A 57671-nucleotide genomic window follows, 5' to 3' on the forward strand; every position below is an offset into this window, starting at 1 on the left:
CCGGTAACAGCATGCTGCCTTCAGTGAACCGACAACGGGCTTGATTGTCCATCTTTCTTTCGTCTTATGTAGTAGGCGTGCCGAACAAAGCAACAACATTGATAATCCTGATTAAACAAATGCAGGGCGTCTCTCCTGCTCAGTCATCAATAAATTTATATAATAAATAATGTTGTCCGTTTAATATTCAGACAAAAAGATATAACAAAAAATCGGCTATGTCTTGATTACCCGGAGAATTAATCACCAGCGAATGTCATAAAATGTGATTTAGATCACAAAATATGCCGATAATCTCACTGGAAACCGGTTTTATATTAGCTAAATCACTAAAGCTTTATTCAACCTAGTTACCTTGCCCGGTTGATAGGCCTGGTATTAATCACCAGAGAAGATTAACACTGTATTTTTTATGATATTGAACAAAATCAGCTCTTATTATGGTCTTCCCCTGTATTACAAGAAGATAGCGTTGCTAGTCGCAACGCTTTGTTATTCTTATCGGTGGATGACGGGGATATACCGTGTAGCAGGGGTCAAAATGGCACCTCGGTGGGCGCTCAGACCGGCTTAATGAGAAAAAATGAACACCGTATTTTTCATCATGAAAAAAACCATTATTTCGAATGAGGTTTGTCAGCGGTCTGAAAGGAACCCATCAGGGTTCCTTTCTTAATGAAACAAAATCATACCTTTACATTATCAATCCGGCTGTAACGTTTGCCATCCGGGCTGACAGAACGAATCAACACATTTCCTTTTACCTTCGGACATTTGTGATTGTCATAAATTTTCCAGCTATTACCACCATCAGTTGAGTACTGAATAACCAACCCTGGCAAAGCAATATTGGCCTTCAGAACACCGCGTTTTACCTTAGCTCCAGGTACCGGTAAACGGTAAGCAATTCCTGCCCTATCCAGTTTAACAAGCTCACGCTGCCCTATCAGGTTAGCAAACTGTATCCAGTCACGATTCAGTGCATCTATATCAACTTTATGCGTTTCTCCTCGCTTATATTCCTGGCCTGGAACATAATCTTGTTCCCAACCAGCCCGGTGCCATGCCCGTTCTGCCAGCGGTAATAAGCGAGGATAAATCATATATTCCATCTGCTCATCGGTACGAACAGTTTCACTCCATGCTTGCCCTGATAGCCCATAAGCGCCCGGCCACGGTTTGTCACTTTTCGCATAGAAGGCATTACCATCACGGTCAACGGATGTTTCAGCATTTTGCGGCATATTATTTGGCGCAAAACTAAAGATTTTGGCTTCATCATTAAAACGGGTTGCCCAATAGTAGCCACGTTCCTGCGGATGAACTTCATATGGCATATCCAGATAAACATAATCCGGGTTGGATATAACCACTTCATAGCCCTTGTTCGCCCAATCATTGACTGAATCAAAGCCACCCCAGTAGAGAGTATCCCAGAAATTTACACCCACGCGTTTGGTCGCAAAATCTTTAGCGCTGTCAGCATGTTTAAGACCATCCTGCCACGCCTGCATCTTCTCGATACCATTAGCATTCACAATTTTGCTCACTTCAATGGCGAAGTAGCTGGCAAGATGCTCAATATCTTTCACCACGCCCTGCTCCACCAACTTTTGGCAAACCTCAGACTTAGCCCACGGCTTATCTTCTATACTCTTATCAATGATGCCTTTACCCGGTACTATAGGGCCATTCTTATCTTGGAACCCTTCTCCCAGACGAATATTCTTCGCTTCATCACCACCGAAATGCCAGGTTTCCAATGGCAAGCCCGCCTCTCTATGCATAGCGGCAATTTCACCAATGACTTTCTCAACAAAGCGTTTTGAAGAATCCATACACGGATTCAAATAACTGCGGCGATCATAGAACTGGACAGAAGTTGCCCTGGTGGTATCCGTTGGGTCCAGCAAGCGGTATTCATTCGCCCCTTTCACATCATCCCGAGCGATTAACTTTTTATAGCGTGCCTCCATAGAAACCACCGCAGCCCGGGCATGAGCCGGCATATCAATTTCGGGAATAACGTCAATATAGCGGGCTTTGGCATATTTCAGAATGTCGATGTAGTCCTGACGGCTGAAAAATCCACTCCCCATATTGTTGTTATCAGGACCAGACCCCAGTTGTGGCAACAAGCATTTGGTTTCACTCAAATCATGACAACGCTGGCTACCAACTTCCGTTAGCTCCGGTAATCCGGGAATTTCTAAACGCCAGCCTTCATCATCGCTCAGGTGGAAATGGAATTTATTCAGTTTGTAACTTGCCATTTGGTCAAGCAAACGCAGAACCGCCTGTTTACTGTGGAAATTACGCCCCACATCCAAGATAGCGCCACGATACTCAAAACGTGGAGTATCTTTTACCGTCAGAGTAGCAATCTTTCCGCTGCCATCGACAGGAATCAATGACAACAGAGATTGAAGACCGTAAAACACACCCGCTTGGTCAAAAGCAACAATTTGAGCGCCATTCTGGGTAACATTCAGGCGGTAAGCCCCTTTAACCTGCCATTCACCGGTAAAATCTGAAGAGACAATCTGAGTCGCAACCAGATAGCCACTATTCTCTAATTTAATGCCTTGATCGGTAAAACGTTTTCTGACAAGAATAACCGCCTCGTCATTCAAACCACCAAATTCCAGCCTTACTCCCCCAGATAAATCAGCATCCTCTGAATAAATCTGAATTTCTTTTGGCGTCGGGATTATTTGCCCACGTAATTTTTCTGGCTCGACTTTTTTAACCTGCAAATTCTTCACATAACGATTTTCAGGCGTCATCAGAATGTTGTTATCCGCTGTTGTGCGTTTCCATTGATCACCGGTGAAAACAGATAAAAATTGGCTCAGATCTTCTGTATCCGTATTTACAAGGATTTTAGGTTTCGCATCGCCTGACGTTGCATACCAGCGTGGCAAGAAGTCAGTGCTGTAAATCTGCCAGTACTCGCCGGTAATAGGCAGTTTTACCTGCTGATTCGCTTTAATACCGGTGAATTGCTCAGTTGGTTCCAGTTTATGTAAATCACCCGTGATACGCGTAATTTTAAACTGCTCATTATCAACACTCAGGATCTGGCGGATACTGTGGAAATAAATCGCCCAGTCAGATGAGTCAATGGCCTGATTACCATTGGTTAAAGTAATATCGACCCGATTACAAGTGGCCCAGTCCGCCCCCAATACCGCACAATTAACACCATGATCTCCAGCCTGATTATCAACAACCTTATAATTAACTTTCAATTGACTCAGTGAATCAACCAATTGCTGCGCTGTATTATTAGCATAGACAGACCCTATCAGGCCAACAGTCGCCGTTAGCGCCGCCAGTGTGCACAATTTAAATTTCTTCATTGTCGCCTCTTTCAAACACAAATGTTATGTAAGGTAAGCCACTGCCCAGAAATATAAAAACAGCGGCAACAAGCCATTAGAAGACAATAAATGGCATGATGATGTTGAATTTAATCTCTTTCTCATCCCGGAAAAATTCCAGACAAATCCTTGAAAACACACACTCTGGTCATAGATTGGATTAGTGCTGATTTTTGTACTCTGTGTAACCATAAAATTAATTATTTTTTAATTAAAATAAATCACGACCAAAAATGTGAATCTATCCGTAAAATAAAAATTTCAATTGAAAAAGAAAATTAAAATCATCTGATCAGCATACATACAGACTATTTTTCACATCACGAATGTTCAATGGTAAAAAAGGGATTTTTTACAAAACATGACAAAGAACACATTACAAGAAAAATATAATAATAGTTATACATTGCATTGATATTAAAACAAAAAACAATACAACCATAAAAACTTAACAATATAAAGTACACATTAAAAAATAGATTGATTAATATAAATGTTTTTCAACTAAAATAGATGCAAAATTATTTATCAATGATAATATTTTAGAGACTATCCTGGTAATCATAATTATTGTCAGCCGTTCCGGTGAATACCAACAGCGCGCAAAACTTGGGCGTACACGTAGTGCGTGAGGATCTTGCATAGGAAAAATATTATAAAATATAACAAATTAAGCAAAAATCCTATCATAATAGTTCGTAAACAAATCACCGGGATATTGCCAATAGGCTTTTTACCCCGGTTGGATAATTATCCGTTTTTAAATACAATCGACAAAATTCACCTCACATGTATCTAAACATAATAGTGCCATTCCTCTTAAGAAATAGCCTTAATTAATATATATCCTGCTAAATTCAAAGTTCTTCACGAACTGCCAGCCCCAAGTTTTGCAACATCGGTGCATTCTCACATGCAATATAGAATGCTTCATCAGTAATGCTGCTATTTGTATGTTGATGCCATGCCCATACAGGCACATATATTGCGTCACCCGCTTTCCATGAAACATGTTGTTCACCAATGAGTGAATACCCCTCACCATTGACGATATATATTATGGTTTCATAACTATGCCGGTGTTTACGCGTGGATTGCCCAGGCTGTAATCCCCCCAGAGTCATACTGAGAACTTTACTGGGTAAATTAACCATAGCGACCTTATGGCACCTTTCATTTGAGAAACTAATATCTTGACTGACTTCAGAATTCAATACATCTTCATGAATTAATTGAGCAGGATTATCTGCAATTAACTCTCCTGGAACTCTACCGAAATCGCCAGATGAAAAGAAAGTCTTTTTCATTATAATCACCTATAATATCACGTCTTATTTTACAATTTGCATTATCTGGCTATTTTAAAATAACATTCAAGATATTTTATCTTAAAAGTATTTTAATCACCGCTTCTGCTAAAAGTTTTTCATGTTCTACACCATGCTTATCTTGTTCCGATAATATTTCTTTTATTCGCTGATTGGTTATATGTCCGCAAGGTGTATTAGCCAACCATCGATGTTTCGTGATGACCAGTGTATTCATTCCGTAGGTACTCAGAAACAGGGCCGCTGCTGAACCAGAAGGACCGCAACCTACGATAAGAACATCCGCCTCAATCATAATATTGTTTTCCATCTTTAATTAGCATTAGTACCCTATTTCCGGGAAATCTTCGCTTATTTACCAATAATTCTATCCAGTATCGAACCTGCGTTGTCAGGCACCTTATCCCCTTTCCAAGCAATATATTGATCAGGTCGTACCAAAAGGAGCCTTGCCTGATATAATTGCCAAGCGTCGTAACCAGGAAGATCAATAACCTTCATCGGAATTTTACGTTGATATGCCTGATCTAATAGTTCGGATACATCTGTAAGATACTCTCCTACCCGAAGCAAATTAAATCCAGTGCCTAAAATATCAAACAGGGATATTCTTGCCCCAGGAACAGGCGTTATCCATAAGTGCGGCAATCGTCCTCCCGGCACATTACTCGGCTGGTAATTCAAAAAGTCATCATCCGGTATTGAGGCGCTGTTAATGATATGAGGAGAATTGTCGTATCGGGCGCCCAGTTCAACACCAATAGAGCTAAATTGACTGCGAAATGTCTTAAGCTCGGCACCTAATTTTTGGCGAGCCAAGTCACCGGCAGAATCTGCATTTTCCAGATTTTCAGGTATAGATAACGCGGATACCCGCTGAGTCAAAAAACGGGCGGCAGATGTATTTCTTAGTGCAATTGGACGACGCTCGCTTTCATAAGAATCCATTAACCCATTACCTGCCCAACCATTTATAGATGCGGCAATTTTCCAAGCTAAATTACTCGTATCGTCGATTCCGGTATTCATTCCGAAACCACCGGTAGGCGCAAATAAATGCGCAGAGTCACCTGCCAAATATATCCGACCGTCAGAAAACCGTTCTGCGACAAGAGCAACTCCACCTTTCCATAGCGAATTACCAAGGACAGACACTTCCATATCTGTACCTATCCCTACCTGCGCTATACGAATTAACTCCGCATCATCAATAGTCTGTCCAAGTTTACTCTGAGTCACAAATAAAAAATCATCTTTACCATCCAGACTGATAAATAACATTCTCAGCATGGGTGAGATAATATTATACATCCAGGCCGCTTTATCTTGTAATAATCCCCGGTAAATTCCAGGAACACGGATATAACTGGAAATCATGCCGCCAGTCAGAAAACCTGTCTTAGCTTCAACCGTTCCTCCATATGCAATACCCAGTTTGGATCGAACAAAACTTTGTCCTCCATCACATCCGATCATATAGGTTGCATGCCAGACTTCATCAAAATATTTTCCCTCAATATGCTCCGCATAAAGTTTTATTTCATCTTTATATTGGACAAAATCTTTAACACGCCAGCCATATCTTATTGTGATATTTGGACGACTGCTTGCATGTTGTAGCAAAAACTTTTCAACATAGGTTTGATTTACACGTAGTATCGGCTCTGGAACGGAATCTGTCGCAGCAGCATTTTGGACCCTGGACATTTTTTCCATTTCCGATGGCATATCAATACGCGCCAGCTCCCATGCATTAAGCTTGGTAAAATAGGCGATATCCAGAGGAAACTCTTTCGGCAATCCTAAATCACGAATAGACTGAGATATACCCAAACGACGATAATGTTCCATAGTACGGGCACTATGGGTATTGCCTTTAGGGTGTAACCGAGTCAATTCATCCAAATTAAAAATAATCGAACGAATACCATATAAATCCAGAAATAAAGCTAACATTAGGCCAACTGGCCCACCACCCACAATGGCAACTTGCGATACAGAAATATTTTCTGAAATCAAAATATACTCTCCTTAATAATTACTTATAAAAATAAATATTTTAGATTAAAGATACCAGTTGAAAAATTTTGTATATCTGTGAATTTTCGCCTTTCCCTCTTTCTTCATATAAAACAAAATAGTTATAATCATGCGCCATCAGTAATTCACTAAACACCGCCTCATTTCCCTGGCTACTAAACCCAACGAGTATCTTTCCCTGTGGATTCATATATTTCATTACCTCCTGAAGGAAACATTTATGTGTTATATACCCTGGATCATAAAACGCGTGATAAATTTGTTCCTGAAAAGAGTAGTTTTCAGGCACAAATAGAAAGTTAGAATTCCAAAAAATGACACCAAAACTTTCACCCTGTTCTAATGTGTAAAATAAATTTCCATATCTTACAGAAACGAAATTATTTACATTATGACGCATTACATTAAACAAGGTATTCTCTACCGCTTCCCCACTAATGTCAGAAGCAACAACCGGATAACATCCCTCCAGTGCCGCTGTAACAGCAGTAACTCCAGCACCACATCCTAATTCCCAAAAAGAGGTATTTTGAATATAAGGAATATTCTTAGTGAATATACCCGTGGACTGAAAATAAGTGGATGGGAACACATTTTTATGAATATTAGATAACCGCCACATACATTCAAACGCAGAGATATCGGAAGATTCAGCAAGGATCAATTTTTGTTTTATCGCTTCGACAGCAGGACCTTCATGAGAAACTTTGCTCACAATACTTCACCTTCTTTATAATCAATTCTAATTAGCCGATATATAGTTAACGATTTTTAAAATGCCATTGGGGAGTTGTTTATTCCTTTCATATTCCTCAAGAATTTTAGGGCGAGTATCCTTTAATCTACGTTTCAAAACCTTACCTGTTGCGCCGGTGGGAATTTGATCGAAGCTATTAACAACGATAATCGTATATTCTCTAATATAGTACTCCCTCCCGATTTTTTCCAACATTAGCTGAATAACTTGCTCTACAACAATATTTACATCCGAAGTTAATTTCTCATTTAATAAAATTAATATGACTAATTTCGTTTCTCTATTCTTGGCATGAGATAAATCCAATCCAATAATTATTGCATCATAGATACTTTCAATCGTCTGTATCGCTTCTTCAAGTTGAAGTGTATACAAAGAACCATTGGGGGTATTACTTAGCGCTAAACAGCGGCCAAGAAAATTACCCCTGCCTAACATGTCATCATTACGCAAAATGTCTATATCACACTCAGATGATAGTATCGTCATATTCATGCGGATTTATCCTGGTATTACTTTGATATAGTTCATTTAGCATCGCCATGCGAAAACGCACCATCTCTTCACCAACAGCAATAACGTCGGCCCTTCGGTGAGGATTTTCTTCAATCATTCGATCAATAATTTTCCTCATCACTATTGCATGATCTTCGTCCTCCTCAACATGGATTCTGAAGAAATATAATGCGTCGTCAGAAGCTTTTATTGATCGCAATGCATTTAAAATGGGACCATAAACCAGAGGTACAATTGCCTCAGCACCTAAACACAAAGCCGCCAGACCTCTTAGGGAATCATCACTCCGGCAATGGCGGAACATAGCGTCAATCAGTTGTTGAGTACTTTTAAGTATTGCGTCACTTTTAGGAACAGCATTGATAGCCACCATCGCCTTTTTATATAACTCTGCATGAGAGATCTTTGCAACATCAGTTCCTGTTAGCTCTTCCAGCAAATTATGAGAAAGCGACACAAAATCTTTTTGATCTACTAAACCTCCCATTAATAAACACAAATATCGGGTAAAATATTGTGAATAGTAATGGTGCTGAATCATGAACTTTCTCAGTAAACTCTGGTTGGCCTGCCCAGAACGACAAGCCACCAGAAATATATTCGAATTAAGTTCTTCCAGTAATTCTTTAGAAAAAACGTCTTCCCACAACGGCGATAAGAAATAACCGGTTTCTTTTTTAGGTTCGTTTTGAGTGTTGATAGCGAGTTCCATGATAAACCCTTTTAGTAACATTCAACTGATGAGATCTATGATATACAGGCTTTTATCAAGCCAAAGATATTAGCTCTGCGTTTATGCACTCATATAAATTTTTCAGTAGAGATTGCGGATTTAGATTCTGAAAAACATTTCTGCCAACACATAATCTGCTAGCCCCAGCTGAAATAGCAACTTTTGTATTATCGATCAATATTTTGTCAGCGGTTTTTTCTCCTAATATTTTGGTGTCCGGCGACGCTGATATAATCGGCATACCATTAATATGGAGAATGACACCAATGGATGGGCGAAAAGCGCCACGTAAAATTAACTTCTCTAATACCCCTTTATGTGCCAAAATAACACTAACATAGTTATTATTAATCCACGGCTCAACTACATATATATTCTGTAAACTAGGGATCGGCTTCATCGTTAATCCATGATCAATCGGCACGATCAAACCTTTATTTGAATTGGGAAATAACAATCTACTTTCTCTTAATTTTCTTCCAATATATCCCATGATCGTCACCTATTTTTCGATGATTGACTCGTTTGTTCCCCGCAAACTCTGCTTCAATTAACCGAATTTGCATTCTTTTAGGTACTTCATCAATGAAAGCTGAGAAATCATTTGGATATAAAATTATATCACTATAAAAAGAATTTATTACTCTGATGAAAATGCTGCCATCTGGCCTTTGATCTGACAGCTTTTCTGTATCAAACCAAATCACTGGCCCATTTAAAGCTTCACGTTTAGAACTTTTATTTTTACTTGGATTGTTTAATCTGACAGATGTTCTCTTGGTAACTATTTCGGCTGTTTCAAAATTGTCGGATGGGATAGTGACTGCTTCCTTTTTCATGCTAATTATATTTTTGTTCATATTCATAACCCCCTAAAAAATAAATAATATTTTTTCACTTGGTAATTTCTCTTAATTAATATCAACTTATTATTTTCATATCCTATTTTTTTCGTATCTATGAAATATCCAGACTGCAATTTTTTATTTCATAACCTCAAGAATCAGTATAGTGATATTTCGCAAAATATATTGTTTATTATTTTTCTAAAATAGATAAATGTGTAAAAAAACCACACTCTGCTCATAAGTACAATAGATAATGGCAATGTTTATCCTAATAATGAAATAAAACTCGGCTAATTAACAGATAATCAATATTCAATAGTTATGTAATTAATGTCAGCTCTTTGAGTTTCATTGCCAATCCATTTTTCTGCTACCGAAGGACTGTTATCTATATTATTAATATAATTAGTGAATGGGAAAGTTATTACTTTGAATATATTATTTTTATTTACTTTCGCTGTGGGATTTTACTTTCCCCAACGAAATATGCGTTTGCAAATAAAAAAAGGTCCAACATGGGAATAGCAATATTTAGAAAAAAAACTGCACCTCAACTGTTGACCTCATGTCCAACTCGTTGGGTACAGTTCATTATCTCAATTAATCCTGAGAAATTTTTGCCCAGGTATCACGCAGACCAACAGTACGGTTAAATACCAGGCTTTCTGCACTGGAATAACCACTATCAGCACAGAAATAACCTTCACGCTCAAACTGATACGTTTTTTCTGACTTGGCATTCACTAAACTTGGCTCAACAAAGCCCTGACGGACCACCAGTGATTCGGGGTTAATTGTCGCCAAAAAATCATCCTCTGCACCGGGATTTGGTACGCTGAATAGACGATCATACAGACGGAATTCAGCAGGAACAGCCTGAGACGCACTGATCCAATGAATAACACCTTTCACTTTACGTCCATCTGCCGGATCTTTATTCAGCGTCTGTTCATCATAGCTGCAATAGATTACCGTGATATTGCCGTCAGCATCTTTTTCAACACGCTCTGCTTTGATGATATAAGCGTTACGCAGACGAACTTCTTTACCCAAAACTAAGCGTTTATATTGACGGTTAGCTTCTTCACGGAAGTCTGCCCGGTCAATATAGATCTCACGGCTGAATGGCACTTCACGGCTACCCATCTCCGGTTTATTCGGATGATTAGGCATATTCAGCATCTGCTCCCCTTCCGACCGGTTTTCGATCACCAGCTTGACCGGATCGAGTACAGCCATTGCACGAGGGGCATTTTCGTTCAGATCATCACGAATACAGGACTCCAATGCCGCTATCTCCACATTGTTGTCCTGCTTGGTGACACCAATACGACGGCAGAATTCACGAATAGAAGCAGCAGTATAACCACGACGACGCAAACCTGAGATAGTCGGCATCCGTGGATCATCCCAACCTTCAACAATCTTGTCGGTCACCAATAGGTTCAGCTTACGCTTGGACATAATCGTGTATTCAAGATTCAGACGCGAGAATTCATACTGACGCGGATGACAATCGATGGTGATGTTATCCAGCACCCAGTCGTACAAACGACGATTATCCTGGAATTCCAGTGTACACAACGAATGTGTAATCCCTTCCAGCGCATCAGAAATACAGTGAGTAAAATCGTACATCGGGTAGATGCACCATTTGTTACCAGACTGATGATGCTCGGCAAATTTAATACGGTACAAAACCGGATCGCGCATCACAATAAAAGGTGATGCCATATCAATTTTGGCGCGCAGGCAGGCTTTACCCTCGCTGAATTCACCAGCACGCATTTTTTCAAACAGTGCCAGGTTTTCATCAATACTACGGTTACGATACGGGCTGTCTTTACCTGGCTCTTTCAATGTGCCACGATATTCGCGGATCTCTTCCGGGCACAATTGATCAACATAAGCCAAGCCTTTATTGATCAATTCAATAGCATACTGATACAGCGTGTCAAAATAATTAGAAGAGTAGCGAATATCACCACTCCACTCGAAACCTAACCACTGAACGTCATTTTTAATAGAATCAACGTACTCAACATCTTCCTTAACCGGATTGGTATCGTCAAAACGCAGATTGCACTGGCCCTGATAGTCCTCTGCAATCCCAAAGTTCAGGCAGATAGATTTTGCATGACCAATATGCAGATAACCATTGGGTTCAGGCGGGAAGCGAGTATGTACGGATGTATGTTTACCAATTGCCAAATCTTCATCAATTATTTGACGAATAAAGTTTGTCGGGCGGGCATCTGCCTCACTCATTGTTTTATACCTCAATAATGCCAAAAGCGCGTCACATAACCGCCTATAATCCAACAAGCAGTGCTGAGAAACAACCGTTTGTTACTGCCAAATGGCGATTCAGAGCAAAGTTAAAGCGAAAAACGGGAAAAGTGGCGCTCTTCCCGTTTTTCATTTTATTGAAAATTTTTTATCAACTTTTACGAATTTGTCTATTGTTTATCTCAGCACATCAAATAATTTTGTCTGTCCTGCTTTTACTTGACCTTTTGCCAAAATATTAACACCAATATAGCCATCAATATTGCTGACGATCACCGGGCTAATCATAGATTTGGCATTAGCATTCAGATAATCAAGATCCAAGTTCAATACAGGTTCCCCCACTTTTACAATTGTGCCTTCATTCACCAACCGTTTAAAACCTTTACCGTTAAGGGAAATCGTATCTATACCTAAATGTACAATCAGTTCCACACCTTCATCAGTCTCAATACAGAAAGCGTGATTAGTGTCGAAAATTTTCACGATCGTACCAGACACTGGCGCAAGCACAGTATTTGATGTTGGTTTGATAGCAATACCATCACCAACAATTTTACTGGAGAAGGCTTCATCAGGTACGTCTGCCAAATCGACTAACTCACCACTGACCGGAGCAATCAGAGTGAGCAGGATTTTACGTTCACCTTCAAGCTTCGCTTTCTGTGCCGTCTGATGTTGATAGCTTGCTGTCGCAGCAGCAACCGGACCTTTTGCCAGCACATCACGCATAGCACTGGCAATCAGTTCTGCACGAGTACCAACAATAACCTGCACACTCTGTTTATTCAGGCGGATAATACCGGAAGCACCCAGACGTTTAACCAGATTGTCATTGACCTGATCGACATTTTTTACCGACAGACGCAGACGAGTAATACAAGCATCAATCGCAGTCAGGTTATCTGAACCCCCCACTGCGGCAAGATATTGATGAGCTTCATTGTGGATGTTATTCGCTGTTGCTTTACCATTTTTGTCCACATCAATATCATAGCCATCAATTTCACCATCAGCAGCCAATTCACGCCCTAGTGTCATCAGGTTGAATTTTTTGATAGTAAAGCTGAATACCACATAGTACAGGCAGAAAAATACCAGACCTTGCGGGATCAACATGTACCAATGTGTTGCCAATGGGTTACGGGAAGAGAGGACCATATCCACCAAACCGGCACTGAAACCAAAACCCGCAATCCACTGCATTGTTGCTGCAATAAACACTGAAATACCGGTCAAGATCGCGTGCAGCACATAAAGCACTGGCGCAACAAACATGAAGGCGAACTCCAGAGGTTCAGTAATACCCGTGAAAAACGCAGCGAATGAACCCGCAATCATAATACCGGCAATTTTGGCCTTATTTTCGGGACGCGCGCAGCGATACATCGCTAATGCCGCACCCGGTAGACCAAACATCATAATAGGGAAAAAACCCGCCTGATAACGGCCAGTAATACCCACTGTTGCGCTACCATCGACTATGGATTTCTGACCACCGAGGAAATTAGGGATATCGTTGATACCCGCAACATCAAACCAGAATACCGAGTTCAGTGCATGATGCAGGCCAACAGGAATCAGCAAGCGGTTAAAGAAGGCATAAATACCGGCACCTGTAGCGCCGAGATCTTTAATACTTTCACCGAAAGTGACCAGTGCATTATAAACCACCGGCCACACATACATCAGGATGAAAGCAACCAGAATCATCAGGAAAGAGATCAAGATGGGCACCAAACGACGACCGCTGAAGAATGACAATGCTTTCGGCAGTTCAACACGACTAAAGCGGTTATACAGTTCAGCAGACACAACACCAACTAAAATACCAACAAATTGGTTATCAATTTTACTAAAGGCTTTTGGTATGTCGTCAACCGGAATACCCTGGATCATCGATACCGCTGCCGGAGAACAAAGTGTCGTTACGACTAAAAAACCGACAAAACCTGTCAGTGCTGCCGCACCATCCTTATCTTTAGACATGCCATAAGCCACACCAATAGCAAATAACATTGGCATGTTCTTAATAATGGCTTCACCAGATTTAATCAGCAAAGCTGCCAGTGCATTATCTGCTCCCCAACCTACCGGATCGATCCAGTAACCTATCCCCATTAGTATTGCAGCAGCAGGCAGTGTGGCTACCGGTACCATTAATGCTCGCCCCACTCTTTGCAAATAACTCAGAATATTCACCTTGCTCCCCCTTATATCCTCAATTACCAGAGTCTCTTACTGCGTTATGACTACATTATTATCAAAGTAAGCAATAAGGACATTTATTCTACAATTTCAGTGTAGAAAATTTATTTTTCGTCGCAAATTAATTCCTCATTATATGTGATGAAAATCACCATAAACACCAAGAATTTGGTCAAAATGCTAGCTAACACACAAATCTTATTTTATCATTTAAAATATCATAACGTGCAGAGTGTCTCTGCCAATGAAAATGATTTAGTATTCAGGTTATAGAAGATTAATTAAGAGAATAATGTATAACTCTATTTTAACTATGATAATTTATTGTTTTAAGAGGTAATTATGAGACTAATCCCCCTAACGAATGCAAGTGATGTCGGTAAATGGTCTGCACACTATATCGTTAGCAAAATCAATGCATTTAACCCAACCGCAGAGTGCCCTTTCGTTTTGGGACTACCAACCGGCAGCACACCACTAGCGACTTACAAGGAATTGATTACTCTGCACAAAGCAGGAAAAGTCAGTTTTAAACATGTCGTTACATTCAATATGGATGAATATGTCGGCATCCCCGAAAATCATCCGCAAAGTTACCATAGTTTTATGCACCATAACTTCTTTGATCACATTGATATTGCAAAAGAAAATATCAATCTGCTCAATGGTAATGCCGCTGATATTGATGCAGAATGCCAACGTTATGAAGACAAAATTAAGTCTTATGGTCAGATTCATCTGTTTATGGGGGGTGTGGGTAATGACGGCCATATTGCATTTAATGAACCAGCATCATCCTTGACTTCCCGCACCCGTATCAAGACGTTGACTGTAGAAACCCGAACGGCCAACTCCCGCTTCTTTGATAATGATATTAATCAGGTGCCTAAATACGCCTTAACTGTAGGTGTAGGCACCTTGATGGATGCCGAAAACATTATGATCCTGGCTACCGGTTTGAATAAAGCCTTGGCAATCCAAGCAGCTATTGAAGGCAATATCAACCATATGTGGACCGTAAGCTGCCTGCAAATGCACCCTAAATCCATCATTGTCTGTGACGAACCTGCAACAATGGAATTGAAAGTAAAAACGGTTAAGTACTTCCATCAATTGGAAGCAGACATTATCGACATATTTGCCAGCAAAAAATAAGGATCCGCACAGCCTGAGACTGATCTCAGACGGATTATCATCATTATTTTCAATCATCATCTCCAGATCCCATAGGAGGCTAAGATGTATGCTTTAACCAACTGCATTATATATACCGGTCATGACAGGCTGGATAATCATGCTGTTATCATTGATGGCGACTTAATTAAACAAGTTTGCCCAATACAAGAGTTACCCGAACAGATTGAAAAACGTAATCTGAATGGAGCAATTCTTTCTCCCGGCTTTATTGACCTGCAAGTCAACGGTTGTGGTGGTGTTCAATTTAATGAGCGGCTAGAAGATATTGCAGAAAAAACGCTGGATATCATGCAAAAAGCCAATGAACGCTCTGGCTGTACTAGCTACTTGCCGACTCTGATTACCAGTACAGATGAATTGATGATAGCCTCCGTTGAGGCAATGCGTATTTATCTAAAGCATAATAAGTTTCAGGCTTTGGGCCTGCATCTGGAAGGGCCTTACCTCAATCCGGTAAAAAAAGGCACTCACAATCCAGAAATTATCCGTAAACCTACACCTGAAATGATAAATTTCCTGTGCGATAACGCGGATGTCATTACCAAGCTAACTCTCGCACCAGAAATGGTGGAACAGAAATACATTCACCAGCTGATCGAATCAGGGATTGTGGTTTCTGCCGGTCATTCCAATGCCAGTTATGAAGAAGCCCGACTGGGATTCCGGAATGGCATAACCCTCTCAACCCATCTCTATAATGCGATGCCATATATTTCTGGTCGCCAGCCTGGCCTGATGGGCGCTATCTTTGATACACCCGAAGTTTACGCAGGCATTATTCCCGATGGTTTGCATGTTTCATGGCCAAATATTCGCAATGCGAAGCGTCTGAAAAAAGATAAGTTGATTCTGGTAACGGATGCCATACTTCCCGCCGGGATGGATACTTCTACCAATAAAATGGAGCATTTCACCTTTGCCGGTAAAACCATATACTATCGGGACGGATTATGTGTCGATGAAAATGGCACGTTAAGTGGCTCTTCTATCACTATGATAGACGCCGTTAAAAATAGCGTTGAACATGTTGGTATTGCTCTGGATGAAACACTGAGGATGGCAACACTCTACCCAGCCCGTGCAATTGGTGTTGATCAATATCTTGGCACTATTGAAGCCGGTAAAATTGCTAACCTCACCGTTCTCAGTCACGACTTTGAAATCTGCAAGACCATTGTTAACGGAAAAGAAACTGATATCTAATGGACAAAATAACCGATGAGTTATAGCAGCACACAAAAGCAAATTGGTAATATTGACCTTGTGAAGCAACTTAACGGCGCTGTGGTATACCGGTTAATTGATCAACAAGGACCGATATCCCGGATTCAAATTGCAGAGCAAAGTCAACTTGCACCCGCCAGCGTAACTAAAATTACTCGTCAGCTACTTGAGCGCGGCCTGATTAAAGAAGTCGATCAACAAGCCTCTACCGGAGGCCGCCGCGCAATTTCAATCGTTACAGAAAATCGTCATTTCCATACTATCGGTGTCCGCCTTGGCCGCCATGATGCCACTCTCGCTCTTTATGACATGAGTGGCAAAGCATTGGTTGAAGAGCATTATCCATTGCCTGAAGCCACTCAGCAAAAAGTCGAAAACCAGCTTATCCGCGCAATAGAAAACTTTATTCAACAAAATCAGCGCAGGATCCGCGAATTAATCGCTATTTCAGTTATCTTGCCGGGATTGGTTGACCCAGATACCGGTATCGTCCGTTATATGCCTCATATTAAAGTGACTAACTGGACTCTAGTCGATAACCTGAAAAAATATTTCAACATGACCTGTTTCGTTGGTCATGATATCCGCAGTCTAGCCCTGGCTGAACGCTATTTTGGTGCCACCCGTGATTGTGAAGACTCAATATTGGTACGTATCCATCGGGGTGCAGGTGCCGGGGTAATTATAAACAGCCAGATATTCCTCAATAATAGAGGGAATTTAGGTGAAATTGGTCATATTCAAATTGATCCGCTCGGTGAGCGTTGTCATTGTGGCAATTTTGGTTGTCTGGAAACTATCGCCTCCAACTCAGCAATTGAAGCACGCGTTCAGCATCAATTAAAGCAAGGTTTTCCAAGCCAGCTAACATTGAATAACTGCAATATCAGAGCCATCTGCCAGGCCGCCAATCAGCATGATCCATTAGCATCTGAAGTGATAAAAAATGTCGGTCATTATCTTGGCAAAGCCATTTCTATCGCCATTAATTTATTTAACCCACAGAAAGTTGTGCTGGCGGGAGAAATTACTGAAGCGCAAAATGTGCTCTTACCCGCTATTCAAAGTTGTATCAATACTCAGGTTTTAAAAGAATTTCGCGAAGATCTGCCAATCGTTGTGTCTGAACTAGTTCACTGTTCCGCTATTGGTGCCTTCGCTCTGACCAAACGTGCTATGCTTAATGGTGTCCTGTTACAACGCTTACTCGAAGGGTAATATTCATTTTTTGTTGGTTTTACCATCAAAATGATTATAAGCCAAACAAACAAGCGACCTTAAGCAGATTTCAAGAAAAAAGCAGTTGACGCATTTAGCTGATATACGCATAATGCGCCCCGCAACGCCGATGAAGGTAATGCAAAAAGATGGCTACGTAGCTCAGCTGGTTAGAGCACAGCACTCATAATGCTGGGGTCACAGGTTCGATTCCCGTCGTAGCCACCATCTTTGCGGGAGTGGCGAAATTGGTAGACGCACCAGATTTAGGTTCTGGCGCCGCAAGGTGTGCGAGTTCAAGTCTCGCCTTCCGCACCATTCTTTCATCAGGTTGTCATTATTCAGATGGGGTATCGCCAAGCGGTAAGGCACCAGGTTTTGATCCTGGCATACCCAGGTTCGAATCCTGGTACCCCAGCCATCATTCTGATAAAACAACACGTTGTACAGTGATTACTTTCAGTTGGGGTATCGCCAAGCGGTAAGGCACCAGGTTTTGATCCTGGCATACCCAGGTTCGAATCCTGGTACCCCAGCCATTAGCTGAATGTCATTCACTGGTATTTTACGATAAAGTCTCTTTCGTCGTGAAATGGCTACGTAGCTCAGCTGGTTAGAGCACAGCACTCATAATGCTGGGGTCACAGGTTCGATTCCCGTCGTAGCCACCATTTAATTGGGGTATCGCCAAGCGGTAAGGCACTGGATTCTGATTCCAGCATTCCCAGGTTCAAATCCTGGTACCCCAGCCAGATTCAGAAAACCTGCTTTCGGGCAGGTTTTTGCTTTCCAAATCTTCTAATTTCCCCTTACTTACTACCTAGAAATGTATAAAAAAGAGTAAATTATCCACGCCATATATAGATTTACGACGTGTTTATGATCTACCAATGCCAATTCTATCGGTTACAATCCCAACGCATATTTAAGCGCCGCTTTTTTCATTACTCCAGCTCGTTGGGCTGCCATCAATGCCAGATTACGTGCAACTTTCAGCCCCGGTAACTCATTACTGAACACGGTGTAAAACAGATCCATTCCAGCCTGCATCATCAGGTTATCCGGCATTCTATAACGCTGATAGCGCATAAGTACTTCTAGTGAATCCCATTTTTCAGTTAATTCTCTGGCCTTCACCAAAACATTAAGCAACGTATCCACATCCCGATAACCAAGATTTACCCCCTGCCCTGCCAATGGATTAATGGTATGAGCCGCATCGCCCAACAATACTAATCCTTCACGCACATAACTGTTAGCGTGATGACGAGCCAAAGGAAATGAGCCGGCGGCCACAGGTGTCACTTTACCTAACCGCACAGGAAATGCCTGAAAAATCTCCTGCTCAAGTTGGGCCATTGGCATTGCCTGTAACTGCCGTATACGGGCCGGTTTGTCATACCACACCAGCGAAGCCCATTGGTCAAATAGCGGAAGAAATGCTCTTGGGCCAGAAGGGAAAAACTGCTGCCAGGTAATATCTTGCTGTGGCTGCTCGGTTTTTACTGTAATCAACATACAAGACTGTCTGTATTGCCAACCACGGCTACCAATCCCCGCCATTTGCCGAACCTGAGAACGAGCACCATCAGCCCCGGCAATCAAACAGGTATTCATTTCAGTTCCATTATCCAGAGTGACCAACCAGCCCGCTTTCTGCCGCTGCATTGATTGTAGTACCGCAGGGCATAGCAAAGTCAAATTAGGATATTTTTCAAACTGTTGCCACAGCGCCAGCTGCAAAATACGGTTTTCAACCATATAGCCTAATTCAGGCAGACCCAGACCTTGTGCATCAAATACCAAATTAGAATCGTTCTGCTCCCAAGTCTCCAATTTACGATACGGCGCACTGCGCATCTGCAATACCGCATCCCATGCACCGAGTTGTTTGAGCAAATCTACAGAAGCACAACTGATTGCCGATACGCGCACATCAGGATGACTCTGTGCATCATAAGATTGTGGTGGCTGATGATCCAACAAAGCAACTGTCCAACCTTCCTGCGCCAACCCCAATGCTGTCGCAGCACCGATCATGCCAGCACCAACCACCACTACATCAAAAGTCTGTTGTGAATTATTCATATCAGTCATGCTATTAACTCATTGATTGGCACAGTGTACCGGATTTTTAATCCTTCGGTAGAGAATATCCTGTTTAACAGTCTGGTCACTGCTCCCTCAAATGACTACAATATCCGACAACTTTAATGCCTAATACACAACTGCTTTTGCAGTGCAATAATCTCCTTAAGCACTGTAGAAAGCTCGGATGCACAAGAAAATGTCGACGATAAAAAAACTGTATATTAAAACTTGGGGCTGTCAGATGAATGAATATGATTCATCTAAAATGGCCGACCTGCTGGAAAGTACTCACGGTTATCAATTAACCGATGTCGCCGAAGAAGCAGACATTTTACTATTGAATACCTGTTCAATCCGTGAAAAAGCCCAAGAAAAAGTTTTCCATCAGTTAGGCCGCTGGAAAAATCTGAAAGATACCAATCCAGATATCATCATTGGTGTCGGTGGCTGCGTAGCTTCTCAGGAAGGTGATTTCATCCGTCAGCGCGCCCAGTGTGTAGATATTATTTTTGGGCCGCAGACACTGCACCGTTTACCTGAAATGATCAACCAGGTGAAAGGCACCCGCAGCCCGGTTGTTGATATCAGCTTCCCGGAAATTGAAAAATTTGACCGTCTGCCTGAACCGCGTGCTGAAGGTCCATCTGCATTCGTTTCTATTATGGAAGGTTGCAACAAATACTGTACTTTCTGTGTCGTACCTTATACCCGTGGTGAAGAAGTCAGCCGCCCGAGTGATGATGTTTTGTTTGAAATAGCCCAGCTTGCCGCACAGGGTGTACGTGAGGTTAATCTTCTCGGGCAGAACGTGAATGCTTATCGCGGTGCAACTTATGATGGTGATATCTGCTCTTTCGCTGAGTTAATCCGTTTGGTCGCGGCGATAGATGGTATTGACCGTATTCGTTTTACCACCAGCCACCCCATTGAATTTACAGACGATATTATTGCTGTTTATGAAGATATACCGGAATTGGTTAGTTTCCTGCATTTGCCGGTACAAAGTGGTTCTGATCGCATTCTGACACTGATGAAACGTGCGCACACAGCCCTTGAATATAAAAGTATTATCCGCAAACTGCGTAAAGCACGACCAGAGATCCTCATAAGCTCTGACTTTATCATCGGCTTCCCAGGTGAAACCCAGGACGACTTTGAGAAAACCATGAAATTGATCGCTGATGTCAATTTCGATATGAGCTACAGCTTCATCTATTCTGCCCGTCCAGGAACGCCAGCCGCAGATCTACCTGATGACGTCAGCGAAGAAGAGAAAAAACAGCGTCTTTATTTATTACAACAACGCATCAATCAACAAGCTATGAGCTACAGCCGTGCTATGTTAGGTAGTGTACAACGTATTCTAGTTGAAGGAACTTCCCGTAAAAATGTAATGGAACTTTCCGGCCGTACTGAAAATAATCGGGTCGTCAACTTTGAAGGCCAACCTGATATGATTGGCAAATTCGTTGATGTCGAAATTGTTGATGTCTACGCCAACTCACTACGCGGTAAAGTTATCCGTACCGAAGATCAGATGGATCTTCGTATACACGAATCACCTGAATCCGTCATAGCCCGTACCCGTAAAGAAAATGAAATCGGGGTCGGCACTTATCAGCCTTAAATATAGAGATACTCAGTGATTCAACAAACTCATTCACAAGTCGCAACCCAGGAAATTTTTCTCGAACCGGCCGACAATCAGCGCCTAATGGGCCTGTGTGGCCCGTTTGATGACAATTTGAAGCAGCTTGAACGCCGGCTGGGCATTGAAATCAGCCATCGTGACAACCGTTTTAAATTGATGGGCAAACCGTTAAGCGTTAGTGCCGCCACCAATATTCTACGCCATTTATATGTGCAAACGGCCCCTGTTCGTGGTGTTATCCCTGATATCAAACCAGAACAAATTCACCTGGCAATTACAGAGAGCCGGGTTCTGGAGGAAGCAGCCGAAAGCATACCTGAGTACGGCAAATCCGTTAATATTCGTACCAAACGTGGCATGGTAAAACCACGCACGCCCAATCAGGCACAGTATATTGCCAATATTCTCAACCATGATATTACGTTCGGAGTTGGCCCTGCCGGCACAGGCAAAACTTATTTGGCCGTTGCCGCTGCGGTTGATGCTCTGGAACATCAGGAAATCCGCCGTATCCTGCTAACCCGCCCGGCAGTAGAAGCGGGTGAAAAATTGGGTTTCCTGCCTGGCGACCTGAACCAGAAAGTCGATCCATACCTGCGCCCTCTCTACGACGCCTTGTTTGAAATGCTGGGTTTTGAAAAAGTTGAGAAGCTGATCGAACGTAACGTTATTGAAGTTGCCCCATTAGCTTATATGCGTGGACGGACGCTAAATGACGCGTTTATTATTCTGGATGAGAGCCAGAACACAACCATTGAGCAGATGAAGATGTTCCTAACCCGTATCGGCTTCAACTCCAAAGCGGTTGTCACTGGTGACGTTACGCAGATTGACCTGCCTCGTGGACAGAAGTCCGGCCTGCACCACGCGATTGAGGTTCTGTCTGAGGTCAGTGAATTGAGTTTTAACTTTTTTCACAGTGATGATGTTGTCCGTCACCCGGTTGTTGCCAAAGTAGTCATCGCTTATGAAGAGTGGGAAGCAACGGAGCAAAAACGTAAGCAGACACTCAGTGAACAACGCAAACAGGAAGCACAATGAGTTCAGTCATACTTGATTTACAAATTGCCTGTGAGAACTCACAACGTCTTCCTGAAGAAACCCTGTTCCAGCGCTGGCTGGATGGGGTGTTACCTCAATTTCAATCTGAAAGTGAGGTAACAATCCGCATTGTTGATGAAGTAGAAAGCCACGACTTAAATCTGACGTATCGCGGCAAAGATAAGCCAACAAATGTGCTATCTTTTCCATTTGAAGCCCCACCAGAGGTCGATTTACCCCTGCTTGGTGACCTGATTATCTGTCGTCAGGTCGTTGAAAAAGAAGCGGAGGAGCAACAAAAAACAGTAGAAGAACATTGGGCACATATGGTTGTGCACGGCTGCCTGCATCTGCTGGGCTATGACCATATCGAAGATGATGAAGCAGAAGAAATGGAATCTCTGGAAACAGAAATTATGCAAAAGCTAGGTTATGCTGATCCCTATCTTGCAGAAAAAGAGTAACCACTCTCACCATTTTTATGCTAAAAAATACCAACAATAACTTACTTTAATGGGAAATTTTCATTAAAACGCCATGAGCGACGACCATCCTTCAAGTAACGATAACCCTGGCCCTAAGAAAGGGTTTTTTACACTTCTTCTTAACCAGCTCTTTCACGGTGAGCCAAAAAGCCGTGATGAACTGGTGGAACTGATCCGTGACTCTGAACAAAACGATCTGATTGATCCTGATACCCGCGATATGCTCGAAGGGGTCATGGATATTTCTGATCAACGTGTCCGCGATATCATGATCCCCCGTTCCCAAATCGTTACCTTAAAACGTAATCAAACCCTGGACGAATGTCTGGATGTGATTATCGATTCGGCTCATTCACGTTTCCCGGTGATCAGCGAAGACAAAGATCACATTGAAGGGATTTTAATGGCAAAAGACTTATTGCCATTTATGCGCACCGATGCCCCACCATTTAGCATAGATAAAGTTCTGCGTCAGGCTGTCGTTGTACCTGAAAGTAAGCGGGTTGACCGTATGCTGAAAGAGTTCCGTTCTCTGCGTTATCATATGGCAATCGTCATTGATGAATTTGGTGGTGTATCGGGTCTGGTCACTATCGAAGATATTCTTGAACTGATCGTTGGTGAAATTGAAGACGAATACGATGAAGAAGAAGATGTCGATATTCGGGCTCTGAGCCGTCATACCTATACGGTGCGAGCACTAACTCAGATTGAAGACTTTAATGAAGCCTTTGGTACCCAATTCAGCGATGAGGAGGTGGATACTATTGGTGGTCTGGTTATGCAAGCATTCGGTCACTTACCCGCCAGAGGGGAATCTGTTGATATCAACGGTTATCTCTTTAAAGTTGCGATGTCCGATAGCCGGAGAATCATTCAGGTTCATGTTACGATACCAGACGATGCGCCAATGCCTAACCTCGAAGAAGAATAGGATCGGGATGAACAAAGTCTCATTATTAAATTGCCAGCGGCTTCGTGCTTTGCTGGCACTATCTTTCGGAGCCAGTGGAACACTGGCTTTTTCACCTTTTGGCTTCTGGCCTGCCGCTATTATCTCCTTATTTGGGCTGCAACTTCTGACGTTAAACAGAACAGTCCGGCAAGCAGCATTTATTGCTTTTTGCTGGGGGTTAGGTCTGTTTGGCACGGGGGTAAACTGGGTGTATGTCAGCATTGCCAATTTTGGTGGCATGCCAACCGCTGTTAATATTCTGCTGGTCATATTACTTGCAGCCTATCTCTCACTCTATCCTGCGTTATTTGCTGGCTTGCTCAACCGTTTTTTCGCAAAAACGAACGGGTTGAGACTCGCGGTAGCAGCGCCTGCATTATGGCAACTCACCGAATTCCTGCGTGGCTGGGTTCTGACCGGTTTTCCCTGGCTACAATTCGGCTACAGCCAATTAGATGGCCCAATGGAAGCCATCGCACCTATATTAGGTGTTGAAGCCATCACTTTCCTGTTAATGGCTGTCAGCGGGTTATTAGTTTTGGCTGTCACGCACCGAAAAATCGTCGCTGGTATTATCGCCATCGCCATTCTGCTATTACCATGGCCAATGCGCCATTATCAGTGGTACAACCTGTTGCCTGAAAAAGCCGTTGATGTGGCACTGGTTCAAGGAAATATCCCACAATCCCTAAAATGGGACCCAAAAATGCTCAGTGAAACCCTCGACATTTATATGGGTAACAGCCTGCCATACATCGGTAAAATACCGATAATCATCTGGCCGGAATCTGCCATTCCTTCACTGGAAAATTACCAACGTCATTTTCTGGCAAAATTGGATATGCTATTACGTAATCAGCACACCAGCCTTATTACCGGCATTGTTGATGAAAGAGCAGTCGGCAACAGCTATAAGACCTATAACAGTCTGATTGTCTTGGGTGATAAAATACCTTACCAATATCCCGCAACCATCCGCTACGATAAATATCATCTGGTGCCATTCGGTGAGTTTGTTCCTCTGGAATCTCTGCTTCGGCCTCTGGCTCCATTCTTCAATTTGCCAATGTCTTCATTCAGCCGTGGTAATTATACTCAACCCCAACTTTCTGTTGCCGGATATCATCTGACCGCCGCCATTTGTTATGAAATTATACTTGGTGAGCAAGTTCGTGCTAATTTCAAACCAGATACCGAATTCTTACTGACTGTTTCCAATGATGCCTGGTTTGGTCACTCAATCGGCCCCTGGCAGCATTTCCAGATGGCACGTATGCGTTCACTCGAATTAGGACGACCATTGTTGCGTGGTACAAATAATGGCATTACAGCCGTTATCGGCCCGGATGGGAAAGTGCAGGCAGCACTCCCACAATTTACCCGTAATGTCTTAGAAGCTAAGGTGACACCCGCAACCGGGATGACACCGTATGCACGTTGGGGTAACTGGCCTGTGTGGGGAGTCACAGCATTGTTTACCCTATTTGCACTGATCTATAACCGTCGGCAATCTTGATCCAAGTATCCATACAAACAATAAGGGAGCGAAATGACTCCCTTATGTCATGCAGCAACAAATATAGCGCGGTAGCCAAGGTCGATGAATTAACTTACAAATCAACCCTCGGTAAAGAGCTTATCGAACTCGTCAAGGTAAGAGCTTCCCAAATATACTTTGCCCAACCCCACCATTGATCCCCTCTGATACAATCTGGCATGGTTATTCTGTAATAACTCCAAACAACTGTCACTGATAGTTAACCATGCCAATCCTCAATGATTGATATTACACAAATAACCTGATTAAATGATTTATTGGCATTAATTTCAGCCCTCCTTATTACTTTGGCACGTTAATTGCCTTTATCTCTATGAATAAAAAGGAAAATACTTGTTTCACTAACAAAGAACGGGAAAATGCACCAAAAAGGTGATAATCACACACCCTGATTGTGCAAAATAAGTAGCATTGTTCATTTATAGTGCGAGACAGCTCCCGAAATAGAAACAATTCATTTTCATTAACTAACCCTTTTGTACTATTTTCTAACATTATATACACATATAACAGCAAATGATCCTTGGTTAAAAACAAATCACCAGAGAGACTTTTGCAAACACAATATCGCAAACGATAATCACACCAAAGGAGTTGTATATGCGAATACGTAACCTAGTATTAACCATGATGTTACTTGGCGCAGCAGGTGCTGCTCAAGCCGAAGAATTAACAGGGACACTGAAAAAGATAAAAGATGATGGCGTGATCATTGTGGGACACCGTGAATCCTCCGTACCTTTTTCTTACTACGATAACCAACAAAAAGTCGTTGGCTACTCACAGGATTATTCTAATCTGATTGTTGAAGCCGTGAAGAAGAAACTGGACATGCCAAATTTGCAAATAAAATTGATACCCGTGACCTCTCAAAATCGTATCCCATTGTTACAAAATGGGACTTATGATTTCGAATGTGGTTCCACTAGCAATAACCTTGAGCGTCAAAAACAAGCCACTTTCTCTAATTCCATCTTTATTGTTAGTACTCGTTTGCTGACTAAAAAAGATTCCGGCGTAAAAGATTTCCCGGATTTAGTTGGTAAAAACGTTGTTGTCACCTCCGGTACGACTTCTGAAATATTGCTGAATAAACTCAACGACGAGAAAAACATGAAAATGCGCATCATCAGTGCAAAAGATCATGGTGACTCATTCCGTACTCTGGAATCCGGTCGTGCAGTCGCCTTTATGATGGATGATGCTCTATTGGCTGGTGAACGCGCAAAAGCGAAAAAGCCCGCTCAGTGGGAGATCGTGGGTAAAGCTCAATCTAAAGAAGCTTATGGTTGCATATTACGCAAAGATGATCTTGAGTTTAAAAAGCTGATCGATGAAACCATTATTCAGGCACAAGCCTCTGGCATAGCAGAAAAATCATTTGAGCGCTGGTTCAAACATCCGATTCCTCCCAAGAATCTGAACTTGAACTTCTCTTTGTCTGATGAAATGAAAGCACTATTTGAATCGCCGAATGATAAGGCACTTAACTAAAACATATAATTAAAAAAATGACAATTTGATTGGCATCACAGGGTGCGAGGTGGCCGTTCCCTACCTCGCTTTTTTTTCCCCCAACCAATCAAACGTTTTCAAGGGATCAAGCCATACCCTTGCAGGGAGTATTATCATGTCAATTAATTGGAACTGGGACATCTTTTTGCAAGCTGCCCCTTTCGGCAATACCACTTATCTCGGCTGGTTGATCGCCGGATTTCAAGTGACCATTGCCTTGTCTATCTGCGCCTGGATTATCGCCTTCGTTGTCGGTTCGCTCTTCGGCATCCTACGCACTGTTCCCAATAAAATATTATCTGGGATAGGGACCTGTTATGTTGAGCTTTTTCGTAACGTACCACTAATTGTTCAGTTTTTCACCTGGTATCTGGTTATGCCTGAGCTGTTGCCAGAAAAAATCAGTATATGGTTTAAAATTGAACTGGATCCTAATATCCAGTTTTTTATTTCGTCCACTATCTGTTTAGGTCTTTTCACCGCTGCACGCGTGTGTGAACAGGTTCGGGCTGCCATACAATCATTACCACGCGGTCAGAAAGCAGCAGGGTTGGCAATGGGGTTAACCCTGCCACAAACCTACCGCTACGTCCTGCTGCCAAATGCTTACCGAGTCATCATTCCACCAATGACTTCAGAAATGATGAATCTGGTAAAAAATTCCGCTATCGCCTCCACTATTGGCCTCGTGGATATGGCGGCACAGGCAGGTAAATTACTCGACTACTCAGCACATGCTTATGAATCATTTACTGCGATTACACTGGCCTATGTCGGAATCAATCTGGTGATAATGCTTACCATGCACTTACTTGAGAAGAAAGTGCGTTTACCGGGTAATATTGGAGGACAATAAATGTACGAGTTTGACTGGAGTTCTATTGTTCCCAGTATCCCTTTTCTACTGCAAGGCTTAGTCATTACAGCAAAAATCACCATTATTGCTATCGTTATCGGTATCCTTTGGGGAACCGTACTAGCCGTTATGCGTCTCTCTTCTGTAAAAGCCCTGAGCTGGTTTGCAACTTTATATGTCAATCTGTTCCGTTCTGTACCATTAGTCATGGTGCTGTTATGGTTCTATCTGATTGTGCCCAGCCTATTGCAAGATGTTCTGGGAATTTCACCCAAAACAGATATTCGTTTAATTTCAGCCATGGTCGCGTTTGCATTTTTCGAAGCGGCTTACTATTCAGAAATTATCCGTGCGGGAATTCAGAGCATTTCCCGCGGACAATCTTCGGCGGCACTGGCATTAGGGATGACGTCAATGCAAAGTATGAGGATGGTTATTTTGCCTCAGGCATTCCGTGCGATGACCCCGCTATTACTGACACAGGGAATTGTGCTGTTTCAAGACACCTCACTGGTGTATGTACTCAGTCTGACGGACTTTTTCCGTACTGCGGCAAATATCGGTGAGCGTGATGGTACTCAAGTTGAAATGATTCTGTTTGCTGGTTTTGTTTATTTTATTATTAGTTTTGCCGCATCTATGCTGGTTAACTATTTGAAGAAAAGGACTGTTTGATGATCTCCCTGAAAAATGTATCCAAATGGTATGGCCAATTTCAGGTTCTTGCTGACTGCTCAACTGAAGTTAAAAAAGGTGAAGTCGTTGTGGTCTGTGGCCCATCCGGCTCCGGCAAATCCACCCTGATAAAGACGGTCAATGGTCTGGAATCCATCCAACAGGGTGAAATTCTGGTTAATGATATTAAAGTCAATGACAAAAACACCAATCTGGCTCAATTACGTTCAAAAGTCGGTATGGTGTTCCAGCACTTTGAGCTGTTCCCGCACCTCTCCATCATTGAGAATCTTACTTTGGCTCAGATTAAAGTGCTTAACCGTGATAAAAAAGCGGCAGAAGAAAAAGGGCTGAAACTGCTTGAACGTGTCGGGCTTGCCAGTCAAGCTAACAAATTCCCGTCACAACTTTCCGGTGGTCAGCAACAACGCGTGGCAATCGCCCGTGCACTTTGTATGGACCCTATTGCCATGCTGTTCGACGAACCCACTTCCGCACTCGACCCTGAAATGATCAATGAAGTACTTGATGTCATGGTTAAGCTGGCGGACGAAGGTATGACTATGATGGTTGTTACCCATGAAATGGGTTTTGCCCGTAAAGTAGCCAATCGGGTTATCTTTATGGATGAAGGCAAAATTGTTGAAGACAGCAAGAAAGAAGATTTCTTTGCCAATCCAAAATCGGATCGCGCCAAAGAGTTTCTGGCTAAAATTCTTCATTAGTATTATCTCATCTCCGGTGGTGATGCCCGTTGCCACCGGATTTTCCCTCAGAACCCCTGTTGCTTGCGTATCAAATCAGATATGCTATGCCGACCTCATATTTCACCAACTAAATGATTGCTACAAGCGTAGCTTTTTACTCACCATAGGATCATCGGTGTCATGCAAGAACAATACCGTCCAGAAGATATAGAGCCGCAAGTTCAGCTTCACTGGCAAGAGAAGCAAACTTTTAAAGTGACAGAAGACAACAGCAAAGAAAAATATTACTGCCTGTCCATGCTACCTTACCCTTCTGGCCGACTACACATGGGTCACGTACGTAACTACACTATTGGTGATGTTATCTCTCGTTACCAGCGTATGCTTGGCAAAAATGTCCTGCAACCTATTGGCTGGGATGCATTTGGCCTGCCCGCAGAAGGCGCGGCGGTAAAAAATAACACCGCACCGGCCCCATGGACCTATGCCAACATCGAATATATGAAAGGCCAGTTGAAAACACTGGGTTTTGGTTACGACTGGGATCGCGAAGTCACTACCTGTACCCCTGAATATTACCGTTGGGAACAGTGGTTTTTCACCAAACTGTATGAAAAGGGCTTGGTTTATAAAAAAACCTCTGCTGTTAACTGGTGCCCCCACGATCTGACCGTTCTGGCCAATGAACAAGTGGTTGACGGCTGCTGCTGGCGTTGCGACACCAAAGTTGAACGTAAAGAAATTCCACAGTGGTTTATCAAAATCACTGATTATGCCGAAGAATTGCTAAACGATTTGGATACGCTGGAAGAGTGGCCTGAGCAAGTCAAGACCATGCAACGCAACTGGATTGGTCGATCCGAAGGTGTAGAAATCACGTTTGATGTGGCTGATAGTCAGGAAAAACTGACCGTCTATACCACCCGTCCTGATACATTCCTGGGCGCTACTTATGTCGCGGTGGCCGCAGGTCATCCTCTGGCAAAACAAGCAACAGAAAATAACCCTGAGCTGACCGCTTTCATTGATGAATGCCGTAACACCAAAGTTGCTGAAGCAGATATGGCAACAATGGAGAAGAAAGGCATAGCAACTGGCATGTTTGCTATTCATCCATTAACCAAAGAGAAAGTGGCAATCTGGGTTGCAAACTTCGTTTTGATGGAATATGGCACCGGGGCGGTCATGGCAGTTCCTGGTCACGACCAACGCGATTGGGAATTTGCGACAAAATATAACCTGCCAATCAAAGCCGTTATTCTGGACAGTGAAGGCAACGAACCGAATGTTCATGAAGCACCGGTGACAGACAAGAATGTCCTGTTCAACTCCGGAGAATTCAGCGGCCTGAATCACGAAGCTGGTTTCAACGCCATTGCAGATAAACTGGTCGAAATGGGCGTAGGTAAACGTAAAGTCAACTATCGTCTGCGTGATTGGGGAGTTTCTCGTCAGCGTTATTGGGGTGCTCCTATTCCAATGGCAACGCTGGAAGATGGTACCGTTGTACCAGCACCAGAAGATCAACTGCCGGTTATTCTGCCGGAAGATGTCACCATGAATGGTATCACCAGCCCGATTAAAGCTGATCCTGAGTGGGCAAAAACCACTATCAACGGCCAGCCAGCGCTGCGTGAAACAGATACCTTCGACACCTTTATGGAATCTTCCTGGTACTACGCTCGTTACACCTGTCCAGAATATGACAAAGGTATGCTTGATCCGGCGGCGGCTAACTACTGGCTGCCAGTTGATCAATATATCGGTGGTATCGAACACGCTATCATGCACCTGATGTATTTCCGTTTCTTCCACAAACTGATGCGTGACGCAGGTATGGTCAATTCTAACGAACCAGCAAAACGCCTGTTGTGTCAGGGAATGGTTCTGGCCGATGCTTTCTACCATATCGGCAAAAATGGCGAAAAAGTTTGGATTCCCCCAGCTGATGCCCTTGTTGAACGTGATGATAAAGGTCGTATCATCAAGGCGACAGACAGAGAAGGCCATGAGCTGGTTTACACCGGCATGAGCAAAATGTCTAAATCCAAAAACAACGGTGTTGATCCACAATTGATGGTGGAAAAATACGGAGCCGATACCGTCCGCTTGTTTATGATGTTCGCTGCTCCACCAGAATTGACTCTGGAATGGCAAGAGTCCAGTGTTGAAGGAGCAAACCGCTTCCTGAAACGGGTATGGCGTCTAGTTTATGAACATACCAGTAAAGGAGCAACTCAGCCGCTGGAGATCACAAATCTAACCGTGGAACAAAAAGATCTGTTCCGTGATCTGCACAAAACCATTGCTAAAGTTACCGATGATGTCGGTCGCCGTCAGGCATTCAACACTGCCATCGCTGCCGTGATGGAATTGATGAATAAACTGACTCGCGCACCACAGGAGACGGAGCAGGATCGCGCACTGATGCAAGAAGCGCTGTTGGCAGTCGTCCGTATGTTGTCACCAATCACGCCTCACGTTTGTTTTACTATGTGGCAAGCTCTGGGCGGTGCAGGCGATATCGATACGGCTGACTGGCCGCAAGCTGATGAGCAGGCCATGGTTGATGACACCAAACTGGTCGTCATTCAAGTCAATGGTAAAGTACGTGGCCGTGTTACCGTACCAGCAGATTCCACTAAAGAATATGTTCATGACATGGCAGCAAAAGAGTATGGGGTGGCGAAATATCTTGAAGACGTCACTATTCGTAAGGTCATCTATGTACCAGGCAAACTGCTGAATCTGGTCGTCGGCTGATAAAGGAGGCAATGTGCGGCATCGTATTTTAACGTTGTTGCTGGGGTTAGCGGTGCTGGTCACCGCTGGCTGCGGTTTTCATCTGCGTGGTACCACTCAAGTACCACCGGAGCTCAAAAAGCTGCAATTAACGAGCGGTGATCCATATGGGCCTCTGACTCGTTCTGTGCGCCAACAACTTCGTCTGAATAACGTCACTATCCTTGAGAATGGTAGCGCCGAAATTCCTATTCTGAGGCTAATCACTTCTTCTGAAAATAAAGACACTGTTTCCGTTTTCCAGGACGGTAAGGCGGCTGAACGCCAATTGACACTGTATGTCGATGCACAGGTTATTATGCCAAACGGTAGCGTCTACCCGCTTCAATCCAGAGTTGACCGTTCTTTCTTCGATAACCCATTAGAAGCATTGGCAAAAGATGCGGAAAACGAAATGATCAATCAAGAAATGCGCGAACAGGCTGCACGTCAGTTAGTTCGCCAGTTACTGACTGTTCACAGCGCAGAAAAACAGAAAGCCAGAGAAAAACAAGCGGAACAGCAAGCTGCACAAGCACAATGATCAGACTCTATCCCGAACAACTGGTTTCGCAGCTCAACGAAGGGCTGCGAAACTGTTATCTGATATGGGGAAATGAACCCCTGCTATTACAGGAAAGCCAGGATCACATTCGCAAGGCGGCTGAACAGCACGCTTTCACTGAACACTTCACTTATGCTCTGGACAATCATACCGAATGGGATGAAGTATTCAGTATTTGCCAGTCATTAAGCCTGTTTGCCAGTCGTCAAACCCTCACTTTACTGCTACCAGAAAATGGCCCCAACACGGTAATGGCTGAAAAACTGGTAAAACTGGCGGAATTACTTCATCCAGATATCTTGCTGATATTGCGTGGTTTGAAATTGACCAAAGCTCAGGAAAACAGTAGCTGGTTTAAAACATTAGGGAAAAATGGTGTTTACATCAGTTGTCAAACGCCCGAATTGAACCGCCTGCCTCAATGGGTCGCGCAACGAGCCAAAGTCATGAAACTGACTCTGGAAGAGCAAGCCAATCAACTGTTGTGTTACTGCTATGAAGGAAACTTATTGGCGCTGACTCAGGCTCTTGAGCGGCTCTCCCTGCTATATCCAGATGGTAAACTGACCTTACACCGTATTGAAAATGCGGTGAATGACGCGGCTCACTTTACACCTTATCACTGGGTAGACTCTCTGTTATTGGGTAAAGCAAAACGAGCATGGCATATTCTAAAACAGTTACAACAGGAAGATTGCGAGGCCGTTATTCTGTTACGTACCCTACAGCGTGAATTGCTGCTGCTACTTACACTAAAGCGCCAGAGCACCACAACTGCTATAAAAACTCTGTTAGATCAACATCGAATATGGCAAAACCGCCGCCCGTTACTAACCAATGCACTGCAACGCTTAACTCAGCATGATTTACAGCTGGCAGTCCATTTACTTGTACAAATGGAACTCCGGGTGAAACAAGATTACGGTCAGTCCGTCTGGCCAGATTTAGAAACAATTTCCATGTTGTTATGTGGGAAAACATTACCTGAGAGCTTTTTTCATGTCTCACGCCATTGATTCTATTTGTCCGACTTGTCCGACACATCCCGTTATTCAGGCATTATTTGGTGGGACATTTGACCCAATTCATTATGGGCACCTGCATTCAGTTGAAGCTCTGGCACATCAAACTGGCCTAAAACAAGTGATTCTACTGCCAAATCACGTCCCTCCCCACCGCCCACAGCCAGAAGCTACCGCGCAACAACGGCTTGAAATGGTTCGTCTAGCAGTACAGGACAATCCACTATTCACCGTCGATACCCGTGAACTGGAGCGTACTACCCCATCGTACACAATTGATACGTTGGGATCATTCCGTCAGGAGTTTGGTGAAAATCAACCTCTGGCATTTATCATCGGCCAGGACGCGTTGTTATCACTGCATACCTGGCATCGCTGGCAGGAACTGCTGAATATCTGCCATTTACTGGTTTGTGCTCGTCCCAGTTATCAAACCCAACTTTCTACAACTGAAATGCAGCAATGGCTTACGCAACATCAAATCAGCGATCCCGCTCTACTTAGTCGCAAACCTAATGGTTATGTCTATCTGGCAGATACACCACTGTTACATATCTCAGCAACAGATATCCGCCAATGTCTCCAGCAAGGGCTAAGTTGTGATGATTTGTTATCCCCTTCAGTACAAAAGTATATAAATTCACAGGGGTTATATCGCCAATAGCGAAATCTGCCCCGATTAGTCACTCAGTTGGCTTACCCTTGGGTAACCTGGCATGCTATTATTCCGCACTATTTGCTCAATTTTGATAAAAAATAAGGATGAACCTTTTGCAAGGTAAAGAACTCCAACAGTTTGTTATTGATAAACTTGAAGACTCCAAAGCACAGGATATTATTTCTCTGGATGTTCAGGGGAAATCCAGCATTACCGATTGCATGATTATCTGCACCGGAACCTCCAACCGCCATCTGATGTCTGTCGCAGACAATTTGGTTGGTGACTGCCGTGCGAGTGGTTTAACTCCACTGGGTGTTGAGGGACAGGGCATATCTGACTGGATTGTCGTAGACCTCGGTGAAGTTATTGTCCATGTCATGCAGGAAGAGAGTCGCCGCATGTATGAACTTGAAAAGCTTTGGAGCTGAGTTTGAAGCTGCAATTAGTCGCTGTAGGTACAAAAATGCCGGACTGGATACAGGCCGGCTTTATGGATTATTTGCGCCGTTTTCCAAAAGACATGCCATTTGATCTGGTAGAAATTCCGGCTGGGAAACGAGGTAAAAACGCGGATATTAAACGCATTCTGGAAAAAGAAGGCGAACAAATGCTGGCCGCTGTCGGCAAAGGCAACCGTATTGTTACTCTGGATATTCCTGGTTCCCGTTGGGAAACACCTCAACTGGCGCAACAACTTGAACATTGGAAACAAGATGGCAGAGATGTCAGTCTGCTGATAGGCGGGCCCGAAGGTCTTGCGCCAGCATGTAAAGCTGCCGCAGAACAGAGCTGGTCACTGTCGCCACTGACCTTGCCCCATCCTTTGGTCCGGGTTTTAGTTGCAGAAAGCCTGTACCGGGCATGGAGTATTACCACCAATCATCCCTATCATCGGGAATAATTTGGTTACCAACGGATAAAGCGAATTCTGGCAATGGGATGAAAAATAAACGTACCCCTTTTCGTGATTACACGGCTGAATCAGCCCTGTTTGCCCGCCGCGCATTGGTGGCGTTTATTGTTATCCTGGTACTGACTGGTGTCTTGGTTGCCAATCTTTATCATTTACAAATCACCCGCCACGAAGACTACCAAACCCGCTCAAACGAAAACCGCATTAAACTGGTTCCAATCGCGCCAAGCCGGGGTATTATTTATGACCGTAAAGGCACACCATTGGCGCTTAACCGAACAATTTACCAGTTGGAAATTGTACCTGAAAAGGTAGAACATCTTGAGCAAACCCTAAATGATTTACGGGATGTTATCGATCTAACTGACGAAGACATTGCCAACTTTGAAAAAGAACGTAAGCGCTCACGCCGCTTTACCTCTATCCCATTGAAAACGTCGCTTGATCATATTCAAGTGGCGCGTTTTGCTGTTAACCAGTACCGTTTCCCCGGCCTTGAAATAAAAGGCTATCAACGCCGTTTCTACCCTTATGGTTCAGCATTGACTCATATCATTGGCTATGTCGCTAAAATTAATGATAAAGATGTGGAACGGTTGGATAAGGAAGGGATTTTACCCAATTATGCAGCCACCCATGATATCGGCAAGCTGGGTATTGAACGTTATTATGAGTCTGTTTTACACGGCAGAACCGGTTATGAAGAAGTCGAAGTCAATAATCGTGGCCGTGTAATACGTCAATTACATGAACAACCGCCACAGGCCGGACAGGATATTTACCTGACTATCGATCTTGAATTGCAGATCTATATTGAGAAACTTCTCACAACCAGCCGGGCCGCAGTCGTTGTCAGTGATCCACGGAATGGGGAAATTTTGGCCCTGGTATCTAACCCAAGTTATGACCCAAACCTGTTCGTAAACGGTATCTCCAATAAAAACTATCAGGAATTATTAAACAACCCTGACCGACCGCTTATTAATCGTGCGACTCAAGGGATTTATCCTCCTGCTTCAACGGTTAAGCCTTTCATTACCGTTGCAGCACTCAGTACAAACGTTATCAATAAAAATACAACCCTCTTTGATCCGGGATGGTGGCAACTGCCGGGTTCAGAAAAACGCTACCGTGACTGGAAACGCTGGGGGCATGGTAGTCTCAATGCATATAGAGCCATTGTGGAATCTGCGGATACTTTCTTCTATCAAGTTGCCTATGATATGGGTATTGATCGTTTGTCTGAATGGATGACCAAATTTGGTTATGGCGAATACACCGGAATCGACCTAGCTGAAGAACGTACAGGCATCATGCCAACCCGCGAATGGAAGCAAAAGAAATATAAAAAACCCTGGTATCAGGGAGATACTATTCCTGTGGGTATCGGCCAGGGATACTGGACAGCAACCCCCATTCAAATGGTCAAGGCGCTGACAACCTTAATTAATGACGGTAATGTAAAAACGCCGCATCTGTTACTGGGTAAGAAGTTGAAAGGTGAGATGCTCCCTTATCAACAACCAGAAAACGTTCAGATAGGTGATATCCATTCAGGGTACTGGGAACTGGCAAAAAGTGGTATGTATGGTGTTGCTAACCTGCCAAATGGTACCGGCCACAAGAGTTTTATCGGCACACCGTATAAAGCGGCTGTCAAATCAGGAACAGCACAGGTCTATAGTTATGAAACTTATAATGCCAGTAAAATTGCTGAGCATTTACGGGATCACAAACTAATGATTGCTTTCGCCCCTTATGAGAATCCGACAGTAGCCCTTTCTATTATTTTAGAGAATGGGGGTGCGGGTCCGTCTGTGGGAACCCTTGTTCGCCAAATCCTCGATCATGTACTGTTAGGGGATAACAATACTATATTACCGGATGCTGCCCCTGCACCACCCGGAACAGAAAGTGACTAATGACACTATGACAGAAAACCCAAAAAAGGTTCCTCTCTGGACCAGATTACATATCGACCCGCCATTACTGCTGTGCATTCTGGCACTACTGGTATACAGCGCTTTTGTTATGTGGAGTGCCAGCGGTCAAGATATGGGGATGATGGAGCGCAGAATCGGCCAAATTGGTGCCGGATTTGTTGTCATGATCATTATGGCGCAGATCCCACCAAGAGTTTATGAAAGCTGGGCACCTTATCTCTATATTGTTTGTATCATTTTACTGATTTTTGTCGATGCTTTCGGGCAAATCAGTAAAGGGGCACAACGCTGGCTCGATCTGGGGATCATCCGTTTCCAGCCTTCTGAGATTGCCAAAATCGCAGTACCACTGATGATTGCTCGTTTTATGAACCGCGATTTATGTCCACCATCGCTGAAAAATACCACTATCGCTTTAATGCTGATTTTTCTACCCACTTTACTGGTCGCCGCCCAACCAGATCTGGGTACTTCAATTCTGGTCGCTGCTTCTGGTCTGTTTGTCCTGTTCCTGGCAGGAATGAGCTGGCGACTGATTGGTATTGCGGCTCTGTTATTGGCCTGTTTTATCCCTATTTTGTGGTTCTTTCTGATGCATGGATACCAGCGTGATCGCGTAATGATGTTACTTGATCCAGAAACTGACCCATTGGGTAAGGGTTACCACATTATTCAATCGAAAATCGCTATTGGCTCCGGTGGCTTATCAGGTAAAGGCTGGTTGTTCGGGACACAATCTCAGCTAGAATTTCTTCCAGAACGCCATACTGACTTCATATTTGCCGTATTATCGGAAGAGCTTGGTTTAATTGGCGTGCTACTGTTATTAACACTATATTTGCTATTAATTATACGCGGGCTGGTTATCGCAACCAGAGCACAGAATACTTTTGGCCGGGTCATGGTTGGCGGCCTAATGTTAATCTTGTTTGTTTATATTTTCGTAAATATCGGCATGGTGAGCGGTATCCTGCCTGTGGTAGGGGTTCCTCTACCATTTGTTAGTTATGGCGGTTCAGCATTGATCGTCTTAATGGCTGGTTTCGGAATTATAATGTCGATTCACACACACCGAAAATTATTGTCTAAAAGTTTATAAAGAAGAGGTTTCAATGCGTCAACACTGGCTTATACTCGGCATGATTGTAGCTTCATTATCCGGCTGTACCACTCCTGACGAGCAAAAATCTTCCCCGTTACCCGCAGTACCAACGCAGGATGTTCTGGGCGCGGAGCCTCATTATGAGCCTTATCACCCCAGCGCCAATAATGATTATCAGATGAACGGACATATTTATCATATTGTTCAAGACCCATCTCAGTTCAGTGAAACGGGTTATGCCAGTTGGTATGCCGCAGAATCCAGTGGCAAAATGACAGCGATTGGTGAGCGTTTCAATCCTTATGCTCTGACGGCAGCCCACCCCACCCTACCAATTCCAAGCTATGTCCGCGTGACCAATTTGAGTAATGGCCGTATGATGGTTGTCAGAATCAATGACCGTGGTCCCTATAAACAGGGGCGGATTATCGATCTGTCAAAAGCTTCTGCTGAACGCCTGAACCTGACTCAAAGTACCAAAGTTAAGATTGATTTTATTCAGGTTGCCCAAGATGGTTCTTTATCGGGTCCCGGTACTGTCGGCAGCCAGATAGTTAAACAGAGTTATGCGCTACCCGGCAGGCCAGTTCTAACAACCGGGCCACTGGGAACACCAACAATGGAGAATGTCCCGGATCAAACGAACAGCCAGCCTTCGGCAAATCAACCGGTGGAACAAACACAACGGTTGACTGTACAGCCAGAAGTCACTGGGCAACTACCCGCAATGAAATTACAGCCGCCTAAACCTGTGACAAACAGTGCGTTAACAACAGCAGCACCAACCTCTTCAACAAATGGTTTTATGGTCCAGGTTGGTGCGGTTAGCAGTGAACAACGGGCAAAAGAGTGGCAACAAACCCTGGAACAACGCTTCAATGTTCAAGGCCGAATAACCCAATATAGCAACGTTTATCGTGTACAATTGGGGCCATTCAATAATCGTCAACAGGCTACGGATTTACAACAGAAACTGGCTGATCAAATACAACAATCCTCCTTTATCGTCAGTCCTTAATTGTTCGCTTACTGATATCTGGCTTTAGTTCAGATATCAGTAAGCGAGGTAAAAAAATGTAAACCTGCTGCTTGTTAAAATTTGCCAATGTCAGTATTTTTTTCATTTGCTATGATGTGGCCCGATATCAACCTTTTCTCACGGATGTTGTCCAACCGACCATGAAATATACAACCACTTCTCGTTTTATAAAAAGTGCCACCCTGGGTATTGCGCTGGCAATAAGTGCTTCTGCCTTTGCCGATGGAAACGATGTAAACCTGAAAACGATGATCCCAGGTGTACCTCAGATTGATGCTGAAGCTTATATTCTTATCGACTATAACTCAGGCAAGGTTCTGGCTGAGATGAACGCGGACGCACACCGTGATCCTGCCAGTTTGACAAAAATGATGACCAGTTACGTTATTGGTCAGACAATCAAATCAGGCAAAATCGGCCCAAATGATATGGTCACTGTTGGCACTGATGCATGGGCAACAGGTAATCCGGTATTTAAAGGCTCCTCCCTGATGTTCCTCAAACCAGGAGATCAGGTTTCGGTTTCTATGTTATCTCGCGGTATAAACCTGCAATCCGGTAATGATGCCTGTGTTGCAATGGCGGATTATGTTGCCGGCAGCCAAGAGTCTTTCGTTAATCTAATGAACAGCTATGTAACATCCCTTGGCTTACAGAATACACATTTCAAAACTGTTCATGGTCTGGATGCGGAAGGCCAATACAGCTCTGCCCGTGATATGGCGTTGATTGGTCAGGCCCTGATCCGCGATGTTCCTGAAGAGTATGCTATCTATAAAGAGAAAGAATTTACCTACAATAATATCCGTCAAACAAACCGAAACGGCTTATTGTGGGATAAAAGCCTGAATGTAGATGGTATAAAAACCGGCCACACGAATGCCGCAGGCTATAATCTAGTCGCTTCTGCAACGGAAGGCGATATGCGTCTGATTTCTGCGGTATTAGGCGGCCATACTTATAAGGGCCGTGAAACAGAAAGCAAGAAACTGCTGACCTGGGGATTCCGTTTCTTCGAAACCGTCGAGCCACTGAAAGCTGGCAAAGAATTCGCTTCTGAACCGGTTTGGTTCGGAGACAACGATAGGGTTCAGCTAGGTGTTGATAAAGATGTTTATCTGACTATTCCCCGCGGTCGTCTGAAAGATTTGAAAGCCAGCTATGTCATGAATAATACTGAACTACATGCACCGCTAGCGACAAATCAGGTTGTCGGCACCATCAATTTTCAACTTGATGGCAAGACTGTCGAACAGCGCTCATTAGTCGTTATGAACGAAGTGAAAGAAGGCAGCATCTTCAGTCGTTTTATCGATTACATCAAACTGCTATTTCATCATTGGTTTGGCTAGTTCCTGAGATAGTTAAACGACAAAAAAACATAACCCACAGAAGCGAGCCAGGCTACAGTCTGACCGCAATAAAAATCCCCGCGATTTAAGCAGGGAAGATATCGAATTTTACACAAAAGACTGACCGTACGTATTGCGGAAAGCAAAACAGGAGCGCCCATGAAAACGAAATTAAATGAACTGCTTGAGTTCCCTTGTTCATTCACTTACAAAGTGATGGGTCTGGCTGAACCTGAGTTAGTCAATCAGGTCGTTGAAGTGGTTCAGCGCCATGCGCCGGGCGATTACTCTCCACAAGTGAAGCCAAGCAGCAAAGGCAACTACCACTCAGTATCCATTACGATTAATGCAACTCACATTGAACAGGTAGAAACTCTGTACGAAGAGTTAGGTAACCTTGAACTGGTACGGGTAGTGTTGTAATACAAACCAGAAAAATCCCCTGTAATTTCACAGGGGATCTTTTATCTATCAGAAACACCACAGTTTCAAGTGGACTAAACTGGTGAGAACCTCTTCTGAGGGTTATACTGACCCAATCTTATCGCTATCAAATGATGTTTCAATTGCAACATAAAACGATCTTCTTACGCCAATTAGGAATACAACCCTACGAGCCGATTTCTGATGCAATGCACTTGTTTACTGAGCAGCGAGATACTGATACACCCGATGAAATTTGGCTGGTACAACATCCAAAAGTATTTACTCAGGGGCAGGCAGGTAAATCTGAGCATCTGCTATCTCTCGGTGATATCCCGGTTATTCAATCCGATCGCGGTGGGCAAGTCACTTATCATGGTCCCGGCCAGCAGGTTATGTATGTCATGATTGACATCAAACGCGCCAAAATTGGTGTACGGCAACTGGTTACAGCAATAGAGGATACCGTAGTTAAAACACTTGCCTACTTTGGTGTACAAGCTTATACCCGTCCGGATGCTCCAGGTGTTTATGTCGAGGAAGCCAAAATCTGCTCTCTAGGATTACGAATACGTAAAGGCTGCTCTTTCCACGGACTGGCACTTAATATCGCAATGGATTTAGAACCATTTCTGCGTATTAATCCCTGTGGCTACGCCGGTATGAAAATGATTCAACTTAGTGATTTAGTCCCTGGAATTACTGTTGAGCAAGTACACCCCATTTTGGTAGAAAAATTTTGCCAACAGTTAGGATTTAAACTGAATAGTTAAAGATGATATAATTTTTTAACATTTTTCAAAAATTTTTTAATGGATTTATTATACAGTTAGGCTGAATGATAAATCTCAACCTGATGAATTTAACACTGGAACCAGCACGATTATGAGTAAACCAATTCAGATGGAACGCGGAGTTAAGTACCGTGACGCAGACAAAATGGCGCTGATCCCTATCAAAACAGTGATTACCGAACGTACAGAAATCTTGCGTAAACCTGAGTGGATGAAAATCAAACTTCCTGCGGATTCCAGCCGCATTCAGGGTATCAAATCGGCCATGCGCAAAAATGGTTTGCATTCTGTCTGTGAAGAAGCTTCCTGCCCTAACCTGGCTGAATGTTTCAATCACGGTACAGCCACCTTTATGATCCTTGGCGCAATCTGTACCCGCCGTTGCCCTTTCTGTGATGTAGCCCACGGCCGCCCTACGGCACCTGATACCAACGAACCGGTAAAACTGGCACAAACCATCAAAGATATGGCACTGCGCTATGTCGTCATCACCTCCGTTGACCGTGATGACTTGCGCGATGGCGGTGCTCAACACTTTGCTGACTGCATCTCTGCTATTCGTGAAAAAAATCCATCCATTAAAATTGAAACCTTGGTTCCTGATTTCCGTGGGCGTATGGATCGCGCACTTGAAATATTGACAGCGACACCCCCTGACGTATTTAACCATAACCTGGAAAACGTACCACGGGTTTATCGTCAAGTACGCCCTGGCGCAAACTATGAGTGGTCACTGAAATTGCTCGAAAAGTTCAAAGAAGCCCATCCCGATATTCCAACTAAATCTGGCCTGATGGTGGGTCTTGGTGAGACCAACGAAGAAATTCTCAATGTTATGCGTGATTTGCGCCGCCATGGTGTCACCATGCTAACGCTGGGCCAATATCTACAACCCAGCCGCCATCATTTACCGGTACAGCGCTACGTTAGCCCACAGGAATTTGATGAAATGAAAGAAGAAGCTATGGCTATGGGATTTAGCCACGCTGCCTGCGGGCCATTTGTTCGCTCTTCTTATCACGCTGATTTGCAAGCCAGAGGCGAAGAAGTCAAATAATCATAAGATTTACTATGCTTAATATTATTTTGGCTGTATTTATTGGTGGTGGCTTAGGCAGTGTATTACGCTGGTTTATCAGCCTCCACCTTAATAGTATTTCTACTAGCATCGCGGTTGGCACCCTTACCGTTAACTGTATTGGTGCATTGATCATCGGGCTGGGGTTAGCCTATTTTAATCAATCCCCCTATCTTGATCCGACCTGGAAACTCATGCTAACCACCGGTTTTTGCGGCGGCTTAACAACCTTTTCCACGTTTTCTGTTGAAGTCGCTTATTTGTTGCTGGATGGAAAACTGGGATGGGCATTGGGAACAGTTCTGCTTAACCTTTTCGGCTCACTACTGATGACAATTTTAGCTTTCGCACTAATGAACAAGCTTTAAAATTACACACACATCACAAAAATAAAAAAAACCCGTTATATCAACGGGTTTTTCAAAATACGGAGTTAAAATCAGATAGCGACAACGTTTACAGCAGATGGACCTTTAGCGCCGTCAGTGATTTCAAACTCTACCTTTTGACCTTCTGCCAGAGTTTTAAATCCGTTACTCTGAATAGCAGAGAAATGCACAAATACGTCTTTGCTACCATCTTCTGGAGTGATAAACCCGAATCCTTTAGATTCATTAAACCACTTAACGTTACCTTTAATTTTTGACATCAAACTTACCTTTAACGTGAAAATAAGACACAAAACCTGTGTCGTATACAGTACAGCAAATAAATTGGTTGATTGTCTACAACCAAGATCACGAAAAGCATAATAAAATACAATAGATCTTATCTTTTATTTAGTTTTACTGCCAAATAATGTACATATGTAAATATTCTATGACCTTCCCTGGTCTTTTATCAGACAATTTATTAAACAAGCAAACTGTTATACTTTTTCATGTTCCAATAACCAGCTTTTAATATTCAAACCACCGGTATATCCCACCAACTTACCATCATGCCCAATAACACGGTGGCAAGGCACAATTAATGAGATCGGATTACGGGAATTAGCCATTCCTACAGCACGACAATAATTGACTGAACCTAATGCTAATGATAGCTGCTTATAACTCCACACTTCGCCAAACGGGATATTACATAACAGGGACCAGACACGCTGCTGGAATTCAGTTCCTACCGGATTGAGTGGAACAGAAAACTCAGTACGTTTACCCGTAAAATACCCCCGCAACTCCTTCACGCACTGTTTAGTGATATCATTTTTTACTTCAGGCGCTGTTTTTTCATCAACAAAATACAGACTAGTTACTCCCTTATCATCCGCAGTGATATGAACATACGGTTTTGGAAATCCTTTAGGTGTATCAAGATACTGATGATACATAGCCACCTCCTCCATTGAAAAAATATCAATTATTATAGGGATTAGAGTAAATCGTCTTTTCAATAAATTGCAATGATGAATTCAGTTGCTCCCTTACCACCGACTAGAAAACTTAAATTTTCCCAGCAAGATAGAGAATAAACAACACCATAATTCTGATGATAGTCACTCAATGTAAAATTAACACCATATATAGTATGGTTGAATTAAAATTCCACTACATATAGTATAAGTCCAGTTATAGCCTTTTGGAAAACTGTTACCAGTGAACCAAATTTCATCATTACACACCCACAAACTGAAAAAGGAGTCATTAATGAGCATTACTATTTATAGCAAACCTGACTGCGTACAATGCGACGCGACCTACCAGGCTCTAAACCAAAGGAATATTCCTTATCAGATTATTGACTTAACCGAAAACCAACAGGCTTTAGCGATTGTCCGCACTATGGGTTACCAGCAAGTTCCCGTCGTCGTCGCAGACACACAGCATTGGTCAGGGTTCCGCCCTGATAAAATCAACGCGTTATCTGAGAATTTGTAGGTTTACTATGAATATGAATCCGCTGGTCTACTTCTCCAGTTCATCCGGAAATAGCGACAGATTTGTCCAGAAACTCAAGATGCCAGCTCTCCGTATTCCGATAAACCAATCAGGTAATCTGCTCAATGTAACTTCACCTTACATTTTACTGATACCAAGTTATGGTGGTGGCAGTGCTAAAGGCGCGGTTCCACAACAAGTGATCCAGTTTCTAAATGTTGCCGAAAACCGAGCACTGATTCGGGGAGTCATAGCCGCCGGAAATACAAACTTTGGCGAAGCTTACGGTATCGCCGGACGGATAATTTCAGAAAAATGTCAGATACCACTTCTATACCGTTTTGAACTATTGGGTACTGAAGAAGATGTATATCAAGTACACCAGGGTATCCAAAGATTCTGGCAACATTACTCACCAGAGAATATGTAATCATGACTTTCCAAATTAACGAGCGGCAGGATTATCATGCTCTCAATGCTATGCTCAATCTGCACGATAATGAAGGAAACATTCAGTTTGATAAAGACAAACTGGCCATTCATCACTATTTCCACCAACATGTAAATCAAAACACAGTCTTTTTTAACGATCTGAAAGAGAAACTCGATTTCCTTCAACAAAAGGGATATTACGAAACTGAAGTACTAAAACAGTACGATTTTGCTTTTGTTAAAAAGCTTTTTCAGCAAGCCTATAGTAAAAAATTTCGCTTTCAAACTTTTCTGGGCGCATTCAAATATTACACCAGCTATACACTAAAAACCTTCGATAATAAACACTACCTGGAACGCTATGAAGATCGGGTATGCATGGTAGCACTGACCTTAGCTCAAGGTGATCAGATACTGGCTGACCGTCTGGTCGATGAAATTATCAGTGGCCGTTTTCAACCCGCAACGCCAACTTTCCTTAATTGTGGTAAGAAGCAGCGTGGAGAACTGGTTTCCTGTTTCCTTCTGCGAATTGAGGACAATATGGAATCCATCGGGCGTTCAATCAATTCAGCATTACAACTTTCAAAACGTGGTGGCGGTGTCGCCTGCTTACTCAGTAATCTACGGGAAACCGGCGCACCAATAAAAATGATTGAAAATCAGTCATCAGGCATCGTTCCAGTGATGAAAATGCTGGAAGATGCATTCTCATATGCCAATCAACTTGGTGCACGCCAGGGTGCAGGCGCCGTTTACCTCAATGCTCATCACCCTGATATTCTTCGTTTTCTGGATACAAAACGGGAAAATGCCGATGAAAAGATCCGTATAAAAACTCTCTCTATTGGGGTCATCATTCCTGATATCACTTTTAAATTGGCTAAACACAATGAAGAAATGTATCTATTCTCACCTTATGATATTCAGCGGGTTTATGGCGTGCCAATGTCTGAAATTAGCATTACAGAAAAATATGCTGAAATGGTAAATAATAAAAAAATTCGCAAATCAAAAATCAATGCCCGTGAATTTTTCTTAACATTAGCTGAAATCCAATTCGAATCCGGTTATCCCTATATTATGTATGAAGACACTGTGAATCATGCTAACCCAATTAAAGGCCGGATCAATATGAGCAATTTATGTTCCGAAATTTTACAGGTTAACAGTGCCAGTGAATATAACGATGATTTAAATTACTGCCATATTGGGAAAGATATCAGTTGTAATCTGGGATCGATGAATATCGCTCATACAATGGACTCACCTGATTTTGCCCTTTCTATTGAAACAGCTGTTCGCGCCTTAACTGCCGTATCAGATATGAGCCATATCCGTTCAGTCCCTTCTATCGAAAAAGGAAATCAGGATTCTCATGCGATTGGTTTAGGTCAAATGAATCTTCATGGCTATTTGGCAAGGGAAAGCATTCATTATGGTTCTGAAGAGGGAATTGATTTCACAAACATCTATTTCTATATCGTCACTTATCATGCTTTGCGGGTTTCAAATCAGATTGCAATTGAGCGAAATCGCTACTTTAAAAGTTTTAAAGATTCCCGTTATGCCAGTGGTGAATTCTTCAATAAATATATGGAAAGATCATGGCAACCTCAGACAAAAAAAGTCCGTCAACTATTTGAACAAGCAGGAATAATTATTCCCAGTCAACAAGACTGGCTTGAATTAAAAGCTTCAGTTATGGCCCATGGTATTTACAATCAGAATCTTCAGGCTATTCCTCCCACAGGTTCTATTTCATATATCAACAATTCAACCTCAAGTATTCACCCTATTGTATCCCGTATTGAGATCCGTAAAGATGGCAAAACAGGACGAGTATATTACCCAGCTCCGTTTATGACCAATAATAATCTTGAATATTACAAAGATGCTTATGAAATAGGGCCGGAAAAGATTATTGATACTTATGCCGCAGCGACTCAACATGTCGATCAAGGATTATCACTAACACTTTTCTTTAAAGATGGTGCCACTACTCGCGATATTAACAAAGCCCAAATATATGCCTGGCGTAAAGGGATCAAAACACTTTATTACATTCGTCTGAGACAAACTGCTTTGGAAGGTACAGAAGTACAAGGCTGTGTTTCATGCTCATTGTAAAATTAATGCTGGAAATTTATTATGATTAGTCATCCTATACGTGCAATTAACTGGAATCGAATTGAAGACGACAAAGATCTAGAAGTCTGGAACCGGCTGACAACTAACTTTTGGCTACCGGAAAAAATCCCGTTATCTAATGATATTCCCTCATGGAATACATTGACCGCAGAACAGAAAAAACTCACTATCCGGGTATTTACCGGGTTAACCCTATTGGACACCATCCAGAATACAGTCGGCGCTCCGGCATTAATGGAAGATGCGCTGACACCTCACGAAGAAGCGGTTATGTCCAATATTAGTTTTATGGAGGCCGTTCATGCACGTTCTTACAGTTCCATCTTTTCAACATTATGCCTGACTACGGATGTAGATGACGCCTATCGCTGGAGTGAAAGTAATTTTTCATTACAGAATAAAGCCAAAATTATCTTAAATTATTATTGTGATAATCATCCATTAAAGAAAAAGGTTACCAGTGTTTTTCTGGAATCATTTTTATTTTATTCAGGTTTCTATTTACCTATGTATTGGTCAAGTCGGGGCAAATTAACCAATACAGCCGATTTAATCCGCCTTATTATCCGAGATGAAGCTATTCACGGTTATTATATTGGATATAAATTCCAAAAATCATTGAATAAATATGCTAAACCAGAGAAAAAAGAAATTAAAGACTTTACCTTTTCATTATTATTAGATTTATACGAAAATGAAGTTAAATATACCGAAGAGCTTTATGGTATTGTTGGCTGGACTGAAGATGTTAAAAAATTCTTACATTACAATGCCAATAAAGCATTAATGAATCTTGGCTATGAAGCCTTATTTCCTTCAGAAACAACGAATGTCAGCCCGGCAATACTCTCCGCATTATCACCTGGTGCAAATGAAAACCATGATTTCTTTTCTGGTTCAGGTTCATCGTATGTTATTGGTAAAGCAGTTAATACAGAAGATGAAGATTGGAACTTTTGAAGAAAATGACTTTATTTTATCTAGAATATTTCGAACGCCTGATAACCGTAACACGATAATATTTAAAAACAATACCATTAAGCCTATTTTTTAAACTATAAAACACCATAAAATCCTTATATTTTTTATGGTGTTTTTTACAGATGAAACTATTCCTGTGAACATTTTTTACCAGAAACAGCCATTCTTATCATCTCAAACGACAAAAAGCATTAATTAATCTAATTTATTTTAAATTAAATTTCACTCTGATCAGACATAGTCAACATTATAAATTAATAACCAATTCCATCTAAAATATAATTGACGAATTATTGCTTTATTATCATAAAAATATAATAATAACAATAGCATAGAAGGAATTTATCCTTTCAACAATAGAATCACTTCATAAAAAATAATTTGCTCATAATAATGAAATCACTCCAAATATATTTAATTTAAGTAATTTAATATCACTAATTTTTACATTAATTAACATTAACATAGGGTTGTCAGACTCTCTCAGTATGTTAGGGTATATATCTTCAAAGAATCGTGCAGAGATGAATAATGCATAAAATTATTAAATAACCATTGAAAGGAAAGTAACTATTTCATGGCAATTAAACTCGAAGTTAAAAACCTCTATAAAATATTCGGTAAGCACCCAGAATATGCATTCAAATTGCTGAATTCTGGCTTGAATAAAGATCAGATATTTGAAAAGACAGGTCTGACTATTGGTATACAAAATGCCAATCTGGCCATTGAAGAAGGCGAAATATTTGTCATCATGGGATTATCAGGCTCCGGCAAATCCACCATGGTACGCCTTCTCAATCGCCTGATAAAACCGACTCGCGGTCAGGTATTAATTGATGGGGAAGATATTTCTGAGATTTCAGAAACAGCGTTAAGAGAAGTTCGCCGTAACAAAATCAGTATGGTTTTCCAATCATTCGCACTGATGCCACATTTAAACGTCATGGAAAATACAGCTTTTGGTATGGAACTTGCCGGGATCCCCAAACAAGAACGCCATAAAAAAGCACTAGATGCACTGAAACAGGTAAATCTGGAAAGTTATGCGCAATCCTACCCTGATGAACTTTCAGGCGGAATGCGTCAGCGTATCGGGCTTGCCAGAGCACTGGCTAATAACCCGGATATTTTGCTGATGGATGAAGCATTTTCTGCCCTTGACCCATTAATTCGCACAGAAATGCAAGACGAGTTACTCAGTCTACAAGGTAATCAGCCTCGCACCATCGTCTTTATTTCTCATGATTTGGATGAGGCAATGCGTATCGGGGATCGAATTGCCATTATGCAAGGCGGTGTTGTTGTACAAGTCGGAACACCTGATGAAATCCTGAATAATCCGGCAAACGACTATGTGAAAACCTTTTTCCGGGGCGTAGATATCAGCCATGTATTCAGCGCCAAAGATGTCGCTCGCCGCCGCCCGGACTCGCTTCTTCATGTTGCGCCAGGTTTTGGCCCTCTTTCCGCATTGAAAGTCCTGGATGATGAGAACAGGAATTATGGCTATCTGATCGAACGTGGGCAAAAGTTCGCAGGTGTGGTTTCAGTCAATTCATTGGAAAAAACATTACGGGAAAAAAAACCTATCGAACACGCCATATTAACCGAGCCAACCGCCGTTGCCGCAGATATGCCTCTCAATGAATTGATCTCTGTTGTAGCACAATCACCTTGTGCGGTTCCGGTTGTTGGGGATAACGACAAATACATCGGCGTTATTTCCAAAGGGATGCTGTTACAGGCTTTAGATAAGGAGACACCAAATGAGTAATCAAAACGAACATCAAACTCAACCTGCACCAGATACGAGGGATCCCCATCCCTCCTCGGCTGATAACATCGATCCCTGGGGTAGCGAAGCCAGTGTTGACAACTCAGCGGGTTCTGACTGGCTGGATGCACCAGCAACAACGGTACAACCTGAACATTTCAATATCATGGATCCATTCCAGCACACACTTATTCCCTTGGATTCATGGGTAACCCATGCTATTGACTGGGTTGTACTGAATTTTCGCCCAGCATTTCAGGGAATGCGTGTCCCAATTGATTTTGTTCTCAGCAATTTTGAGCAATTTCTAACCTCAATGCCCGCCCCCGTTGCAATCCTGTTTTTTACTCTGATTGCCTGGCAGCTATCAGGCATTGGCATGGGTATTGCCTCACTTGTTTCACTGATCATTATTGGTGCAATTGGAGCATGGTCTGAAGCGATGGTCACTCTGGCATTGGCTCTGACATCTCTGCTGTTCTGTATCATCATTGGTTTACCACTTGGCATCTGGCTGGCACGCAGTGGGAGAGCCGCAAAAATCATCCGACCTCTGCTTGATGCTATGCAAACCACGCCAGCATTTGTCTATCTGGTTCCCATTGTCATGTTATTTGGTATCGGTAACGTACCTGGGGTTATCGTCACCATTATTTTTGCCTTGCCCCCAATTGTCCGTCTGACAATTTTGGGTATCAAGCAGGTTCCGTCAGATCTGATAGAAGCCGCCGAATCTTTTGGTGCCAGTCCTCGCCAAATGCTGTTGAAAGTTCAGTTACCATTGGCTATGCCGACAATTATGGCGGGTATAAACCAAACTCTGATGCTGGCGCTGTCAATGGTTGTTATCGCCTCAATGATTGCCGTCGGTGGTTTAGGTCAAATGGTTCTGCGAGGCATTGGTCGTCTTGATATGGGGCTTGCCGCAGTAGGTGGTGTCGGGATCGTTATTCTCGCGATTCTCCTTGACCGCTTGACACAATCTCTTGGTCGCGACAGCCGCACCAAAGGCGTAAATCACTGGTATACCTCCGGGCCAATTGGGTTAGTGATCCATTTATTCAGCAAAAAAGCATAGCCTTGCAAAGGCATATATCAAACCACAAGTTTTTAATAAAAATATGATGACGACTAGCAGGAGAAAAAACTGTGCGCAAAATAGTTATCTGGGCTATAACCCTGTCATCACTGATAAGCTCTCAGTCATTCGCTGTCGAATTACCTGGTAAAAATATCAGTGTACAACCAATACAAAGCACGATTACCGAAGAAACATTCCAGACTCTGATTGTCAATAAGGCACTGGAAACACTGGGCTATGATGTTAAACCAATCAAAGAAGTAGACTACAACGTCGCCTACTCCTCTATCGCTTCCGGTGATGCGACCTTTATGGCCGTAAGCTGGGAGCCACTGCACAACACCCAATATCGGGCAGCAGGTGGAGATACCAAATTTTACCGTGTTGGGAATTACGTAGAAAATGCCGCTCAAGGTTATTTGATCGACAAAAAAACGGCAGAAAAATACAACATCACCAACATTGCACAACTGAAAGATCCGAAAATAGCCAAATTGTTTGATACCAACGGTAATGGCAAAGCCGATCTTACCGGCTGCAACCCTGGATGGGGCTGTGAAGCCGCAATTAACTATCACCTTAAAGCTTATGGCTTGAATAATAGTGTTGAACATAATCAGGGGAATTATGCGGCCATGATGGCCGATACCATTACCCGCTATAAAGAAGGTAAACCTGTTTTATATTACACATGGACACCTTACTGGATCAGTGATGTGCTGAAACCGGGTAAAGATGTCGTCTGGCTGCAAGTTCCTTTCTCGGCTATGCCTAACGGTGAAAAAATAGACACAAAGCTGCCAAATGGTGCTAATTATGGTTTCCCACCAAGCATTATGCATATTGCCGCCAATAAAAAATGGGCAGAAGACAACCCTGCCGCAGCCAAGCTATTTTCTATTATGAAAATACCGCTTGCTGATATTAACGCCCAAAACCTACGTATGCATAATGGTGAGGCATCACAAACAGATATTGAACGCCATGCCAACAGTTGGATCAAAACCCACCAAAAATTATTTGATAGCTGGATTGAAACCGCTATCAAGACCACAAAAACCAATTAACATACTGAGTAATAAAGTGAATTGGCATAAGCCAATTCACTATTTTCCACTTACACCGCCCTTATACTAAATAAATCAACTCATTCCATGTTTGTCGGTTTCTTTCTACCACCATCCCGGTTTTATCATTGAAACTGGTAATAAAAACTCATTACAATGCAAAAAATCTAACGCGTGACTACAAGCTCTTAGCGAGCTATCTACTCCCTCTAACTTGCTGTTTAAGCATAAGAAAATACATCTATGGAAGAGAATATTTCCCATACACCATTAAGCCCGGCTTTGATTGCTCTGATGGCCATTGCCACAGGTTTGGTTGTTGCCAGTAACTACTATGCGCAACCGTTGCTTGATACTATCGCGTTACAATTTAACCTAACTGCCAGCGAAGCGGGTTTTATTGTGACTTCAGCTCAATTGAGCTATGCCGTTGGCCTGATATTCCTTGTACCATTAGGTGATATGTTTGAACGACGCAGCCTAATTGTCTCAATGACAATATTAGCCGCTATTGGATTGCTGATTACCGCTATGTCGCAAAACATTTGGCAAATGTTGCTGGGAACGGCACTGACAGGCTTATTTTCAGTCGTTGCCCAGGTGTTGGTCCCTCTGGCGGCAACACTTGCCCTTCCCCATCAGAGAGGAAAAGCCGTTGGTGTAATTATGAGCGGCTTGCTACTTGGAATATTACTGGCAAGAACCATCTCCGGAGCAATGACCACGCTAGGTGGATGGAGAACGATTTTTTGGGTTGCCAGCATCTTACTGGTCATTCTCTCCCTGACGTTATGGCGCTGCCTGCCTCGTTATAAACAAGTGACCACTCTCAATTACTTCCAATTACTTGGCTCTATTGGAAAACTCGTCGCCACAACTCCCCTTCTAAGAGTACGCGCCATACTGGGAGCACTGACATTTGCCAATTTCAGCCTTCTATGGACATCAATGGCATTCCTGCTCTCAGCACCCCCTTTTAACTACTCCGAAGGGATAATCGGTTTATTTGGGTTAGTCGGTGCCGCAGGAGCCCTGATGGCAACTAAAACCGGGCAACTGGTTGATACAGGAAAAGGTTCTCTGACCACCAGCATTGCTCTAGTGCTACTACTTCTTTCATGGATACCGATTGGCTTCGCCAAAGAATCATTAATCGGCTTTCTGATCGGTATTCTACTCCTTGATACTGCGATTCAAGGTGTTCACGTTACGAATCAAAGTACGATCTATCGCATTATGCCAGAGGCCAGAAACCGACTCACCTCTGCTTACATGACCAGCTATTTTATCGGTGGCGCTCTTGGCTCTCTGGTTTCAGGTTATGCTTATAAATATTCAGGTTGGTATGGCGTTGCTGCCGCTGGAATGACCATCTGTATCATCAGCCTGATCGTGTGGTTTTTAGGCAAAAAACATGATCCAAAAACGTTGTAAGAAACAAGTTATGGTAAAAGATTGTCTAAATAAAAACATTTACGAAACATTTATTAAGGATAATATTTTCTATTTGGTTTCCTTTTGTTAATGTTACATAACATTTATATAACTAGATATATCGTATGCCTGTTTCTAACACATTAACGCCTTTACCCAGTAAAAAATCCTCCTTTACTGAGGGAATAGTAGACAGTTTACCCATCGTTATCGGGTACATTCCCGTCGCTTTTGCTTTTGGTCTTAGCGCGGTCAAACTTGGCTTCACCCCAATAGAAGCCATTTTCTTTTCATGCATCATCTACGCCGGTGCAAGCCAATTCGTTATCACGGCCTTACTGAGCGCAGGCATGTCCTTATGGGTTTCTGCCCTGACAATACTGGCAATGGATGTTCGCCATATCCTTTATGGTCCATCTTTAAAACATCGTATCAAAGATAAACTAACGGAGAGAAAAACCCTTATCTGGGCTTTTGGTCTAACAGATGAAGTTTTTGCCGCAGCCACCGCAAAACTGATTAAGAACCAACGTAGTTGGAGTGAAAACTGGATGGTTGCTATTGCGAGCTGTTCCTGGCTTGCCTGGGTTGTTGGTACAGCAGCCGGCGCATTTCTTGGCAACGGTTATCTGGAATCCTACCCTGCAATAGAAGCTGCCATGATTTTCATGTTACCGGCACTATTTTTAAGTTTTCTGCTTGCATCTTGCAGAAAACAAAACAGTTATTGTGTTGCAGCCTCGCTGACTGGGGCACTACTGGGAATTACGCTTTTCTCAATCCCTGTTGCCATTCTGGCAGGTATTGTCGGTGGTTGTATCGCAGCATTGTTACAACCAAGAAACAGTTGCAATGACACTAATGAACAAAAGGAAACACAATGATTGACAGTAGAATTTTGCTCATCGGGCTATTTGTTGGGTTAGCTAACTTTTTGTTCCGCTATCTTCCACTGCGTTTTGGTAAAGCGCATCAATCTGGCGGCAGACAAGGCGGAAAAACAGGCATTATTCTTGACAGCATTGGCATTGCATCTATCTGCGCTTTACTCATCGTATCAGGTGTACCTGATGTAATGAGAGACAGTAAAAAGCTATTTCCTACCCTGGTGGGCTTTTTAACTATCTGTTTAATTTTTTACAAAACAAAGAAAATTATACTCGCAACACTATTCGGAGCACTGCTTTTTGGACTAACATTCAAAATATTTATGAATTAGGTATCAATATCAAAAGAAATATGATGATAATAAATAACTACAATTGCTAAATTTATCTTTTAATATACCATTTGGATGTTTGATAACAAAAGTTATCTTACCAGTTGAAACTAATAAGGTATCTAAATAATGGAAAGTTCGTTTACGCCTACCGAAGAATTACTGAATATTCGTGCAGCACAGCAAGCCAAATTAAATAAAGATATCCCTTATCAAGAGATCCTGTTGACTAGGTTATCAATGCACGTCCAAAGCAAATTGCTTGAAAACCGTAATAATATGTTGAAAGCTCAAGGAATCAATGAAACTTTGTTCATGGCCCTGATGATCCTTGATACTAAAGAAAGCCACAGCATCCAACCATCAGAATTAAGTGCCGCATTAGGTTCTTCTCGTACTAACGCCACTCGTATTGCTGATGAATTAGAAAAGCAGGAGTGGATTGAAAGAAAGGAAAGTCATAACGATCGTCGCTGTCTTCACCTTCACCTGACAGATCAAGGTACAAAATTTTTAAATAGTTTACTTCCACCTCAACATGATTGCCTGAGAAAACTTTGGTCATGCCTTGACCAGGAGGAACAAAAACAGTTAGAGACGTTAATGAGAAAATTACTGGTCAGACTTGATACAATGGGCGATTGTATCAAAAAATAACTTATTGTTTGATCGAACAATTTTCATCCAAACAACAATTTTCTGGTTAAATTGTTCGAGAAAAATTTCCTTGTTAGCCAAGATGATCTTTTCTGCCAAAAGCTAACTATTATTCTTCGATAACATTGGATTCTGTGTAATTCATCTTTCCAGTAGTGATGACATACCACTACTGGAAAGTGAGCTGAAAGATGATAGTGACCAAAAGATAGATAACAAGCATGGAGATTACTATGAGCACGAATGAGGAAATTGAAGTACCAGCACCACAAAATCCAACCGATAACAAAAAAAGACAACGCAGTCGTGCCTTAGTATTACTAACTCTGGTATTTACTCTGCTTGGTGTTACCTACTTTTTTTATTGGTTTCTCATTTTACGCCATCATCAAGAAACCGATAATGCCTACGTTACAGGCAATCAAGTTCAGATTATGTCGCAAGTTACCGGCAGCGTAATTACAGTTAACTTCGATAATACTGACTTTGTGAAAAGCGGCAGTGTATTAGTACAACTCGATCCCCGTGATGCAGAGTTAGCATTGGAAAAAGCAAAAACAGCACTGGCTAACAGTGTTCGTCAGACTCATCAGCAGATAATTAACAGTAAACAATATCGGGCTAATATCGCTCTGCGCCGCTCTGAATTGACCAAAGTTCAAAATGATCTCAGCCGTCGTGAAATACTTAGCGCTCAAAAAGTGATTGGTAAAGAGGAGCTGCAACATGCACAGGAAGCCGTTGCCAGTGCCCGAGCCGCTCTGGATATTGCTATCGAGCAATATAACGCTAATCAGGCAGTTATTCGTAATACACCACTAGAGAAACAACCTGCCGTTGAACAAGCAGCAGCGGAAGTCCGTAATGCCTGGCTAGCGCTACAACGCACTAAAATAGTCAGCCCAATTGACGGCTATGTCTCACGCCGCAGTGTACAAGTTGGCGCACAAGTCAATAAAAATACACCACTAATGGCGATAGTTTCAGCAAACGATATGTGGATAGAAGCTAACTTCAAGGAAACTCAAATTGCCGGTATGCGTATCGGTCAACCCGTAGAAATCACCAGCGATTTCTACGGTGGAAGCAAAGTATTTAGCGGCAAAATCACTGGCCTTGATATGGGTACAGGCAGCGCCTTCTCTTTATTGCCTGCTCAGAATGCCAGTGGCAATTGGATTAAAGTTGTTCAACGCTTACCCGTCCGCATTACACTGGATCCTGGACAATTAGAGAAATACCCATTACGCATCGGTCTCTCAACTAAAGTCAGGGTAGATACCACCCTGTCTGATGGGCCTGTTCTATCTGACAGAACACGCACTAAATCGGCTTATCACACCTCTGCACTGGCAATAGATATGTCTCCGGCAAATAAAATAGTTAGCGACATAATCAATAATAACGCTTAAAAACAATACCGGAGGCAACAGTGACAAAACAGCCGCTTACAGGTGCCAAACTTGCCTGGATGACCATTGCGTTATCTTTGGCAACCTTCATGCAAGTTTTGGATTCCACAATTGCTAACGTAGCTATACCCACTATCGCAGGTAATTTGGGGTCATCAAATACTCAAGGGCTCTGGGTAATTACCTCTTTCGGTGTCGCTAATGCAATTTCAATCCCGGTTACTGGATGGCTAGCAAAACGCATTGGTGAAGTTAAGCTATTCATCGGGTCAACAGCCCTATTTACTATAGCTTCCTGGTTATGTGGAATTTCCAATAGCCTTGGAATGCTAATCTTTTTCCGGGTTATTCAGGGGTTAGTTGCTGGTCCTCTTATTCCTCTTTCGCAAAGCCTGCTACTGAACAATTATCCACCAGCCAAAGGAAATATGGCGCTGGCGTTATGGTCACTCACTATTATTGTCGCACCGATTTTTGGCCCTATTCTGGGTGGCTATATCAGTGATAACTATCATTGGGGATGGATTTTCTTTATCAACGTTCCTGTTGGTATAGCGATTATTCTGATTGCTATGCAAACACTGAAAGGGCGTGAAACCCAAACAGAGATCAAGCCTATCGATACAATAGGACTC

Annotated in this window: 52 protein-coding genes, 6 tRNA genes and 2 pseudogenes (1 of these 60 running past the window's edge); 45 read left to right on the forward strand and 15 right to left on the reverse strand. The window is 42.6% G+C overall.

Features of this window, described 5'->3' with window-relative positions:
• Nucleotides 1-686: 686 nt before the first annotated feature.
• The 12 genes and pseudogenes from C5471_RS13115 to nagE all read right to left on the reverse strand — a co-directional run.
• Entirely contained in the window at nucleotides 687-3362 is a 2676-nt protein-coding gene (locus C5471_RS13115; protein WP_133816203.1) for a beta-N-acetylhexosaminidase, read from the reverse strand.
• Nucleotides 3363-4240: 878 nt separating this feature from the next.
• On the reverse strand, nucleotides 4241-4690 hold the full coding sequence (locus tag C5471_RS13120; protein WP_133816202.1) for a cupin domain-containing protein: 450 nt from the start codon (nucleotides 4688-4690) through the stop codon (nucleotides 4241-4243).
• A 76-nt stretch (nucleotides 4691-4766) separates the two neighbouring features.
• Nucleotides 4767-5021, reverse strand: coding sequence for an FAD-dependent monooxygenase (locus C5471_RS13125; protein WP_133816201.1), 255 nt, complete (start codon nucleotides 5019-5021; stop codon nucleotides 4767-4769).
• A 41-nt stretch (nucleotides 5022-5062) separates the two neighbouring features.
• Nucleotides 5063-6730, reverse strand: coding sequence for an FAD-dependent oxidoreductase (locus C5471_RS13130; RefSeq protein WP_166295956.1), 1668 nt, complete (start codon nucleotides 6728-6730; stop codon nucleotides 5063-5065).
• Nucleotides 6731-6770: 40 nt separating this feature from the next.
• Nucleotides 6771-7466: a methyltransferase domain-containing protein gene (locus tag C5471_RS13135; protein ID WP_133816198.1), complete on the reverse strand. Its 696-nt coding sequence runs from the start codon at nucleotides 7464-7466 to the stop codon at nucleotides 6771-6773.
• A gap of 27 nt (nucleotides 7467-7493) precedes the next feature.
• A complete protein-coding gene (locus C5471_RS13140; protein ID WP_133816197.1) occupies nucleotides 7494-8003 on the reverse strand; it encodes a hypothetical protein in 510 nt (169 codons plus the stop codon).
• The gene (locus C5471_RS13145; protein ID WP_166295960.1) at nucleotides 7978-8736 is read right to left on the reverse strand and encodes an iron-containing redox enzyme family protein; all 759 of its coding nucleotides are present in this window, start codon (nucleotides 8734-8736) and stop codon (nucleotides 7978-7980) included. Before C5471_RS13145 ends, C5471_RS13140 begins: the two co-directional genes overlap by 26 nt.
• A 55-nt stretch (nucleotides 8737-8791) precedes the next feature.
• On the reverse strand, nucleotides 8792-9250 hold the full coding sequence (locus C5471_RS13150) for a beta/alpha barrel domain-containing protein (RefSeq protein WP_133816195.1): 459 nt from the start codon (nucleotides 9248-9250) through the stop codon (nucleotides 8792-8794).
• Nucleotides 9216-9617, reverse strand: coding sequence for a hypothetical protein (locus C5471_RS13155; protein ID WP_133816194.1), 402 nt, complete (start codon nucleotides 9615-9617; stop codon nucleotides 9216-9218). Before C5471_RS13155 ends, C5471_RS13150 begins: the two co-directional genes overlap by 35 nt.
• Nucleotides 9618-10205: 588 nt before the next feature.
• The gene (gene glnS, locus C5471_RS13160) at nucleotides 10206-11873 is read right to left on the reverse strand and encodes a glutamine--tRNA ligase (protein ID WP_133816193.1); all 1668 of its coding nucleotides are present in this window, start codon (nucleotides 11871-11873) and stop codon (nucleotides 10206-10208) included.
• 198 nt (nucleotides 11874-12071) lie between these two features.
• A pseudogene (locus C5471_RS25315) lies at nucleotides 12072-12521 on the reverse strand (glucose PTS transporter subunit IIA); the annotation flags it as partial.
• 65 nt (nucleotides 12522-12586) lie between these two features.
• Nucleotides 12587-14096: pseudogene (nagE, locus tag C5471_RS13165) on the reverse strand (N-acetylglucosamine-specific PTS transporter subunit IIBC); the annotation flags it as partial.
• A 348-nt stretch (nucleotides 14097-14444) separates the two neighbouring features.
• On the opposite strand from nagE, the gene nagB reads away from it, so the two are divergent.
• From nagB to C5471_RS13210, 9 genes are all read left to right on the forward strand, one after another.
• On the forward strand, nucleotides 14445-15257 hold the full coding sequence (nagB, locus tag C5471_RS13170) for a glucosamine-6-phosphate deaminase (RefSeq protein WP_133816191.1): 813 nt from the start codon (nucleotides 14445-14447) through the stop codon (nucleotides 15255-15257).
• Between the two features lie 84 nt (nucleotides 15258-15341).
• Nucleotides 15342-16502, forward strand: a complete 1161-nt coding sequence (gene nagA / locus C5471_RS13175; RefSeq protein WP_133816190.1) for an N-acetylglucosamine-6-phosphate deacetylase — start codon at nucleotides 15342-15344, stop codon at nucleotides 16500-16502.
• Nucleotides 16503-16517: 15 nt separating this feature from the next.
• Complete coding sequence (gene nagC / locus C5471_RS13180) at nucleotides 16518-17741, forward strand: DNA-binding transcriptional regulator NagC (RefSeq protein ID WP_133816189.1); 1224 nt, start codon at nucleotides 16518-16520, stop codon at nucleotides 17739-17741.
• Between the two features lie 151 nt (nucleotides 17742-17892).
• Nucleotides 17893-17969, forward strand: a tRNA-Met gene (locus C5471_RS13185).
• 5 nt (nucleotides 17970-17974) lie between these two features.
• Nucleotides 17975-18059, forward strand: a tRNA-Leu gene (locus C5471_RS13190).
• 28 nt (nucleotides 18060-18087) lie between these two features.
• Nucleotides 18088-18162: transfer RNA gene (locus C5471_RS13195), tRNA-Gln, on the forward strand.
• Between the two features lie 43 nt (nucleotides 18163-18205).
• Nucleotides 18206-18280 (forward strand) — tRNA-Gln (locus tag C5471_RS13200).
• Between the two features lie 55 nt (nucleotides 18281-18335).
• Nucleotides 18336-18412: transfer RNA gene (locus C5471_RS13205), tRNA-Met, on the forward strand.
• Nucleotides 18413-18418: 6 nt separating this feature from the next.
• Nucleotides 18419-18493 (forward strand) — tRNA-Gln (locus C5471_RS13210).
• A gap of 154 nt (nucleotides 18494-18647) precedes the next feature.
• Here C5471_RS13210 and ubiF read toward each other — a convergent pair.
• Nucleotides 18648-19829 carry a 3-demethoxyubiquinol 3-hydroxylase gene (ubiF, locus tag C5471_RS13215; protein ID WP_207627332.1) on the reverse strand — a complete coding sequence of 394 codons (1182 nt, stop codon included), beginning with the start codon at nucleotides 19827-19829 and terminating at the stop codon, nucleotides 18648-18650.
• 199 nt (nucleotides 19830-20028) lie between these two features.
• On the opposite strand from ubiF, the gene miaB reads away from it, so the two are divergent.
• The 23 genes from miaB to crcB all read left to right on the forward strand — a co-directional run bounded on the left by miaB (nucleotide 20029) and on the right by crcB (nucleotide 43316).
• Complete coding sequence (gene miaB / locus C5471_RS13220; protein WP_133816187.1) at nucleotides 20029-21459, forward strand: tRNA (N6-isopentenyl adenosine(37)-C2)-methylthiotransferase MiaB; 1431 nt, start codon at nucleotides 20029-20031, stop codon at nucleotides 21457-21459.
• An 87-nt stretch (nucleotides 21460-21546) separates the two neighbouring features.
• A complete protein-coding gene (locus tag C5471_RS13225) occupies nucleotides 21547-22524 on the forward strand; it encodes a PhoH family protein (protein ID WP_207627333.1) in 978 nt (325 codons plus the stop codon).
• Nucleotides 22521-22988, forward strand: a complete 468-nt coding sequence (ybeY, locus tag C5471_RS13230) for an rRNA maturation RNase YbeY (RefSeq protein WP_133816186.1) — start codon at nucleotides 22521-22523, stop codon at nucleotides 22986-22988. The genes C5471_RS13225 and ybeY overlap by 4 nt, the downstream gene beginning before the upstream one ends.
• A gap of 73 nt (nucleotides 22989-23061) precedes the next feature.
• Nucleotides 23062-23943 carry a CNNM family magnesium/cobalt transport protein CorC gene (corC, locus tag C5471_RS13235; RefSeq protein WP_021323053.1) on the forward strand — a complete coding sequence of 294 codons (882 nt, stop codon included), beginning with the start codon at nucleotides 23062-23064 and terminating at the stop codon, nucleotides 23941-23943.
• A 7-nt stretch (nucleotides 23944-23950) separates the two neighbouring features.
• A complete protein-coding gene (gene lnt, locus C5471_RS13240; RefSeq protein ID WP_133816185.1) occupies nucleotides 23951-25480 on the forward strand; it encodes an apolipoprotein N-acyltransferase in 1530 nt (509 codons plus the stop codon).
• A 642-nt stretch (nucleotides 25481-26122) separates the two neighbouring features.
• Complete coding sequence (locus C5471_RS13245) at nucleotides 26123-27016, forward strand: glutamate/aspartate ABC transporter substrate-binding protein (protein ID WP_133816184.1); 894 nt, start codon at nucleotides 26123-26125, stop codon at nucleotides 27014-27016.
• A gap of 136 nt (nucleotides 27017-27152) precedes the next feature.
• A complete protein-coding gene (locus C5471_RS13250; RefSeq protein ID WP_133816183.1) occupies nucleotides 27153-27893 on the forward strand; it encodes an amino acid ABC transporter permease in 741 nt (246 codons plus the stop codon).
• Nucleotides 27894-28568 carry a glutamate/aspartate ABC transporter permease GltK gene (gene gltK / locus C5471_RS13255; protein WP_133816182.1) on the forward strand — a complete coding sequence of 225 codons (675 nt, stop codon included), beginning with the start codon at nucleotides 27894-27896 and terminating at the stop codon, nucleotides 28566-28568.
• A complete protein-coding gene (locus C5471_RS13260) occupies nucleotides 28568-29293 on the forward strand; it encodes an amino acid ABC transporter ATP-binding protein (protein ID WP_133816181.1) in 726 nt (241 codons plus the stop codon). Before gltK ends, C5471_RS13260 begins: the two co-directional genes overlap by 1 nt.
• A gap of 162 nt (nucleotides 29294-29455) precedes the next feature.
• Nucleotides 29456-32038, forward strand: coding sequence for a leucine--tRNA ligase (leuS, locus tag C5471_RS13265; RefSeq protein ID WP_133816180.1), 2583 nt, complete (start codon nucleotides 29456-29458; stop codon nucleotides 32036-32038).
• 13 nt (nucleotides 32039-32051) lie between these two features.
• On the forward strand, nucleotides 32052-32600 hold the full coding sequence (gene lptE, locus C5471_RS13270; RefSeq protein WP_133816179.1) for an LPS assembly lipoprotein LptE: 549 nt from the start codon (nucleotides 32052-32054) through the stop codon (nucleotides 32598-32600).
• Nucleotides 32597-33637, forward strand: a complete 1041-nt coding sequence (gene holA, locus C5471_RS13275) for a DNA polymerase III subunit delta (RefSeq protein ID WP_133816178.1) — start codon at nucleotides 32597-32599, stop codon at nucleotides 33635-33637. The genes lptE and holA overlap by 4 nt, the downstream gene beginning before the upstream one ends.
• Nucleotides 33621-34307, forward strand: a complete 687-nt coding sequence (gene nadD, locus C5471_RS13280; RefSeq protein ID WP_133816177.1) for a nicotinate-nucleotide adenylyltransferase — start codon at nucleotides 33621-33623, stop codon at nucleotides 34305-34307. Before holA ends, nadD begins: the two co-directional genes overlap by 17 nt.
• Nucleotides 34308-34405: 98 nt before the next feature.
• Nucleotides 34406-34732, forward strand: a complete 327-nt coding sequence (rsfS, locus tag C5471_RS13285) for a ribosome silencing factor (RefSeq protein ID WP_166295963.1) — start codon at nucleotides 34406-34408, stop codon at nucleotides 34730-34732.
• Nucleotides 34733-34734: 2 nt separating this feature from the next.
• A complete protein-coding gene (gene rlmH / locus C5471_RS13290) occupies nucleotides 34735-35205 on the forward strand; it encodes a 23S rRNA (pseudouridine(1915)-N(3))-methyltransferase RlmH (protein WP_133816175.1) in 471 nt (156 codons plus the stop codon).
• Nucleotides 35206-35243: 38 nt separating this feature from the next.
• Complete coding sequence (gene mrdA, locus C5471_RS13295; protein WP_133816174.1) at nucleotides 35244-37139, forward strand: peptidoglycan DD-transpeptidase MrdA; 1896 nt, start codon at nucleotides 35244-35246, stop codon at nucleotides 37137-37139.
• Between the two features lie 7 nt (nucleotides 37140-37146).
• On the forward strand, nucleotides 37147-38259 hold the full coding sequence (mrdB, locus tag C5471_RS13300) for a peptidoglycan glycosyltransferase MrdB (protein WP_133816220.1): 1113 nt from the start codon (nucleotides 37147-37149) through the stop codon (nucleotides 38257-38259).
• A 13-nt stretch (nucleotides 38260-38272) separates the two neighbouring features.
• Nucleotides 38273-39280 (forward strand): endolytic peptidoglycan transglycosylase RlpA, encoded by a 1008-nt coding sequence (gene rlpA / locus C5471_RS13305; protein ID WP_133816173.1) that lies wholly within the window; start codon nucleotides 38273-38275, stop codon nucleotides 39278-39280.
• Nucleotides 39281-39441: 161 nt separating this feature from the next.
• Nucleotides 39442-40653 carry a D-alanyl-D-alanine carboxypeptidase DacA gene (gene dacA, locus C5471_RS13310; protein ID WP_133816172.1) on the forward strand — a complete coding sequence of 404 codons (1212 nt, stop codon included), beginning with the start codon at nucleotides 39442-39444 and terminating at the stop codon, nucleotides 40651-40653.
• A gap of 159 nt (nucleotides 40654-40812) precedes the next feature.
• Entirely contained in the window at nucleotides 40813-41076 is a 264-nt protein-coding gene (ybeD, locus tag C5471_RS13315; protein WP_011145617.1) for a DUF493 family protein YbeD, read from the forward strand.
• Between the two features lie 131 nt (nucleotides 41077-41207).
• Nucleotides 41208-41849: a lipoyl(octanoyl) transferase LipB gene (lipB, locus tag C5471_RS13320; RefSeq protein ID WP_133816171.1), complete on the forward strand. Its 642-nt coding sequence runs from the start codon at nucleotides 41208-41210 to the stop codon at nucleotides 41847-41849.
• 112 nt (nucleotides 41850-41961) lie between these two features.
• Nucleotides 41962-42927: a lipoyl synthase gene (gene lipA / locus C5471_RS13325; protein ID WP_133816170.1), complete on the forward strand. Its 966-nt coding sequence runs from the start codon at nucleotides 41962-41964 to the stop codon at nucleotides 42925-42927.
• 14 nt (nucleotides 42928-42941) lie between these two features.
• A complete protein-coding gene (gene crcB / locus C5471_RS13330) occupies nucleotides 42942-43316 on the forward strand; it encodes a fluoride efflux transporter CrcB (protein WP_133816169.1) in 375 nt (124 codons plus the stop codon).
• A gap of 71 nt (nucleotides 43317-43387) precedes the next feature.
• Here the strand turns inward: crcB and cspE are convergent, their stop codons facing one another.
• Complete coding sequence (cspE, locus tag C5471_RS13335) at nucleotides 43388-43597, reverse strand: transcription antiterminator/RNA stability regulator CspE (protein ID WP_021323071.1); 210 nt, start codon at nucleotides 43595-43597, stop codon at nucleotides 43388-43390.
• A 219-nt stretch (nucleotides 43598-43816) separates the two neighbouring features.
• Nucleotides 43817-44278: a methylated-DNA--[protein]-cysteine S-methyltransferase gene (locus C5471_RS13340; protein WP_133816168.1), complete on the reverse strand. Its 462-nt coding sequence runs from the start codon at nucleotides 44276-44278 to the stop codon at nucleotides 43817-43819.
• Between the two features lie 316 nt (nucleotides 44279-44594).
• On the opposite strand from C5471_RS13340, the gene nrdH reads away from it, so the two are divergent.
• The 13 genes from nrdH to emrB form a co-directional block, all read left to right on the forward strand.
• Entirely contained in the window at nucleotides 44595-44825 is a 231-nt protein-coding gene (nrdH, locus tag C5471_RS13345; RefSeq protein WP_133816167.1) for a glutaredoxin-like protein NrdH, read from the forward strand.
• 13 nt (nucleotides 44826-44838) lie between these two features.
• Nucleotides 44839-45255 (forward strand): class Ib ribonucleoside-diphosphate reductase assembly flavoprotein NrdI, encoded by a 417-nt coding sequence (gene nrdI, locus C5471_RS13350; protein ID WP_166295972.1) that lies wholly within the window; start codon nucleotides 44839-44841, stop codon nucleotides 45253-45255.
• Nucleotides 45256-45257: 2 nt separating this feature from the next.
• On the forward strand, nucleotides 45258-47387 hold the full coding sequence (gene nrdE / locus C5471_RS13355; protein WP_133816165.1) for a class 1b ribonucleoside-diphosphate reductase subunit alpha: 2130 nt from the start codon (nucleotides 45258-45260) through the stop codon (nucleotides 47385-47387).
• A gap of 21 nt (nucleotides 47388-47408) precedes the next feature.
• On the forward strand, nucleotides 47409-48368 hold the full coding sequence (nrdF, locus tag C5471_RS13360; protein WP_166295966.1) for a class 1b ribonucleoside-diphosphate reductase subunit beta: 960 nt from the start codon (nucleotides 47409-47411) through the stop codon (nucleotides 48366-48368).
• 598 nt (nucleotides 48369-48966) lie between these two features.
• Nucleotides 48967-50166, forward strand: coding sequence for a glycine betaine/L-proline ABC transporter ATP-binding protein ProV (gene proV / locus C5471_RS13365; RefSeq protein WP_133816164.1), 1200 nt, complete (start codon nucleotides 48967-48969; stop codon nucleotides 50164-50166).
• Nucleotides 50159-51244: a glycine betaine/L-proline ABC transporter permease ProW gene (proW, locus tag C5471_RS13370; protein ID WP_133816163.1), complete on the forward strand. Its 1086-nt coding sequence runs from the start codon at nucleotides 50159-50161 to the stop codon at nucleotides 51242-51244. Before proV ends, proW begins: the two co-directional genes overlap by 8 nt.
• Nucleotides 51245-51315: 71 nt before the next feature.
• A complete protein-coding gene (proX, locus tag C5471_RS13375) occupies nucleotides 51316-52314 on the forward strand; it encodes a glycine betaine/L-proline ABC transporter substrate-binding protein ProX (RefSeq protein WP_133816162.1) in 999 nt (332 codons plus the stop codon).
• Nucleotides 52315-52557: 243 nt separating this feature from the next.
• Nucleotides 52558-53748 carry an MFS transporter gene (locus tag C5471_RS13380; RefSeq protein ID WP_133816161.1) on the forward strand — a complete coding sequence of 397 codons (1191 nt, stop codon included), beginning with the start codon at nucleotides 52558-52560 and terminating at the stop codon, nucleotides 53746-53748.
• A gap of 125 nt (nucleotides 53749-53873) precedes the next feature.
• Nucleotides 53874-54632 carry an AzlC family ABC transporter permease gene (locus C5471_RS13385; protein WP_133816160.1) on the forward strand — a complete coding sequence of 253 codons (759 nt, stop codon included), beginning with the start codon at nucleotides 53874-53876 and terminating at the stop codon, nucleotides 54630-54632.
• Nucleotides 54632-54967 carry an L-valine transporter subunit YgaH gene (gene ygaH, locus C5471_RS13390; RefSeq protein WP_208862197.1) on the forward strand — a complete coding sequence of 112 codons (336 nt, stop codon included), beginning with the start codon at nucleotides 54632-54634 and terminating at the stop codon, nucleotides 54965-54967. Before C5471_RS13385 ends, ygaH begins: the two co-directional genes overlap by 1 nt.
• A gap of 129 nt (nucleotides 54968-55096) precedes the next feature.
• Complete coding sequence (mprA, locus tag C5471_RS13395) at nucleotides 55097-55624, forward strand: transcriptional repressor MprA (RefSeq protein ID WP_133816158.1); 528 nt, start codon at nucleotides 55097-55099, stop codon at nucleotides 55622-55624.
• 233 nt (nucleotides 55625-55857) lie between these two features.
• Nucleotides 55858-57036, forward strand: coding sequence for a multidrug efflux MFS transporter periplasmic adaptor subunit EmrA (emrA, locus tag C5471_RS13400; protein ID WP_133816157.1), 1179 nt, complete (start codon nucleotides 55858-55860; stop codon nucleotides 57034-57036).
• Nucleotides 57037-57056: 20 nt separating this feature from the next.
• Nucleotides 57057-57671 carry the start of a multidrug efflux MFS transporter permease subunit EmrB gene (emrB, locus tag C5471_RS13405; RefSeq protein WP_133816156.1) on the forward strand. 927 nt of this gene lie beyond the right edge of the window, so only the first 615 of its 1542 coding nucleotides appear in the window; it begins with the start codon at nucleotides 57057-57059; the stop codon falls past the right edge of the window.

It is taken from the genome of Photorhabdus tasmaniensis (assembly GCF_011189505.1).
In the GTDB taxonomy this organism is placed as follows: Bacteria; Pseudomonadota; Gammaproteobacteria; order Enterobacterales; family Enterobacteriaceae; genus Photorhabdus; species Photorhabdus tasmaniensis.

Excerpts from the sequence above, each read along its gene's own strand:
- corC (WP_021323053.1), top strand. The coding sequence starts at position 23,062 with ATGAGCGACGACCATCCTTCAAGTAACGATAACCCTGGCCCTAAGAAA.
- C5471_RS13125 (WP_133816201.1), bottom strand. The coding sequence starts at position 5,021 with ATGGAAAACAATATTATGATTGAGGCGGATGTTCTTATCGTAGGTTGC.
- C5471_RS13145 (WP_166295960.1), bottom strand. The coding sequence starts at position 8,736 with ATGGAACTCGCTATCAACACTCAAAACGAACCTAAAAAAGAAACCGGT.
- C5471_RS13120 (WP_133816202.1), bottom strand. The coding sequence starts at position 4,690 with ATGAAAAAGACTTTCTTTTCATCTGGCGATTTCGGTAGAGTTCCAGGA.
- miaB (WP_133816187.1), top strand. The coding sequence starts at position 20,029 with ATGTCGACGATAAAAAAACTGTATATTAAAACTTGGGGCTGTCAGATG.
- C5471_RS13380 (WP_133816161.1), top strand. The coding sequence starts at position 52,558 with ATGGAAGAGAATATTTCCCATACACCATTAAGCCCGGCTTTGATTGCT.
- C5471_RS13260 (WP_133816181.1), top strand. The coding sequence starts at position 28,568 with ATGATCTCCCTGAAAAATGTATCCAAATGGTATGGCCAATTTCAGGTT.
- lnt (WP_133816185.1), top strand. The coding sequence starts at position 23,951 with ATGAACAAAGTCTCATTATTAAATTGCCAGCGGCTTCGTGCTTTGCTG.
- C5471_RS13150 (WP_133816195.1), bottom strand. The coding sequence starts at position 9,250 with ATGGGATATATTGGAAGAAAATTAAGAGAAAGTAGATTGTTATTTCCC.
- ubiF (WP_207627332.1), bottom strand. The coding sequence starts at position 19,829 with ATGAATAATTCACAACAGACTTTTGATGTAGTGGTGGTTGGTGCTGGC.
- ybeD (WP_011145617.1), top strand. The coding sequence starts at position 40,813 with ATGAAAACGAAATTAAATGAACTGCTTGAGTTCCCTTGTTCATTCACT.
- rsfS (WP_166295963.1), top strand. The coding sequence starts at position 34,406 with ATGAACCTTTTGCAAGGTAAAGAACTCCAACAGTTTGTTATTGATAAA.
- gltK (WP_133816182.1), top strand. The coding sequence starts at position 27,894 with ATGTACGAGTTTGACTGGAGTTCTATTGTTCCCAGTATCCCTTTTCTA.
- glnS (WP_133816193.1), bottom strand. The coding sequence starts at position 11,873 with ATGAGTGAGGCAGATGCCCGCCCGACAAACTTTATTCGTCAAATAATT.
- nagC (WP_133816189.1), top strand. The coding sequence starts at position 16,518 with ATGAGTTATAGCAGCACACAAAAGCAAATTGGTAATATTGACCTTGTG.
- nadD (WP_133816177.1), top strand. The coding sequence starts at position 33,621 with ATGTCTCACGCCATTGATTCTATTTGTCCGACTTGTCCGACACATCCC.
- C5471_RS13245 (WP_133816184.1), top strand. The coding sequence starts at position 26,123 with ATGCGAATACGTAACCTAGTATTAACCATGATGTTACTTGGCGCAGCA.
- lipA (WP_133816170.1), top strand. The coding sequence starts at position 41,962 with ATGAGTAAACCAATTCAGATGGAACGCGGAGTTAAGTACCGTGACGCA.
- C5471_RS13225 (WP_207627333.1), top strand. The coding sequence starts at position 21,547 with ATGGGCCTGTGTGGCCCGTTTGATGACAATTTGAAGCAGCTTGAACGC.
- emrA (WP_133816157.1), top strand. The coding sequence starts at position 55,858 with ATGAGCACGAATGAGGAAATTGAAGTACCAGCACCACAAAATCCAACC.
- C5471_RS13155 (WP_133816194.1), bottom strand. The coding sequence starts at position 9,617 with ATGAACAAAAATATAATTAGCATGAAAAAGGAAGCAGTCACTATCCCA.
- C5471_RS13140 (WP_133816197.1), bottom strand. The coding sequence starts at position 8,003 with ATGAATATGACGATACTATCATCTGAGTGTGATATAGACATTTTGCGT.
- nagB (WP_133816191.1), top strand. The coding sequence starts at position 14,445 with ATGAGACTAATCCCCCTAACGAATGCAAGTGATGTCGGTAAATGGTCT.
- C5471_RS13250 (WP_133816183.1), top strand. The coding sequence starts at position 27,153 with ATGTCAATTAATTGGAACTGGGACATCTTTTTGCAAGCTGCCCCTTTC.
- C5471_RS13340 (WP_133816168.1), bottom strand. The coding sequence starts at position 44,278 with ATGTATCATCAGTATCTTGATACACCTAAAGGATTTCCAAAACCGTAT.
- rlpA (WP_133816173.1), top strand. The coding sequence starts at position 38,273 with ATGCGTCAACACTGGCTTATACTCGGCATGATTGTAGCTTCATTATCC.
- C5471_RS13385 (WP_133816160.1), top strand. The coding sequence starts at position 53,874 with ATGCCTGTTTCTAACACATTAACGCCTTTACCCAGTAAAAAATCCTCC.
- C5471_RS13115 (WP_133816203.1), bottom strand. The coding sequence starts at position 3,362 with ATGAAGAAATTTAAATTGTGCACACTGGCGGCGCTAACGGCGACTGTT.
- nrdE (WP_133816165.1), top strand. The coding sequence starts at position 45,258 with ATGACTTTCCAAATTAACGAGCGGCAGGATTATCATGCTCTCAATGCT.
- crcB (WP_133816169.1), top strand. The coding sequence starts at position 42,942 with ATGCTTAATATTATTTTGGCTGTATTTATTGGTGGTGGCTTAGGCAGT.
- proW (WP_133816163.1), top strand. The coding sequence starts at position 50,159 with ATGAGTAATCAAAACGAACATCAAACTCAACCTGCACCAGATACGAGG.
- holA (WP_133816178.1), top strand. The coding sequence starts at position 32,597 with ATGATCAGACTCTATCCCGAACAACTGGTTTCGCAGCTCAACGAAGGG.
- leuS (WP_133816180.1), top strand. The coding sequence starts at position 29,456 with ATGCAAGAACAATACCGTCCAGAAGATATAGAGCCGCAAGTTCAGCTT.
- dacA (WP_133816172.1), top strand. The coding sequence starts at position 39,442 with ATGAAATATACAACCACTTCTCGTTTTATAAAAAGTGCCACCCTGGGT.
- nrdI (WP_166295972.1), top strand. The coding sequence starts at position 44,839 with ATGAATCCGCTGGTCTACTTCTCCAGTTCATCCGGAAATAGCGACAGA.
- proV (WP_133816164.1), top strand. The coding sequence starts at position 48,967 with ATGGCAATTAAACTCGAAGTTAAAAACCTCTATAAAATATTCGGTAAG.
- nrdH (WP_133816167.1), top strand. The coding sequence starts at position 44,595 with ATGAGCATTACTATTTATAGCAAACCTGACTGCGTACAATGCGACGCG.
- mrdB (WP_133816220.1), top strand. The coding sequence starts at position 37,147 with ATGACAGAAAACCCAAAAAAGGTTCCTCTCTGGACCAGATTACATATC.
- lipB (WP_133816171.1), top strand. The coding sequence starts at position 41,208 with ATGATGTTTCAATTGCAACATAAAACGATCTTCTTACGCCAATTAGGA.
- nrdF (WP_166295966.1), top strand. The coding sequence starts at position 47,409 with ATGATTAGTCATCCTATACGTGCAATTAACTGGAATCGAATTGAAGAC.
- mrdA (WP_133816174.1), top strand. The coding sequence starts at position 35,244 with ATGAAAAATAAACGTACCCCTTTTCGTGATTACACGGCTGAATCAGCC.
- nagA (WP_133816190.1), top strand. The coding sequence starts at position 15,342 with ATGTATGCTTTAACCAACTGCATTATATATACCGGTCATGACAGGCTG.
- cspE (WP_021323071.1), bottom strand. The coding sequence starts at position 43,597 with ATGTCAAAAATTAAAGGTAACGTTAAGTGGTTTAATGAATCTAAAGGA.
- mprA (WP_133816158.1), top strand. The coding sequence starts at position 55,097 with ATGGAAAGTTCGTTTACGCCTACCGAAGAATTACTGAATATTCGTGCA.
- ybeY (WP_133816186.1), top strand. The coding sequence starts at position 22,521 with ATGAGTTCAGTCATACTTGATTTACAAATTGCCTGTGAGAACTCACAA.